Origin of the sequence: Allobosea sp., assembly GCF_030695125.1 — a bacterium.
In the GTDB taxonomy this organism is placed as follows: domain Bacteria; phylum Pseudomonadota; class Alphaproteobacteria; order Rhizobiales; family Beijerinckiaceae; genus Allobosea.
On record NZ_JAUYTP010000085.1, the window covers coordinates 111,216 to 152,825 of the forward strand.

Sequence of the window (41,610 nt, forward strand, 5' to 3'; positions counted from 1 at the left end):
GCGCAGCAGATCCGCCAGTGAGCCGATCGAAGCGGCGAGCGCCGGTGCGCAGAGCGGAGTCACGGTTTCCGGCGGCATCTCGATCGTCGCCAGACCATCGCCGCGAACCGGCCCGTAGACGATATCGACATCGAAATCGTCGCCGGTGAAGCGGGTGTAGTCGGTGCCGGCGGCGAGCCTGAGCTCGATGCCGGGATGCTGCGCCAGGAAGGCCGGCAGCCGTGGCGTCAGCCAGGCTGCGGCGAAGCTCGGCGCCGAATGCACGCGCAGCAGTTGCGGCCCCTGCGCCGAGACGGATTCGAGCCCTCGGCGGAGTTCGTCGAAGGCATTCCGGACATGGTGCATCAGGGTTTCGCCATGGATCGTCAGCGCCATGCTGCGCCCGCTGCGCTCGAACAGCGCGACGCCGAGCGCTTTCTCGAGCTTGACGATGGCGTGGCTGACCGCGCTCGGCGAGAGATTGAGTTCCGCAGCGGCCGCTCGAAACGAACCGCGGCGCGCCGCGGCTTCGAAGGCGCGCACCGCCGGCAGGGAAATGTGAGCGAGCATGCCAGGGAATGAACTGAATTCACGCGCGGCTGTAAAGCGGCGATGTCGCCATGGGGGCAGAGGGCGCGACGAAAAGGCCATCGACTCCCTGTCCGCAGACCGCTGGCGGCGTCCCCGGCATCCGCATGGCCTCGAACACGCTATCCCAGATGAAATAAATTCATCGATGGGTGAGAACAAGCCGCTTGTCGTCCGGACCGCTCTTGCAGACGATGGCCGCCAATCAACAACGATGACGCGGTCCGGGAGGACAGAATGCTGCTTAAGGGTAAGGTCGCCGCGATCTCGGGCGCTGCGAGCGCGCGCGGGATCGGCTTGGCGACGGCGAAGCTGTTTGCCGAGCACGGTGCCAGCGTCGCCATTCTCGACATCGACGAAAAGGCCGCCCAGGCGGCGGCGGCGACGCTTCCGGCGCCCGAGCCGGGTCAGCGCCATTTCGCCGTCGGCTGCGACGTCACGAGCCACGCCGCCTGCGCTGCTGCGGCCGAGGCCGTGCTGGGGCATTTCGGCAAGCTCGACATCCTGATCAACAATGCCGGCATCACCCAGCCCGTGAAGATCATGGAGATCGACGCCGCGAGCTGGGATCGCATCCTCGACGTCAACCTGCGGGGCGTGCTGAACCTCAGCCAGGCCTTCATCCCGCATTTCCGCAGCCGCAGGAGCGGCGCGATCGCCTGCATGTCGTCGGTCTCGGCTCAGCGCGGCGGCGGCATCTTCGGCGGCCCGCACTATTCGGCCGCCAAGGCCGGCGTGCTCGGGCTGGCCAAGGCGATGGCGCGCGAACTCGGGCCCGACGGCATCCGCGTCAACTGCGTCACGCCCGGCCTGATCCAGACCGACATCACCGGCGGCATGCTCACCGATGCGATGAAGGTCGAGATCGCCAAGGGCATTCCGCTCGGGCGCCTCGGCACGGCCGACGACGTCGCCGGGATCTACCTCTTCCTGGCGTCGGACCTGTCGCAATACGTCACCGGGGCCGTGATCGACGTGAACGGGGGAATGCTGATCCATGGCTGACCACGCGACCCATGCGATTCCCAACGTTTCGCTCGCCGAGCGGGCCTGGCGCATCCGCCGCAACGCGCTGCGGATGGGCGAGGTCCAGGGCCAGGGCTATATCGCCCAGGCGCTCGGCGTCGCCGACGTCCTGGCGGTGTCCTATTTCCATGCCCTGACCTATCGCCCGCACGAGCCGGAATGGGAGGGGCGCGACCGTTTCCTGCTCTCGATCGGCCACTACGCCATCGCGCTGTATTCGGCGCTGATCGAGGCCGGCGTTCTGCCCGATGACGAACTGGAGACCTATGGCGGCGATGATTCCCGCCTGCCGATGTCGGGCATGGCCGCCTATACGCCGGGCATGGAAATCACCGGCGGCTCGCTCGGCCATGGGCTGGGCATCGCGGTCGGCATGGCTCTGGGGCTGAAGCGCAAGCAATCGACGAGCTTCGTCTACAACCTGTTTTCGGATGGCGAGCTCGACGAGGGCTCGACCTGGGAAGCGGCGATGGCGGCGGGCTCCCACAAGCTCGACAACCTGATCGGCATCGTGGACGTCAACAACATGCAGGCCGACGGGCCCTCGACGCAGGTGATGAATTTCGAGCCGCTGGCCCCGAAATTCGAAGCCTTCGGCTGGCATGTCCAGCGCGTCGACGGCAACGACCTCGCCGCCCTCGTCGCCGCCTTCGACGCGGCCCGCCACGCCGAGGTGGCCAAGCCGCGCATCATCATCTGCGACACGAAGATGGCCAAGGGCGTTCCCTTCCTGGAAGAGCGCGAGCGCAACCACTTCCTGCGCGTTGAGCCCGAGGAATGGGCCAAGGCTCTGGCGATCCTGGACGAAGGGAGGCCGGCATGAGGCGGTCCAAATACGAACGCCCCGCCCATCTGGAGAGCGCGGCCCCCGGCGGCGTGCGGCTCAAGACCTCGGCCATGATCGCCTCGATCGCGGGGCCCAACCAGCGCACCAAACCCGCGCCCTTCGGTCATGCACTGGTCGAACTGGGCAAGACCCGGCCCGACGTGCTCGGCCTCACCGCCGATCTCAGCAAATACACCGACCTCCACGTCTTCGCGAAGGCTTACCCCGATCGCTTCTACCAGATGGGCATGGCCGAGCAGGTCATGATCTCGGCTGCGGCCGGGCTGGCGCGCGAGGGTTTCACGCCGTTTGCGACGACCTATGCCGTCTTCGCCTCGCGTCGCGCCTATGACTTCATCTTCATGGCGATCGCGGAGGAGAACCTCAACGTCAAGATCGTCTGCGCCCTGCCGGGGCTGACGACCGGCTATGGCCCGAGCCATCAGGCGACAGAGGACATCGCGATCTTTCGCGGCATGCCACAGCTCACCATCGTCGATCCCTGCGATGCGCTCGAGATCGAGCAGGCGGTGCCGGCGATCGCGGCGCATCAGGGGCCGGTCTATATGCGGCTGCTGCGCGGCAACGTCCCGCTGGTGCTCGACGAATACGGCTACAGGTTCGAACTCGGGAAGGCCAAGACCATCCGCGACGGCCGCGACGTGCTGATCGTCTCCTCGGGGCTGATGACGATGCGCGCGCTGGAGACGGCCAAGCGGCTTGAAGCCGACCGGATCGACGTCGCGGTGCTGCATGTCCCGACGATCAAGCCGCTCGATGTCGAGACGATCCGGCGCGAATGCGCGAAGACCGGCCGCATGGTCGTCGTCGCCGAAAATCATACGATCATCGGCGGGCTCGGCGAGGCGGTCGCGGGCGAACTGATGCGCTCCGGCATCCACCCGACGGCCTTTCGCCAGATCGCGCTGCCGGACGCCTTCCTCGACGCCGGCGCGCTGCCGACCCTGCATGATCGCTACGGCATTTCGACCGATGCGATGACGGCGCGCATCAAGGAATGGCTCTCGTCCTGAGGTCCCGCACGCTCGACCGCGCGCCGGCAGAGGACCTGACGATGTCCGCGACAGGCCCGCGGGCCGGATCCTTCAGATGGGCGGGGGATCCGACACGCAAAGCGCGAACTCGCGCCGTGGACGTTCGGCGCGTGTGGGGCAGCCGGCACGCGGCCGGCTGCCATCGGGATCAGCGCGACTTCTTGTAGAGCTTCTCGGCGATCTCGAACATTTCCTCGGGCGCATAGTCCGGGGTGAAGGCGGAGGGCACGCCCGTCAGCTGGTGGATCTTGCCGCCTTCGGGCATGCCGTCGACCACTTCGAGCTCGCCCTGCGGGTCGCCCGGCAGCGCCATCTCGCCGCCACCCCAGATCCCCGACATCGCCTTGTAGTCGTTGGGGCTGAAGGTGTAGAGGCGCCGGTGCGAGCCCTCGTCGAGGTACTTCTGGCATTCCGGGATCTTGCTGAGATCGATGTTGGGCGTCGGCAGCATCTTCTCGATCTCGACGCCGGTGATGTGCTTCAAGGCCAGCGCATAGGCATGGGCGTGCACCGAGCCGCGCACCAGCAGATAGCCGCAGACCTCGCGGCCGGTCGGGTCCGACAGCGTCTCGTAGACCCGCAGCTTGTGCAGCCTTGCGCCGCATTCGAGATGGAAATTGTGCAGCAGATCGGTGACGACATTGCCCGTCGTGGTGATGAAGTCGTTGTTCCAGCCAGCGCCGTTGCTGTTGACGGGCGTGGCGCCGCCACCATTCGAATAGAAGCCCGCCGCGAGCCGGATGTCCTTCATCAGCTCATGGGGCGCGCCAGAAATGTCGCCGCCATCGGTCTCGTCGCCATCATTGTCGGGGCCGTTGTTGAGCATGGCGACGCCGTTGCTGACGAGCTCGACATGGCCGAGTTCCTCGGCGGTAATGCTGGCGACGAGGTGGTAGAACGGCTTCAGCTTGTCCTTGCTGCGGAAGTTGAAGCTCTGGAACATGTAGTTCCCGAGGGTCGACATCTCGCCGTACTTGCCGCCGAGCAGCTCCTGCAGGGCTGCGGCGGCGTTCGGGTCTTTCTTCTTGGGGGCGGGCAGCTCGGCCTGCAACTTGTCGACGCGCATGAACATGGTGGCTCTCCTGTGATCCTGAGAGACCAACCGGCCCGTCGATGGGCCGTTCCGGCTCCGCGGCGAACCGTCGAAAAGAGACGGTTCTGTCGACGGGGTCGTGAGAAACCTCCGGTGGAGGAAGCAGGGCGGGGCGGCTCGCGACTGCAAACACCTCGCGCTCAGAGGCGCTTCAGAGATTCCGGACGTCGGCCAGGGCCGCCTCGAACGTCACGATGAGCCCTTCGGGCCGATAGCGTGCGTCGACACCGCCCTTGCCGACCAGGCCCATCTGGATGAGCTGCGACCCGAAGCTGCGGCGCTTGGGCTCGCCAACCACCGGACCTCCCGATTCCCGCCAGGTCAACGTGACCGACGGCGCGGCGCGGTCGGTATCGATGCTCAGCGACAGATCGACCTTGCCGCTCGCCACCGACAGGGCGCCATGCTTGACGGCGTTCGTGGCCAACTCGTGCAGCAGCAGTGTCATCGACAGGGTCGCCTTCGGCCCCAGATCGAGGGTGGGGCCGAAGATTTCAATCCGGTCGCCGTCGCTGTGGAGGTCGAGGAGCAAGCGAATGACCTTGTGAAAGGGCGCGGCTGTCCAGTTCTCCTGCAGCAGCAGATCATGCGCTGCCCCCAAGGCGGCGATCCGGCGGCCCAGCGCCTCCACAGCGTCGCGTTCCGAGACGCCCTTCAAGGTCTGCTTGGCAATGGCCTGCACCATGGCCAGGGTGTTCTTCATGCGGTGGGCGAGTTCGCCGTTCAGGACGCCCAGCTGCTGAAGAGCGGCGTCCCGCTCGCGGACCGCCTTGCGCAGCTCGAACTGGCGCATCACCTGGCGCGCCAGCACCTTCAACGCGTCTTGCTGCAGCGTCGACAGCTGCCGCGGCTGATAATCCAGAACGCACAACGTGCCGATGGCGTGACCGCGATCGGTCTTCAGAAGCGCGCCCGCATAGAAGCGCAATCCCGGCTCACCGGTGACGAGCGGGTTGCCGTCGAACCGGGCGTCCTTGGTGGCGTCCGGCACGATCAAGAACTCGTCTTCCAGAATGGCTTTGGCGCAAAAGGACGAATCCAGCGGCGTTTCGCGCACCCCGAGACCCACCTCGGCCTTGAAGAACTGGCGCCCTTGTCCGATCAGATTGACGACGGCGATGGGGGTTTCGCAAAGGCTGGACGCCAGTTGCGCGATCTCGTCGAAATCCTGCTCGCACGGGGTGTCGAGGACGGCAAAACTCGCCAGCGCGTTCAGGCGGTCGACCTCTGCCGTGTCATGCATCTGCAGATCAGCCATCGCCGAACCATCCTCGCCGACGGCGGCACACCGGCTGCCACCGTCCGTTGCGCCCTATGGGGTCAGCGCTACAGCGGAATGATGTCGGCGTCCAAAACTGAATTGCCGATGCCGGGGAACACTCGATCCCTGGTTCCGTTCCCTCCAGGGGTCGAGGGACCACGTGCGATGCCGAAGTTCACGATCATAACGGCGACCGATCGCTTGGAGGATCGGGGCGACGACCCTCTCGAGTTCCGCGACGCAGAGGCGGCCGTGGACGATGCCCAGATCGCGCTGACGGAGATGGCCCGCGAAGGGTTGCCGAGTGGAAAGAGGGCCGATTTCGCGGTGAGGGTTCGCGACGAGAGCGGCGACGAGATCTACGTCGCCGCTCTGCATTTCACCGCCAAGACCAAGGATGATCTGGTCCGGGAGGACAAGGAGGCGGATGCCGCCGCGCGTGACGTCGCCCTAGCTCTCGATATCCGGCCGGGTGGCCGACGGCGCTGATGACCGGCTCCTCGGCGCACGGGCCTGCGGTCAAGCCGAGCGCCGAGTATCGGGTGGCGCTCCGGTCTGCTCCGGTACGACCGCAGCGAGTTCGATACAGGCCCTGCTCGCGCCTCTCAGCGAGGTCTCTGTCCGGTCTGCGATCTGCGTATCGATGATCGCGTCTTCCATCGCCAAGGAAGCCAGCACGATCGGCGTCGATGGCATCCGCCGACGCAGGCGCTTGATGGCGTAACGCATATGCGCGTCACTCTGCTCGGCGAGATAGCAAAGGCAGATCAGGGCAGGGCCCGACTGCACGAGCGCCGACAGCTGGCTGCTCGACAGGGTGTCGGGCGGCAGGACCCGCGAGGACAAGCCGTGCTTGCCGAGGATCTGCGACAGCATCAGCGCCGCCGCCTCGTCGAGGCTCGACTGGGCCGCGACCAGGACGACCCGATCTTCGCCGCGAAACGGTTCTTTCAGCTGGTCGTCGGTGAGGACCGGCAGGTCCGAGGAGCCCTCGGCCTCGTCGGTTTCGTCCACCGCCGCGCCGGCTTCGGCGTCGAGTGTGATCTCGCCTGAGGTGGGCCTGCGGTCCTGGTGATCGGAGAGGTCGTCGACGACTTCGCGAACCGTATCGAGGATTTGCGCCTGCCGTTGCACATCGAGGACACCACGCGCGGCATCGCCGGAGGCGAGGCGCAGTCCCTCCAGGGCGACCTCGTCGTAATAGGCGGACAGAGAGCGCTCCTTGAGAACCTCTTCGGCCTTGTCGGCCGCCTCCGCGGGATCTCCAGCCAGGACACGCTGGTAGAAGATCTCCGGGGCCGACAAGGGCGGGCGGTCGCCCAACAGGACGTCGAGGAACTGGAGCCGGTCGACATGCCTCCCGAGCACGACGAGGCACACCGTCAGCGGCGTCGCCAGCACCAGACCGATCGGGCCCCACAGCCAGGTCCAGAACGTCGCTGCGACGACGATGGCCACCGGCGAGAGACCGGTCGTGCGGCCGTAGACAAGGGGCTCCACGACATGGCCGGCGAGCGGCTCCGCGACCAGGAACAGCGCAGCCGTCCAAGCCAGCATGGTCCAGCCGGGATCCACCGCGGCGGCGATCACCATGGGGAAGACCGCCGAAAGAATGGCGCCGAGATAAGGCACGAAGCGCAAGATCGCGGCGAGGATGCCCCAGAGAAGCGCGCTCGGCACGCCGATCAACCACAGCCCTGAGCCGATCAGCAGACCGAAGCCGGAATTCAGCAGCAATTGCGTCAGGAACAGCCGGCTCAGCCGCTTGGCGGCGTCGTCAAAGGCGGCCGTGGTTTTCTGCAGGTCGTAGGTGCCCGTCAGCCGGATGAACCGGTTGCGCAGATCTTCGCGCTTGAGCAGGATGAAGACGACGAAGATCACCACGATCCCCGTCGTCGTCAGCGGGTGGATGAGCGGCGTCAGGAACGCCTGCAGCGTCTGCAACGCTCCGGGCCGGGGCTGGTGGACCTCGACGGGGATCGGCCGGCTGTCGGTCGCAGGCGAGAGCTGTTGTCCCGCAGGCGTGCGGTCCGGCCGGTCAAGCTCCTTTCCGAGTTCCTGGAGCACGTCGACGGCCCGCGACAGCACGCCGGTGCCCGGGCCGGCTCCCTTCAGCGACGCGATCTTCTCGCGCATCGTGTTCTGATAGGTCGGCAGATCGGCCGCTAGCTGCGACGCCTGCCCGACCATCGACACCGCCAGCCCGGCCACGACTGCAAACGCGCAGATGACGACGAAGACGACCGCGATCGACCGCGGCAAGCGGATCTTCTGGAGCAGTTTCACCAGTGGCGCGAGCACGAAGCTGAACAGGATCGCCAGCGCCACGGGCACGAACACCTCGCGGCCCACATAGAGCGTGCCGATGATGAGCGCGCCTGTGGCGGCGGTTCCCAGGCCTGCGGGCGCTGCGACGGTGGGGAGGCGCTGCGGCAAGGTGAGGATCGGCTTGGGGCCGGGCGAGCGTGTGTCAGCCACTTGTTTTGAATCCCCTGGGACCAGAAAGACGGCTTCGTGTGGGTTCGATCACGCTGGCGCCAAGGATTTGCGCAGCCTTGCCATGAGCGTCCGCCCGGTTCGCGATCTCACGAGGACGACGATGGCGGTGACCACGGCCGCCGTCGTCGCGCCGGCTGCAGCCATGGCCGCCGCCGAATAGGGCTGCCGTTCGCGAGCTACTGACCGAGGGGGCGATGGTGGCGCCGGGCGGGGCCTGCGGGACCGGATCAGCATCGCCGCGCCGGCAGCAGCGACAGCGATGGCGAGCAGGATGCCAGAGACGATCAGGCTGGCCCAGACCGGGCCATAGCGGAACATGAGCAGGTTGCGGCCTGCATCGAGCCCGTAGCCCATCGCGAAGATGACGACGAGACCGCCCAGGCTGATCAGGCCGTAGACGATGGCCTGCCGCCTGAGCGCGGCGACGACGGGCGCTGTGACCTCGGCGAACAAGCCAGCCATGCTCAGCGAGCCGCCCAGAACCCGATCGCCAGGCCGGCGGCGGCGGCCCAGGCGATCGCCCGAATCGGCCGCGCCTTGATCTCGTCGACGAGCAGGCTCTGCAGGTCCGACGCCTCGATCGGGTGATGCCCCCTCGGCTGATCGCCCCCCGACGACGGCGTGCCTGGTTCGAGGGCATCGGCATAATGCGACATGCCGATGAAGCCGGTTTCGGTCGTTTCGGCGGTATCCGCAGGGTTGGCCATGATGCACCTTTGAGCTTGGATCGTGACGGCTGAACTCGGATGGGGGGCGGCTGTTCCGTCCGTCCCGGCGTCGAAGGCGCCAGGCGTTGGCGCATCGCCTCTGGCCCATGAGCGCGGACCGGAGGCGATGCCGTCTGCTTCGCGGCTCGCAGGGAACCATGGCCGGTGCTGCAAGTTGCTCGACCGCGCTGCCCCTCAGCGTTTCGGGAGGACGTCAATGGCCCCGCGCGCAGTCTGGAAAGGCACGCTGAAGATCGCCGAGGTCACCTGCCCGGTGTCGCTCTACACGGCCGCCTCGACGTCGGAGCGAATCTCGTTCCATACGATCAACCGCAAGACCGGCAACCGCGTCCAGCGTCAGTTCGTCGACGAGGTCTCCGGCAAGCCCGTGGAGGCCGAGGATCAGGTAAAAGGTTACGACAAGGGCGATGGCGACTACGTCATCCTCGAGCCCGAGGAGATTGCCGCCGCGATCCCCGAAAGCGACAAAACCCTGACCGTCGAGACGTTCCTGCCCTGCGACGAGATCGACGACATCTTCTTCGACAAACCCTATTACGTTTCGCCAAGCTCGCCCGTCGCCGCCGAGGCCTTCGCGCTGATCCGCGAGGGCATGAAGGGGCGCCAATCGGCAGCGCTCGCACGCACGGTCATCTTCCGCCGGATGCGCTCGATCCTGATCCGCCCGCATGGCGAGGGGCTGATCGCGACCACGCTGAACTTCGACTATGAGGTCCGCTCGGCACAGGACGCCTTCAGCGAAATTCCGGCGATCAAGATCGACGACGAGATGCTGCAGCTCGCCGAGCACATCATCAAGACGAAGGCCGGCCCTTTCGATCCCAAGCAATTCGACGACCGCTATGAGAGCGCGCTCGCCGAACTCGTCCAGGCGAAGATCGAAGGCCGCAAGATCAAGCCCCAGAAGCGGCCGGAACCGGCCAAGGTCGTCAGCCTGCTGGACGCGCTGCGCGAGAGCGCCAAGACGGGTGTCGCCGCCAAGGGCGGCAAAGCCGCGAAGAGCTATGCCAAGAAGCGCAAGGCGCCGGCTGAGGCGGAGCCGCGCAAGAAGGCGAGCTGATCAAGAAGGCGAGTTGATCACGTCCGGCGCGGCTCGAGGCTCTTCTTCAGCGCGTCCATGATGTTGACGACATTGCCGTCGGAGGGCTGACGCGCGGCTGGCTTGGACGGCTTGCGGCCCTTCTGCTTGGCCTTGATGATCGAAAGCAACTCGTCCTGGACCGGGTCCTGGGCGAGGTCCGGCGACCAGTCCTTGGTGCGCGTCGTGATCAGCTTGTCCATCAGTGGCCGCAGGTCCTCATCGGGCTCGGATGGCTTGATCGCGGCGAAATAGTCCTTCTCCGGCCGAACCTCGTCGCCATAGCGCAGGGTCCACAGGACGATGCCGTTGTCGCGCGCGTCCAGCAGCACCGCCCGCTCGCGGCGATAAAGCACGACGCGCGAGATGCCGACGGTCTTGGTCCGCTTCATGGCTTCGCGGATGACCGAAAACGCTTCTTCGCCAATCTTGGAATCGGGGACGAGGTAATGTGGCGCATCGTACCAGACCCAGCCCACGGAGGACCGCGGCGCAAAGGTCTGGATGTCGATCGTGCGGGTGCTTTCCAGCGAAACCGAGTCGAGTTCGTCGTCTTCGAGGACGATGTAGTCATCATCGCCCTTGGGGTAGCCCTTGACCTCGTCCTCGTCGGCGACGGGCTTGCCGGTGACCGCATCGACATAGCGGCTCTGGATGCGGTTGCCGGTCTTGCGGTTGAGCTTGTGGAATCGGACCTTCTCACTCTCGGAACGCGCCGGCATCATCGCCACCGGACAGGTCACGAGCGACAGCTTCAGATAGCCCTTCCAGAACGTCCTCGGCGCCATGATCGCAGTCCTCCACCCGCCGCAGAACGCGCCATCAGGCCCGTTCGTTCCCGGTCCGCACCCGCTCAAACACTCACGCCGCGTCAGAGCGCTTCCCGAGCTTGCGGATCGCGTCCTTGATCGAGCCCGCGGCGGCGTCGTAGCCGTCCCAGGCCTTCGTCTTTTTCAGCAGCGCGGGCACGGTCCTGACCGTGAAGCGGCTGGGATCGAGCCCGTCCTTCACCTGCGACCAGTCGAGCGGCATCGACACATGCGCGCCGGGCCGGGCCCGGGGGGACAGAGGCGCCACCGCCGTCGCCATGCGGTCATTGCGCAGATAGTCGAGGAAGATCCGGCCGTTTCTCAGCCGCTTGGCCATGTTGACGACATAGCGGGAGGGCTGCTCGCGCGCGAGTTCCGCACAGACGCCGCGAGCAAACTCCTTCGCCTGCGGCCAGTCGACGGCAGCCCGCTTGCCTGTCGCCAGCGGCACGACGACATGCAGCCCCTTGCCGCCGGTGGTCTTGCAGAAGCTGGTGAGCCCGAGCGCCGTCAGCCTGTCGCGCACGAGCGTGGCGGCCTCGATCACCTCGCCGAAGCCCAGGCCCGGCCCGGGGTCGAGATCGAAGACCAGGCGCCCGGGAACCTCGGGATCGCCCGCCACACAGTTCCAGGGGTGGAGCTCGATGCCCCCGACCTGGGCGGCCGCTGCCAGGGCCTCGATCCTGTCGATCTGGAGATAGGGCTTCTTGTCGCCGAAAACGCGCACGAGTTCGAAGAGGTTGGACGTGCCCATGCCGGCATGACGCTGGAAGAACGTCTCGCCGCCGATCCCGTCAGGGGTTCGCACGAGCGAACAGGGTCGGCCCTTGATATGCGGCAGCATCCAGACGCCGACCGCTTCGAAATATTCAGCAAGGTCCTGCTTGGTGACGGGGCGGCCGTCCTCGGCGTCAGGCCACAAGGCCTTGTCGGGATGGCTGAGGCTGACGCCCATGACCTCGGCGCGGCCGCCGCGTGCGCGGGACCGTGAGCGGGTCGGCTGCGGCTCCGGCGTCTCGACCTCGGCAGGGTCTGCCGGGCGTTCGGCCACGACCTCCTCGGCCGGCTTGTCCTCGCGCAGGCCCTTGAACGAGGCCTGCCGGACCATGCCGTCGCCGGTCCAGCCGGCAAACGCGATCTCGGCGACGAGCTCGGGCTTCAGCCAGGTGACGCCGGGCTCGCGCCTGGGTGCGTTGGCGCCCGTGAACGGCGAGGACGCAGCGGTCGCCGCCTTGAGCCTGGGCAGGATCGCGGCAACCTTGGCGGCGCTGTAGCCGGTGCCGACGCGGCCGACATAGACGAACTGCGAGCCGCGATTGACGCCGACGAGCAGCGAGCGGAACTGGCCCGCGGTGGTCGACCAGCCGCCGATCACCACCTCATGGCCGGCGCGGCATTTGGCCTTGGTCCAGCTGTCGCTGCGCCCGGAGACGTAAGGCGCATCGACGGCTTTCGAGACAATGCCCTCCAGAGACAGCTTGCAGGCCGATTTCAGGACCGCGTCGCCGCCGGTCTCGAAATGCTCGACGTAGCGCAGGATCACGCCGTCGGCGTGCGCGTCGAGCCAGGTCTTCAGGCGGTCCTTGCGCTGCAGCAGCGGCAGTTGGCGCAGGTCGTCCGCACCATCGAAAAGCAGGTCGAAGGCGAAGAAGACGAGGTGGTCCGTCTTGCCCTCGGACAGGGCGGCCTGGAGCGCCGCAAAATCCGGCGCACCATGGCTGTCGAGCGCGACGATTTCTCCATCGATGATGGCATTCGGCAGGCCGCCAGCCGCCTCCGAGATCCCTTGGAACTTTGCCGTCCAGTCGAGGCCCTTGCGCGTCTTCAGCGTGACCTGTCCGGCCTCGATCCGCATCTGCATGCGATAGCCGTCGAACTTGATCTCATGCACCCAGCCCGCGCCACTGGCCGGGCGCTCGACGATCCGGCAGAGCTGCGGTGCGATGAAGTCCGGCATGTCTGCGGATGGGGGCTTCCTGGCAGTGGCTTTCCTGGAGACGGCCCTATTCGCAGCCAATTTCTTGGACGCAGCACTCTGGGAGGCGGTCTGTTTGGGCTCCGTCTTGTCGGGTCCCCTCTGAGCAGCCTCCGCCTTCCCCGCGCCGGTCTTGCTGCGGGACGCAGGCTTCGTCAGGCTCTGCCTCTCGTCTGCGGCCAGCCCCTTGCGGCTGTCCCACTCGGCATCGGGGGTCAGCACGGTTTCCTTCAGCATGAAGGGTTTCGGTGATTGCCCTTTGCCGGCTGCAATGGCCGCCATGCTGCGGCCTGACGCGACGGATTTATCGTCGCGGAGGACCGCATCGCCTTCGCTTTCGACTGCGTGCTCGTCGCGATGCTTGATCAAAAGCCAGTTGGTGCGCTTGCCGCCATCGCGGTCGTGGCGCATGCGCACCAGCACGAAACTGCCCTTGATGCGCTCGCCTTCGAGCGCGAACTTGAGCTCTCCCTTTTCCAGTTGGCGCGCGGGATCGAGCTTGCCTTCGGCCTGCCAGTGGCCGCGGTCCCAGAGCTGGACCGTGCCGCCACCATATTGGCCTTTGGGAATGGTGCCTTCGAAATCGCCATAGGGCAGGGGGTGATCCTCGACCTCGACCGCCAGGCGCTTGTCCTCCGGATCGAGAGAGGGTCCCCTGGTCACCGCCCAGGAGCGGAAGACGCCGTCCAGTTCTAGGCGCAGGTCATAATGCAATCGGGTCGCATCGTGCTTCTGGATGACGAAGCGCAGCCGATTGGAAGGAGCGACCTCGGCCTCGCCGTCCGGCTCTTTCGTCTTCTCGAAATCGCGCTTTTGGCGATAGGCCTTCAGCTTCTCCACGACAATTCCCCGCATGCGCCCATTACAGGCAAACAGGGCTCGGCGATGTCGGTTCCGCCGGGCTCAAAAACCCCTGCGCGACATCATGGGAACAAGTCGGCGCGCGATCATGTCTCCGCCCCGGCCCGGATCGCGATTTCCTCTTCGACGGCGCTCCAGAACCGCACCGCCAAATCGTTGGCTTCGGCGGACGCGCTGTCACGAAGGGCTCTGGCGGCGAGGTCGGCGCTCGGTCCATGGTCGCGTATCAACAGGCTGGCCGACAGCGAGACCGAGCGCTGCCAGGCTCGCTTGCGCGCAAGTATTCGAGATGACAGGCTGATCATGACGCTGTTCTAAAGGCCCACTCAGTTGCGTCAATGTGATCAGAGTTCTGGTGATAACCGTTAGTCTTAACGACCGCGGCCGCAACGTCTGCTGTATCCCGCTCCACGCGCGGGGCCGGCCGCCCGGGCTGCGTGGCGCAACTGGACGCGGGACAAGAATGCAGCGCTTGCCATCATCACAGCGCCGACGCGTCCCTTCCCGATCGTCAATCGACGAACCGCACCAGCACTCCGACGGTGACGAGCGTGGCCAGTTCTTCGGCGTCCCAGTTGGTCAGGCGAATGCAGCCATGCGAATTGGTCTTGCTGACCTTCGCCGGCTCGGGCGTGCCATGGATGCCGAAGGTCGGCTTCGACAGCGCGACCCAGACGGTCCCGACCGGGCCATTGGGCCCCGGCGGCAGGACCAGCGTCCTGGTGTTGCCGCCCTGCTGGAAGTTCTTCTCGGGATTGTAGGTGTAGTTCGGGTTGCGCACGACGCGCTCGACAGTGAACTCGCCCGAGGGCGAGGGCGTGTCTTCGCTGCCGATCGTGGCGGGATAGCTGGCGAGCACCTCACCCGCTGCGCCGATGACCATGACCATGCCGGTGCTCTTGATTGCGTCGACCCTGACGGCCGTGCCCGGCTCCGGCGCGCGAAGCCCCGAAGCGACCAGGATGGGCGCGCCGGCCTCCGCGAAGTCCTGGCGGGGGTTGAGGGCGGTCAGCAGCGCCTCGCTCATATGGAAGCGCTCGCCCAGCATTTCGCGCGGGCTCGTATAGGAGAGGTGCTTCATGCGGGCCTGTTCGGCGTAGTCGCGCGGAACCTCGGAGACGAAATCGTAAGCCACGTCCTTTTCGGTCAGGCTGTATGCAGCGATGATATCGACGGCGGTTTCACCGCCGAGGCTCAGCCAAGCCAGTTCGTCGATGCCGTCGGCTGCGGGCAGGTTTTGCTGGCGGCGGAACTCGGCAATCGCCTTGCGGTAGTTTTCGCCATCGATCCCGTCGATCACGCCCGGAGAGATGCTCCGCCGGCTCAGCAGGACCTGCGCCTTGACGACGAACGGATCGGCGCCTCCGACGTCCACCCGGTTCCGGTCGGCGAAGGTCACGGCGTTCACCTCGGCGGCTGTCAACGCCTGTGCCGGAGCGGCCAATACCCAACAGAGCGCCGCAATGACCGCGATACTAAGTCTAGCCGGGAGAGGACTGCAGTTGACCATGGGTTTTCCAGCGGTTGCCGTTGCGCCAGAGCTATACGGGCAGAGCCGATGGATGTTCCGCGCGGTCCGCGGTCTTCGGCGCGCACGCGGGGGGCGCGGCGCCGTGCGCGATGGCGAAGCATCGCCAAAGGCGCCGAGCGTGCTTTCGTCAGCCGACCGGGTTCTCGAGCACGCCGATCCCGTCGATCGCGATGCGCACGACATCGCCCTTCTGCAGAAACTTGGGCGGGTTGAACCCGATGCCGACCCCGACCGGCGTGCCCGTGGCGATGATGTCTCCCGGCTCCAGCGTGATGTAGGCCGAGATCGAGCTGATCAGCGTAGGAATGTCGAAGATCAGGTCGGCGACGGTCGCATCCTGGCGCAGGTCGCCATTGACCCAGGTGCGCAGGCGGAGCTTTCGCGGATCGGGCACCTCGTCGGCGGTCAGCACCGCCGGACCCATCGGACAGAAGCCGTCGATGCCCTTGCCGAGAACCCACTGCCGATGCTTGTGCTGGAGCTGGCGCGAGGTGACGTCGTTGACGATCGTATAGCCGAAGACGTGGCCCAGCGCGTTTTCGCTGGCGATGCCGCGCCCGCCCTTGCCGATGACGACGGCGAGTTCGCCCTCATAGTCGACCGACCGCGTCGGATCGAGGTGGCCGGGTATCGTCTCGCCCGTGCCGATCACCGCCGATGGCGGCTTGGTGAAGACCACCGGCGCCTCGGGGACGACGTCCTTGGTGCTGGCGTCGAAGCCGCTTTGCGCGAACTCCCTGGCATGCTCGTGATAGTTCTTGCCGACGCAGAAGACGTTGCGCGCCGGCCGCGGGAACGGCGCATGCAAAACGACGCTGGCCAGCGGCAGCCTCGGCGCGACTTCCGCCCAATTGGTCAACCGATCGAGCCCGCCATCGCCCAGAGCGCAGCAGGCCGCCATCGTCACGGGCGCGCCCGGCACCTGCGAGAGATCCGCGATCTGCTCGCCGAGAACGACGCAAAGTCGCTTCGTTTCCGACGTCTTGTCAGTGCCTTGACTAAAGATGGCGAGCTTCATGTTAGGTGTCCGAAGAAAGCGCCCGCACGGCGCGACCAGCAAGACCTAGAGCGCTGTGCTCAAAGCTGTCAACCAATCAGGGTCGAAACTCACGCGCCGGGCTTATTGGTGAACCAAGGGCCCGATGGCCGCGTTCAGCGCCCCAGCAGGTTGCTCCGGACGCGACCGAGATGCGCGACCAGGGCCTTCTCGGCTTCCGCCGCATCGCGCGCCTTGAGGGCCGCCACGATCATGTGGTGCTCCCGGCGGTAATGCTCGCGTCGCTCGGCACTCAGGCTGCGGCGCTTCAATTCCCCCCAGGCCGTCAGATCGCGGGCCCGGGTGATCATCGCGTAGAGATCGATGACGAGCCGGTTATGGGTCGATTTGGCGATGGCCTGATGCAGGGCCGCGTCCCAATGCTCGAAGGCCTCGAAGTCGTCGGCCGCATCGCCCTCGCGGATGCACGCGTCGAACAGCTCGAAATCGGCCTGGTCGGCGTTGATGGCGGCGAGCTGGGCGAGTTGCGGCTCGACCAGCAGCCGCGCCTCCATGATCTCGGCCGGGCTGGCCGCCTGCGGTCCAGGCTCGGCCAGGGCGGGGGCGATCTCCCGGTCGCGCACATAGGTGCCGCTGCCGACGATGCGCGTCACGGCGCCGCCGCTTTCGAGCACCGCGAGCGCATCACGCACAGCCGAGCGCGGGACGCCGAGCTGCTCCGACAACGCCCGCTCTGTCGGAAGCTTGCCGGTGGCGCGATAGGCGCCCGAGCGGATCGCGTCCGTGATGAAGTCCCGGACGCGGAGGTCGTGTCGTATCGTCGTGGTCATGACCATGTCTTTGGGTTCGGCTGGTGCCGAGCACTGGAATTGGTCTACCAATTCTCGTCGGGATGACAAGCGATTTTAGGCGCATTCCGAGGTCTTAGCTGGGCCGCCCGGCAGTTTCTCTAACGTCTGGCGAATTGGTTCTCAGCCGGCAAATCAACCGTGGGCCAGTCAGACAGTCACGAATGGACTGACGGACGACGCGGGCTGCTTTTCGAGCGAGCATCGTCGGGACCGTGTCGCCGAGCCGCTCACGAATTGCGGTGAGCCGTGTTTGGGACTGAGCCACATCTTCTGCCGAAGCCGATCGGAAACGCGACATGTTGTGCTCCTCGGCGCGGTTAGCTGCGATCGTAAGCGCCGCACTGGGCTTAATCTCCTCGCCACTGGGATCGGTTTGCGATCGCTGCAAGGCGCGGAGATCTCGTTTGAACGTCAAGCACGGTGCCGATCCCCTGCAGGACGCGGGCTGGCTTCTGGGTTGGGCCGGCGACGGGAGGCGAACGCCTTTGCCCCGTGTGGAAAATGCGGCCTATTTCCGCAAGGCGGCGGCCGTCCTGGCGGCGCCGCCTAGCGTCGTGCCCGCCGGCCTTCTGGCGGAGGTTCTGGCGCGGAACTACGGTCTGTCGGGACCTGTCGATATCCTGTCATCCGAGGTCGAATGCACCGCCGAGGTCCGCTGTCCCGATGATCGACGGCTGATCCTGAAGATCTCCGGCCAGCCGACGGCGGCCGACAGCTTCCGCTTTCAGTCCGCCGCGATCGCTGCGGTCGCCGACGCAGACGGCTTCATCGCGCCTCGAATTGTGCCGACCCTGCGTGGGGAGCTGATGTTCGAGGCGGATGGCGTCTGCGGCTATCTGCAAAGCCGCCTGGACGGCACGCCCCTGTACCGACTGCCCGCGACGCCCGGACTGCTGCGCGAGGCTGGCCGCGCCCTAGGCCTGCTTGATCTCGCCCTGGGCACGGACGTGCTTCCGGCGATGCACCGGCCCGTGCTCTGGCATGTCCGGTGCTGGCCGGGCCTGATGGACCTTCAGCATCACCTGCCGCCTGGGGCGGTGGCAGAGGCCGTTCGCCAGACGATGGCGGATTTCGAGCGCGACATCGCCCCTGGGCTGGCCGACGTGCCCTGGCAGGTCGCGCACAACGACCCCAGTCCCTTCAACACGCTCGCGACCGACGACGGCATCGCCTTCATCGACTTCGGCGATGGCTGTTATGGCCCTCGAATCCAGGATCTCGCCATCGCGGCGAGCCATGTCGTCAGCGATCCATCCCTCCCGCTGGGCGGGGCCGAGCATCTGATCGCCGGCTATGCCGAGGCCCTACCGCTGTCCGGCATCGAAGCCGGCTTGCTGGTCGAGCTGATGAAGGCGCGCCAGAGCGCGCTGATCCTGATCAATTACTGGCGCTCACACCTGTTTCCAGAGAATGCGGCCTATATCAACAAGAATGTCGGCCGCGCCGAACGGGGCCTGTCGATCCTCTCCGCACTCGGCGCGAGCGAGGCACAGGAGGCCGTGATGGCAGCGACCCGATGAAGACCGGACATCCCGCAGCCGCCAGAGCCGCCGCAAAGCCTGCCGCCGAGCGCCAACTCGCTCCCACATTCACAGTCACAGGTTGAACCCCATGCCCGTCGATCTCATGCCCAACCGCTACAGGCCGGGTGAAGCCGACATCGACCCCCGCGATGCGGAGTTGATCACCCGCCGCGATGCGGTCCTCGGCTCGTCCTATCGGCTGCAATATCGCAAGCCCGTTCACTTCGTGCGCGGCGAGGGAATGTGGCTCTACGACCCCGATGGCCGCGCCTATCTCGATTTCTACAACAATGTGCCCTCGCTGGGACATTGCCACCCCGAGGTGAATGCCGCGATGGCGGCGCAGGCCGGCCTGATCAGCGCCAACACGCGCTATCTCGAGCCGCATCTGGTCGATTATGCGGAGCGGCTCGTCGCCACCTTTCCGCAGGAGCTCGACCGGGTCGTCTTCACCTGCACGGGCAGCGAATCCAACGACCTCGCGCTCAGAATCGCCAAATTGGCCAGTGGGAACGACGGCGTGATCGTCTCATCCTACGCCTATCACGGCACGAGCGCGTCGGTCGCGGCGGTCTCGCCCAATCTGGGCGCGGCCGTGCAGCTCAGCCCGTCGGTACGGCTGGTGTCGCTGCCGGGGCCCGAAGGCGTGCCGGCTTCGCAGGCTGCCGACTTCTTCGAGGCGCAGGTGCGGGCCGCAATCACCGATCTGGACCGGCGCGGGATCGGCGTCGCGGCGCTCCTGATCGACAGCATCTTTTCGAGCGACGGCGTCTGGGTCGATCCACCCGGCTTCATCGCCGGCGGGGTCGCCGCCGTCCGCGACGCGGGCGGCCTCTTCATCGCCGACGAGGTGCAGCCGGGTTTTGGAAGGACCGGCGCACATCTGTGGGGCTTCGAGCGGCACGGGATCACGCCCGACCTCGCCACGCTCGGAAAGCCCATGGGCAACGGCTTTCCCATCGGAGCCGTCGTCGGCCGGCACGCGCCGATGGACCGTTTCGGCAGGACGGCCCGCTACTCCAACACCTTCGCTGGCAACACCGTCGGTATCGCGACCGCCGATGCCGTTCTCACGATCCTGCAGCGCGATAGGATCCCGCAGAACGCGCTCGCGATGGGCGAGCGCCTCGATGCCGGCTTGGTGGCGCTTGCAGGACGCAGGCAGGGGCTGCGGGCCTGGCGCCATGCCGGGCTGTTCTTCGGAATCGACATCGGCCTCGACGGCATGGCGCCCGCCGAGCGACGGGCCATGGCCCTGAACACCGTCAATGCCCTGCGCGACGACGGCGTTCTCATCAGCACGACCGGCGCGAACGAGGACACGCTGAAGGTCCGCCCGCCGCTGGTCTGCGAAGCGAGCCATGTCGATCGCTTCCTGCAGGCGCTCGGTGATGCGCTCGAAACCGCTGCGCCTTAAACGCGACCGGCCGAGTGACGTCGCGCGGAGCGGCTAGGCCGCTCGCAGGACGCACGGGACGCTTCGGACAGGACCATCCCCGCGCGGCTTGCGCGACCGGGCGAACCGTCTGAGGATCGGATATCGCAAGCGGGTGGTTGCGCGCGGGCAGGGCGGCAGAGGCGCGGTCTGACGCGCTTCGAGATCCAGAAACGAGCAGGAGCGCATGGGGTCCGCAGTTTCACTCGACCGGCTCGACTTCAAGCTTCTCGACCATCTCCAGCGCAACGGCCATTGCTCGAATGTCGAGCTGGCCGCTGCAGTCGGTCTGTCGCCCAGCCCCTGCCTCGCCAGGGTGAAGCGCCTGGCGGAGGCCGGCGTGCTGCGGGGATTCGAGGCCGACATCGCCCTCGAAAAACTGGGCGATTTCATCACGGTCTTCAGCGAGATCACCATCGGCGAGCATCGCCGCGACAGCTTCCGCATCTTCGAGGAGGCCGCCGAGAAGCTGCCCGAGATCACGGAGTGCTACAATGTCAGCGGCGGCTGCGACTACATCCTCAAGATCACCGCAACCAGCATGGCGCGGTTCAGCGAGATCCGCGACCATCTACTGGAGCTGGATGTCGGCATCATCAAGTTCTCGACGAAGATCGTCCTGAGAAAGCCATTCGCGAGCCGCGCAGTCCCGCTACGGAGCCTGAAGTTGGGGAACTAGCCGCCTGCGATCCGGCGTATCAGAGGCCGAAGACGCCCGGCAGCCCGCCGATGTCGGATCTCGACATAGCCGTAATAGGGGTTCGGCGGCTCATGGCCCCGGTTGACCCAGACCTTGTTCCTGATTCCGAGGTCATGCGCCGACATCAGGTCGTAGCGGAACGACGAGGAGACATGGCAGATGTCTTCAGGGCCGCAGCCGAGCATGTCGAGCATGTACTCGAAGGCCTTGAAGCGCGGCTTGTAGGCGCCGGCCTGCTGCGCGGTGTAGACGGCGTGGAAGGGCGCGCCGAGCCGGCCGACGTTGTGGGGGATCTGGTCGTCCATCGCATTCGACAGGATCACCAGCGGGATCTTCTCTGCGACCTTGGCGAGGCCGGCGGGCACATCCGGATGCGGCCCCCAGCTCGGAACCTGCTCATAGACCCAGCGCGCATCCTCGGGCCGGAAGACGACGCCGTTACGGCGGCAGGTCTGCTCCAGGGCATTGTAGACGATCGCCTCATAGGGCTTCCAGTCGCCCATGACCTCGTCGAGGCGGTAGGCCGAGAAATCGTCGATGAATGTCTGCATCGCGGCGCCTTCCAGCTGGGCGCCGTAGAGCGAGCGCGCCGCGTCGGCCATCGCGAAATAGATCAGCGTACCGTGACAGTCGAAGGTCACGTATCGCGGTTTGATGATGGCCATGGCCTCGGCTCCTGCTTGGCGAGGCGATCCGCCCCGCTGTCGCAGCAATCCTAAGGGGCGATCGCGTCACGGCACGCGCCGGATCACAGGCCTGTCGAGCACGAATTGCCGCAGATCGGGCGTCCGGCAGCAGATCCTTCGCTCAAGCGGACAGGGGATCCCGAAGCGTCAGGCCTCGCCGCCGATGCAGCGCTGGAACCATGTCGAACTGATCCAGGCGCCGCGCTTGCGCGCATAGTCCTTGAAGGTGCCGACCTCCTCGAACCCCAGCTTGCGATGAAGCGCGTTGGACGCCGCATTCGGCTGGGCGACGCCGGCCACGACGAGATGTACGTCCTCCGCCTGCAGGAGCGCGATGAGGGCGCTGTAGAGCCTAGTCCCGATCCCGCCCCGGCGCCGGCCGGGATGCATGTAGATGCTCGTCTCGACCGTGGTGTCGAAGGCGGCAGACGGACGGTAGCGGCTGCTATAGGCGGCCCCCAGCACGCCGGAGGCATCCTGCGCCACCAGCAGCCGGTAGCGCCCCGCACCATAGCCGCCGAACCAGGCCCGGCAGCTTTCCTGCGTCATCGGCTCCGTGGTGAACCGGGCATTTGTATGCTCGATGTAGTGATTGAAGATCTCGGTCAGGGCGGGGATGTCGTCGGCCATGCCCGGCCTGATGAGGACGTCGTCATGCGGCATCGAGCGAAACCTTCGGTGTGTTCTCGCCATGGGGCTCCTGTTCACGACAATCATGCCGCGTTCAGGCCGAAAACACACTCACCCCACCGCTCCGATTTCCCGCGCCAGCTCTCGGCTCACAGGAACCGGATGTCTCCGGATCGGTTCCTGCCGGCTTACGGCGCCGACGCCTGCGAGAGCAGTTCGTCGCCTCCGGTCTTGACCAGGAAGGGCGGCAGCCCGCCGAGCGCCTTCCCAAGCGTAATCGCTGTCAGGCGGGCATGGCCGGCCATTCCCGGCGCCCGCCGGGCGTACTGCGCCGGCTAAGCCGACCGCACTGCACACATAGTTCCGGGTGACAGCGCACCGTTGGATGTGACAGTTTCATGACGAGCAGGGGCGGCTATCCGCCTTGCACGCATGCCCGGCCTCGATGCCGGGCGCGGTCAATCAGATCTGGGAGGTTATCGTGGCGATCAACAAACTTGTTCTGGCGGTGGGCTTCGCCCTGACGTCGACCATGGTCTGGGCCCAGGCCCCTGCGGGCAAGGTCACCGTGGTCACGTCGTTTTCGAAGGATGTGACCGACCCGATCAAGAAGGCCTTCGAGAAGGCCTCGCCGGGCGTGACGCTCGAGGTTCAGAACCGCAACACCAATGCCGGCGTGAAGTATCTCGAAGAGACCAGGGCGAACAACCAGGTCGACCTGTTCTGGGCCTCGGCACCGGACGCTTTCGAGGTGCTCAAGGGCAAGAAGCTGCTCGCCCCGTACAAGCCCAAGGCGACGGGTATCCCTGAGAAGATCGGCTCCTATCCGATCAACGATCCCGCCGGCTTCTATGTCGGCTTCGCGGCCTCCGGCTACGGTATCATGTGGAACGACCGCTATGCCAAGGCGCGGAAGCTGCCGGAGCCCAAGGACTGGCAGGATCTCGCGGGCCCGGCCTTCTACGATCATGTCTCGATCGCCTCGCCGGCGCGGTCCGGCACGACGCATCTGACGATCGAGACGATCCTCCAGGGCGAGGGTTGGGACAAGGGCTGGCGCACCATCAAGGAGATGGCCGGCAATTTCAACACGATCACCGACCGCTCCTTCGGCGTGCCGGAAGCCGTGAACTCCGGGCAGGTCGGCGTCGGCATCGTCATCGACTTCTTCGCCTTCTCGGCGCAGGCCTCGGGCTTCCCGGTCAAGTTCGTCTACCCGACCGTCACCACCGTGGTGCCGGCCAATGTCGGCATCGTCGCCAATGGGCCCAACAAGGCGGCAGCCGAGGCCTTCGTCGAGTTCCTGCTCTCGCCGGCCGGACAGGAAGTGCTGCTCGAGCCCGGCATCCGCCGCCTGCCGGTCAACCCGGCCGTCTATGCCAAGGCCGGCGCCGACTATCCCAACCCCTTCACCGATCCCCGCTTCCAGAAGATGATCGGCTTCGACGTCGACAAATCGGAAGCCCGCACGGCGGTCGTCGACACGCTGTTCGACCAGCTGATCTCGTTCCAACTCGACGCGCTCAAGGGCGTCACCAAGACGCTGCACGAGGTCGAGGCGGCGCTGGCGAAGAAGCCGAACCCGCAGGCGAAGGCGATGGCCGACGAGGCGCGCGCCCTGATCGCCGCCATGCCGGTCAACGAGGCGCAGGCCTCCAGCGCCGAACTGCGCGGCGCCTTCACCGGCGGCAAGGAGAAGGGCGCACGCCAGGCCGAGGTCGAGGCGCAATGGGCGAGCTTCGCCCGCGACAGCTACGCCAAGGCCAAGGCCAAGGCCGAAGAGGCGCTCAAGGCGGCGCGCTGAGCATTATAACCCATCCCCGCGTCATCCCGGACGCAGCGAAGCGGAGATCCGGGATCCATGCCGGTACGGCTCAGGAATGGATCCCGGATCGGCGCGGCTTCGCCGCTTGTCCGGGATGACCGCGCGCTTTTGGTTCAACGATCAGGACGGGCATGACCGCCATCCCCACCGCCATCCCCACCGCCACCAGCACTCTTCCCCGCGCCCGCCGCCTTTCCGCCACGCCGGGCCAAATCGCGCTGGCACTTGCGATCGCGGCCTTCCTGCTGCTGTTCCTGGGGCTTCCGGTCGGGACCGTGCTCTACGTCGCCTTCACCGAGAAGGGCACGTCTAACTTCACGCTGGTCAATTTCTACGATTTCGTCCGCACCGAGCTGTTCATGCGCTCGCTGTGGAACTCCTTCTATGTCTCGGCGATGTCGGTGGTCTGGGCCTCGGTCTTCGCCCTGCCGCTGGCCTATCTGACGACGCGCTTCGTCTTCCGCGGCGCGATGCTGGTCCAGACCCTCGGCTTCCTGCCGCTGATCATGCCGCCCTTCGTCGGTGCGGTCGCGATGCAGCTCTTCTTCGGCCGCAACGGCTCGATCAACCTGCTGCTGGACGACTGGTTCGGTTTCAAGATCGGCTTCATGGAAGGGCTGAACGGCGTCATCTTCGTCCAGTCCGTCCACTACTTCCCCTTCATCCTGATCAATCTCTCGGCGGCGCTGCGCAACATCGACAGGGCGATGGAGGAGGCGGCGCAGAACCTCGGCTCCTCGGGCTTCCGCCTGTTCCGTCGCATCGTCTTCCCGCTCGCCCTGCCGGGCTATCTCGCCGGCGCATCGCTCGTCTTCGTCAAGGTCTTCGACGACTTGGCGACGCCGCTGCTGCTCAACGTCAAGGACATGCTCGCGCCGCAGGCCTATCTGCGGGTGACCTCGATCGGCATCGCCGACCCGATGGGCTACGTCATCTCCGTGGTGCTGATCGTCGCCTCCGTGATCGCCATGTGGCTGTCGGCGCTGGCGCTGAAGGGACGCGACTACGCCACGACCCAGCGTGGCGGCGGCGGTTTGGCACGGCGCGTCATGACGCCCTGGGAAGCCGTGCTCGGCTATGGCGTCGTCATCCTGATCCTGGGGCTCGTGCTGGCGCCGCATCTGGGGCTGCTGCTGCTCTCCTTCGCGACGATCTGGTCGTTCTCGCCGCTGCCGGACGCCTTCACCACGGCCCATTACGCCCGCGTCTTCGGCGAAAGCTCGGTCTACATCACGAACACGCTGATCTATGCGACGCTGGCCGGCGGTATCGACATCGTGCTTGGCGTCGCGATCGCCTATCTGGTCCTGCGCACCAAGCTGATCGGGCGCGAATGGCTGGACTGGGCGGCCTCAGCCGCGCTGGCCATTCCCGGCGTGGTGCTCGGCATCGGCTATCTCAGGACCTTCTACGGCGTCACCCTGCCGGACGGCACGCCGCTGGCGTCGCTCTGGATCACCATCGTGCTCGCGCTCGCGATCCGGCGCCTGCCCTATGCGCTGCGGGCCTGCTACGCCGCGCTCCAGCAGATCTCGGTCTCGCTCGAGGAGGCGGCGGAAAACCTTGGCGCCACCAAGGCCCGCACCGTCAGGCGGGTCGTCGTGCCGCTGATGGCGGGCGGCATTCTCGCCGGCTTCGTGACCAGCTTCTCGACGGCGGCGGTCGAGCTCTCGGCGACGCTGATGCTGGTCCAGTCGAACTCCGACGCGCCGCTCGCCTTCGGCCTCTACGTCTTCATGCAGTCGGCCGCCGGCCGGGGCCCCGGCGCCGCGCTCGGCGTCGTCGCGGTTCTGCTCGTCGCACTCTGCACCTTCATCTCGCATCTGATCATCGAACGCAGCCAGAAGGCCAAGGGAATGGGCCACTGACATGAACGCCATCGCCCCGCTGACCACCCCGGCCGTCTCGGTCGACATCGAAGGAGTCAATCTCTCCTATGGCGACAACCACGTCCTGAAGACCGTCGATCTGTCGATCCGGCCCGGCGAGTTCTTCGCCTTCCTCGGCCCGTCCGGATGCGGCAAGACCACGCTGCTGCGCTTGATCGCCGGCTTCAACCAGGCCGATACAGGCCGCGTGCTGATCGGCGGCAAGGACATTTCCGGCCTGCCGCCCTGGAAGCGCGACGTCGGCATGGTCTTCCAGTCCTATGCGCTCTGGCCGCATATGAGCGTCGCACGCAATGTCGCCTTCGGGCTGGAGGAACGCGGCGTCGGCCGTGCCGAGGTCGATCGGCGCGTCGCTGTCGCGCTCGATCTGGTCGGTCTCGGGCATCTCGCCGGGCGCCGCCCCTCGCAGCTCTCCGGCGGGCAGCAGCAGCGCGTCGCTGTCGCGCGCACCGTGGCGGTCGAGCCAAAGGTGCTGCTGCTGGACGAACCCTTGTCCAATCTCGACGCCAAGATGCGTGTCCAGGTCCGGCGCGAATTGCGCGACCTGCAGCAGCGGCTCGGCCTGACGACGATCTTCGTCACCCACGATCAGGAGGAGGCCAACACGATCTGCGACCGCATCGCGGTGATGAATGATGGCGTGGTGCAGCAGGTCGGGACGCCGATGGAGCTCTATGAGCGCCCCGCCAATCTCTTCGTCGCCAGTTTCCTCGGCACCGCCAACATCCTCGACGGCACCGTCGTGGGCACGGGCGGGGAGCGCCACTTCGCTATCAAGGGCGGGATCAAGCTTCCTATCAGCGCTGACATCACCATTCCAGACGGCGCCAAGCTCGTTTTCCGCCCCCAGCACGCCGCTCTGACCGGGCCTGCCGCGTCGGCGGGGGACGGCCTCGCCTTGCCCTGCGTCGTGGCGCATCGCGAATTTCTCGGCGCGAGCGTGCGCTACGGCGTGCGCGTCGGAGAGACCGAGGTGGCGGTCGACACGCCGTTCCAGTCCGGGCGTGACTTGCACGAGATCGGTGCCGACGCGACGGTCACGCTCTCGCCGCACGCGCTGATCTGGCTGGCAGACTGACTGATCCCGAGATTCGACGGACGCGCCGTGCGATCTGTTCCGGGCCGCAGGCCCACGCCTGCCGCCGCTCTTGTGGCAGCCCGGGTCGACGAACCTGCGCAGTGTTAAAATGCGCGCTTTACATGCCGACTATCGGCCTGGGAGGGCTTGGCATAAGGCCGGTGGGATCGCAATTTTGAATAAATGACGAATTAAAATGATTTGCCTCTAAGGTATGGAGTTATAATAATATAGCTGTGAGTTATAAGTTTAAAATCAGTCTAGTTATAAATATTTATCGATTTTACACTAATATTAAAATTTAGAATATCTGTTGTATTGGAGATATCATTATATTAGACGGCCCCATCCGATGGTGGGGCGATAAAATGTATAACAATTCAAAATTAGTTGCTTTAACTGTTGTTCTCTCTTCGATCTGCGTTCCTGCGGCTTCCTATGCTCAGGCGGTCACGCAGGCTCCTGCGCGCGACACCGCATCCGAGCCGATCTCGCTCGACCAGATCACGGTTACCGCCACGCGCGGCGAGAAGCAGGTGCTCGACGTCCCCGGCACGGTCAGCATCATGTCCCGCCAGGACCTCGACCAGCGCATCACGCGCGACATGCAGGATCTCGTGCGCCACCAGCCGGGTATCAGCGTCAACCGCCAGACGACGAGCACCGACCCCTTCGCCAATTTCGGCGGCTTCACCATCCGCGGCGTCGGCGGCAACCGCGTCCAGATGCAGGTCGATGGGGCGCGGGTGATCGAGCGCGTCACCGACGGCAACCGCGATTTTGTCGATCTGCCCTTCCTGAAGAACGTCGAGATTGTGCGCGGGCCGGGCTCCGTGCTCTGGGGCGCGGATGCGCTCGGCGGCATCGTCGCCTATCGCACGCTCGATCCGCAGGACCTGCTGAAGGGCCAGAACCGCCTCGACAAGGACAAGCCCTATGCGGTCAGGCTGAGCAGCGCCTATGACAGCCTCGACCGGTCCTTCGTGAAGACGGGCGTGGCGGCCTTCCGCTTCTCGCCGCTGCTGGAAGGCATTTTCGGCGTCAGCCAGAAGACAGGGCACGAGGCGAAGCTGACCAAGGCGCGCGCCGATGGCGGCCGCTGGGGCTGTCCCGTACCGACCAGCCGCTTCCTCGGCTGCAACCAGCTCAACCCGCTCGACACGACGGTCTGGAACGCCTTCGGCAAGCTCGTCTTCAAGCCGGGCGGAGACCACAGCTTCAAGCTGACCGGCGAATACTACGACAGCGATTCGACGGTGAACCAGCTCAATGACTACAACGTCGTCAGCAGCGGCATCCGCAACGGCGCCTATATCCGCAACCAGGTGAAGTCTCGCAAGCGCATCGCGCTCGAGCATGAGTGGGATGTCGGGGCGAGCTTCCTCGACTCTGTCCGCTGGCAGGCCTCCTACTCGCCCCAGAGCCGCACCTTCGTCAGCAATCGGCTGCAGACGCTCGCCAATGGCCAGCAGCGCTTCACCCGCGGCCTGCACGATTACGAGGAGCAGTTCTCGCAGCTCGACATCCAGGCGAAGTCGAGCTTCGCGTTGGGCCCGAGCTTCCACCGCCTGACCTATGGCTTCCAGGGCGACATCACCCGCACCGACTACAAGCGCCAGGACGACGTCCGCAACCTCGCGACGAATGTGCTGACCACGACGGTCGCCGGCGGATTCAACTTCGCCAATGCGACGACGACGCGGGCCGACATCTACATCCAGGACGAGATCGAGCTGCTGTCGGGCCGATGGACGATCACGCCCGGCATCCGCTACGCGACCTACAACATCGATCCCAGGCTCGGCCCCGGCTATGTCATCGTGCCCGGCAAGGCGCCGCGCGAGATCGATTCCCAAAAGGTGATCCCGCAGGTCGGCACGATCTTCAAGCTGGACGAGACCTATTCGCTCTATGGCCGCTATGCCGAGGGCTTCAAGATGCCCACCGCCGAGCAGCTCTACACCTCGCTGCCCGCCTCGACCTACAACCTGATCCCGAATCCCGATCTGCGGCCCGAAAGCGTGCGCTCCTATGAGGCGGGCGTTCGCGGCCAGTTCGCCCAGGGCTGGTTCTCAGTCGGCGTCTTCCATGCGCGCTACAAGGACTTCATCCAGTCCCTGTACCAGATCCCCGGCACGACCGATTACACCTATCGGAACGTCTCGCAGGTGCAGATTTCCGGCGTCGAGGCCTCGGCCGAGTACCGCCTGCACGAGCGCTGGCTGCTGAATGCCTCGCTCAGCTACCAATATGCAGACCAGCGCGTCACGGCCGGTGCGGCCAAGACGCCCTTCGACGTCAACCCGTTCAAGGCCGTCACCGGCGTCAAATACCTGATGCCGGAATACGGGCTGGAGGCGGAGGTGATCGGCACCTTCGCGGGCGGCGCCAACCGGGCGAGCACGACGGACACCTTCAAGCAGGGCGGCTACACGGTCTTCGACGCCTATCTGAACTGGAAGCCGACCTCCTTCATCACCCTGCGCGGCGGCGTCGAGAACATCTTCGACAAGCGCTACTTCGCCAATCTCGTCGGCGGCTCCTACGCGAAGACGGCCTCAACCTCTGTCGCCGCGGCCAATCCGCTGGAACTCCAGACCGCGCCGGGGCGAACCTTCAAGGTTTCGGCCACGGCCGAGTTCTGAGCCCCTCTTCCCGTCCGGCTGCCACGCCGTGTCCGGTGCGGCGGTCCCGCGACGCTGCGCCCGAAACCCGCAGCGTCGCCCCCTCTTTCGGAGCACCATCAGAATGACCACCCCCGTTTCCCTGCGCGAAGCCCTGCCGCAAAGCCCGGCCGAGATTCTGCCCCTGCTGCCCGCGATGGGGCGCGTAATGCTGAGCACGCGCTTCAATGGTGCCATCCATGAGCGGATGGGGCCCGTGGGCACCGTCACGATCGCCGATGGCAAGGCCCGCCTGACCGGCAACTGCCATGACAGCGTCATCGACCTCGCAGTGGTCACGCGCATCGTCGTCGATCGTTCCGGCCGGATGCGCGACAAGGTCCTGCCCAAGCTCGAATGCCAGGATGCGGCGGGCGAGACGCTGTTCAGCCTGATCGGCCTCGAAGGGCTTGAACCGTTCGACGCGGCGCTGGCGCCGCTCGGGGCCGGCTCGCCGCTCGAACCGGTGGTGCGCGAGGCGCCTTCGGGCGAGGCTGCGCCTGAACTGCCGGCGGACGATCTGGGCGCCGCGACCTTCGCCGTGATCCTCGCCAATGGCCAGCCGATCGCCATCGATCTCGAGCGGGCGGGACTGTTCCAGCACTGGGTCGGCGCCCTGCCCGAACCGAAGCCCTCGATGGGCTTCGTCAACATCATGCAGGGCGATTTCCACCTCCACCTCAAGGCCGGCGCCGTCTTCGGCTGGCGGCGCCGGGAGGGCGATGGCGAGGTGCGGTTGCTGGCGCAGGACGCGCAGGGGCGGGAGACCGGCCTCGTGCTGTGCGGGCCGGCGGCCGCATTCGCTGGCGTTCCGGCGGTCATGGACGGTGGTGAGCATGGCTGAAGCAGGGCAGGGCGCACCCATGGTCGCGCATCCCCGTGCGAGCTGGCTCTGTCCCGACACCGGGCGGGCTCTCCAACAAGGGGAGCTGATGCGCGCCATGGCGCGCAAGCGCGCGGTGCTGCTCGGCGAGACCCATGACATCGCCGAGATCCATCGCTGGCAGCTCCACGTCATCGCTTTCCTCCACATGGTCAGGCCCGAGATGGCGGTCGGCTTCGAGATGTTCCCACGCAGGGTGCAGGCCGTTCTGGACGTCTGGATCGACGGCGGGATGGACACGGCGGCCTTTCTCGAACGCTGCGAGTGGTCAAAGGTCTGGGGTTTCGATCCCGCGCTCTATCTGCCGCTATTCCATTTCTGCCGGCAGCAGCGCGTGAAGATGCTGGCGCTGAATTGCCACCGCCCTTTGGTCACCCAGGTCGGTCAGGTCGGATGGGACGCGATTCCCCTCGAGCAGCGCGATGGCGTCACGCCGTCCGCCCCGGCCACCGCGGCCTACCGCGCCTATCTCGAAGGGTTGATGGGTGGCGGCGCGGCCGATCGCCAGGTCTCGGCCCCTTCGGCGATCAGCGACCGTTTCCTGCGCGCCCAGCAGACTTGGGACCGGGCCTTCGCCTGCGGCATCGCCGACCATCTGGCGCGCGCGCCGGGCGACCTCGTCATCGGCATCATCGGGCGCGGCCATCTCGAATACGGCCATGGCACACCGCATCAGCTCGCAGATCTGGGCATCGCGGACGTCGCGGTGCTGCTGCCGACCGATCGCGACCGCCACGACCCGGCGGCGCTCGCCGGCATCGCCGACGCGGTCTTTCGGCTTGATGTGCCGGAGCCCCCGCCGCCGTCGCGCCACCGGCCCAGACCGAACTGAGCCCGCGCGATGATGACCGTGCTCGCCGATATCGCCAGGCTCGCAAAGCTCTGCATCGGCGGCCCGGGCGGCCGCCTCGGATTGGTCTACTTCATCGCGATCGTCGCGCTCGGGCTGATCGGCGTGCGGGTCGGAATCCAGCTGATCACCTGGAACGCCGATTTCTACAATGCGCTGCAGAAGCTCGACGTCCCCGCCGCCCTGCACCAGATCGGGGTCTATTTCGGGCTGACCGCGATCACCGCGGCGCTTCACCTGGCTTCCACCTATCTGCGGCGGCAGCTGCAGATCCGCTGGCGCCACGCGCTGACGGAGGCTGCGCTCGAACGCTGGCTGGCCGGCAAGGCCTATTGGCATCTGCGCGACCGCACGGAGAACGGCCTCGACAACCCCGACCAGCGCATCGCCGAGGATTGCCGCATCTTCGTCGACAAGCTGACCGACGAGGCCCTCGAGCTGATCACCAAGATCGTCGGACTGATCTCCTATGTCGCGATCCTGTGGTCGCTCTCGACCTTTCCGCTGGCCTTCGCCCTGGCCGGCTTGTCCGTCGAAGTTCCGCGCTACATGGTCTGGGCCGCGCCGGTCTACGTCGCCATCGCCACGCTGATCACGCATGGGCTCGGCGCCCCGCTGAAGCGGCTCGATGGCGAGCAGCAGCGGCGCGAGGCCGATTTCCGCTTCGCGCTGACGCGGCTGCGCGAGAATGTCGAACCGGTCGCGCTCGCAAGCGGGGAGGCCGCCGAGCGCGGCCTGCTGGCGCAGCGCTTCGCGGCGCTCGCCGGCAACTGGCACCAGCTCGCCCGCCGCGAACTCATCCTGGGCCTGTTTTCGCGGCCCTATTTCCAGACCGTGCTGACGATGCCGATGTTTCTGGCCCTGCCGGCCTATCTCGCCGGGCGCGTGACCTTCGGCGGGCTGATGCAGATTCGCTCGGCCTTCCAGAACGTGGTGACGACGCTGTCCTGGTTCATCTTCTCCTACAAGGACCTGGCGCAGCTCGCCGCCACCGCGAGCCGGCTCGGCCATTTCCTCGACGCCGCCGAGGCGGCCGCGGCTCTGGCTCCGCAGCCCGCCGTGGCGGCATCGCCCGACGACCGCCTGCGGCTACGGCAGATCGCGCTTTCGACCCCGGCCGGACGCGCTCTCGCGCCGCTGCCGGCGCTCGACTTTTCTCCCGGCGAGGCCTGCTGGCTGCGCGCGCCGTCCGGGCACGGCAAGAGCACGCTGGTCAAGGCGCTGGCCGGGCTCTGGCGCCATGGTGCGGGCCGGATCGAGCGGCCCGCAGGGTCGATCGCCTTCCTGCCCCAGCAGGCCTATCTGCCGCTGGGAAGCCTCGCCGCGGCGCTCGCCTATCCGGCGCGGGCAGCGGACTTCTCCGATGAGGATTACCGCGCCGCGCTCGCCGCGGTCGGGCTGCCCGGACTCTGGACCCGCGACGAGGCGGTCTGGCTCCAGGCCAGGCACGGCCTCTCGGGCGGCGAGCGGCAGCGACTCGCCCTGGCGCGCCTGCACCTGCATAAGCCGGGCTGGGCCGTGCTGGACGAGGCGACGAGCGCGCTCGATTCGGAAGCCGAGCGGCAGGTGCTGGCGGCGCTGCGGGCCGCGCTGCCGATGACCGGCTTCATCGTCATCGCCCATCGCGCGCCCGAGGGCATCGGACCCGATCGGATCATCGATCTCGTCGCCGCAGAGGCGGCAGGCGTTCCCGACGATGTCTCAGCCAGCCTTGAACGGGTGGGTTGACGATCCGCGACTTACCGTTCGCTTCCTACCCGGATCGTTCATGGTCTTCATGACGTCCCCCGACGACCCCGCTTGTCGGCGCATCACCCGATGAGGGCGGACCTGATCTGCTGCCAGCTTTCCTGATCGCTCGCGCAGAGCAGGCCGGTGGAGGGCCGCCCCGGACCATAGGGGCTGCCGTCGAGCATGCGGGCATGGCCGCCGGCCTCGCTGAACAGCAGCACGCCGGGCGCGTGGTCCCAGGGGTTCAGGCCGCCATAGAGCAGGAAGTCGCAGCGCCCGGAGGCCGCGAGGCGGTATTCCTGGCCGCAGCAGCGCAGCGACGCCACGCTGGCGAAAGCGGGGAAGCGGGCCGGCAGGGCGGAGCGCAACGGTTCGGGGAAGTACTGCCAGCTCGCCATGCCGTTCATCTGCGCAAGGGCCACCGGCCTGCCGACGCGCAGATCGCGGGCCTGGCCATCGGCGCTTTCGAGCCAGGCACCCTCACCGCGCAGGGCGAGCGCACTGTCGTCCAGGATAGGGTCATGGATCGCAGCCGCTGCGCTCTCGCCCCTGACGATGGCGGCGGCCATGACGGCGAAGAGCGGCAGGTCGGAGGCGTAATTCAGCGTGCCGTCGATGGGATCGATCACGAAGGCGAGGTCCGCCTCGGCGAGGCGCCCCAGCACGGCCGGGTCGCGCGTCGCAGCCTCCTCGCCGACGAGCAGCGCGCCGGGGAAGGCCCGCTCGAGCTCGGCGAAAATGAAGCGCTCGGCCGCCTCGTCGGCCTCCGTCACGAGATCGCCCGGCGCCGCCTTCTCGCGCACCTCGCCGGCCGCCAGCTTGCGGAAGCGCGGCATGATCTCGCGCCGTGCCGCCTCGCTGAGGATGCCGTTCAACCGATCGAGATCGCTCCTTGAAAACAACATCGTGCTCTCCCGCGCCGACCGTTAGCCGGCATCGAACTCGACCAGGATCGGCTGGTGGTCGGAGGCGCGCGTGTCGACATCGCAGACAATCCGGCGGGCGCGGCCTGCGAGGTCTGGCGTTGCCAGCACATAGTCGAGGCAGCCTGGTGGACCATAGGTCTGGTCGACGATGAAGGCGGTGGGGGGCGGCGGTGCATCTCCCATCACGACGGGCCAGAGATCGCGCAGCGGCGGCGTGCCGTCGTCGAATGGCGCCATCAGTCGCGCCAGAGCGGGGTCATCCGGCCGCATGTTGAAATCGCCGGTGAGGATCGCGCTCGCCGTGTTGGGCGTCGGCGCATAGGTGTGCGGGCCCGGAGCGCGCGGTGTGCGGGCGCGCGACGCGGCCATGCGATGAGCTTCCCGGATGCCCTCGACCTGGGCCGCACGCAACACGGTCGACGAGTATTCGAGATGCGTCGTCATCAGCCGCACGGGCCCCAGCGGCGTCTGCGCCACCGCCTCGACCAGTACACGCGGCATGTTGCGCGTCGCCGCGGCCTCCCAGGGCAGGAGATGGCGCAGGGCCTGCGCGACCCTGTAGCGAGTCAGGATCAGGTTGCCGAAGCGCTTGCGCCCGCCCCGGCCGTCATCGACATCGACGCCGATGCCCTCGATCGCGGTGAAACCCGGCAGCATCTCCGCGAACAGCGCGAACTGGTCGGTGTCGTCATTGCCGTCGAGATCGGGGAAATTCGCCGCGACCTCCTGCAAGCAGAGCACGTCGAAATCGGCCATGGCGCGAGCGTGCTTGATGATACGGCGGGGATCGACGACATCGTCCGTCCCGCGCGCCCACTGGATGTTCCAAGTGATCAGCTTCATCGCCTGCGCGCCTTGGTCACTTGATGCCGGCGCGCATGAAGCTCTGCACGAACTGGCGCTGGAAGAGCAGGAAGCCGATCAGCAGCGGGGCCGAGGTCATCAGCGTCGCCGCGCAGATCACCGCCCAGTCGATGCCCTGGTCGCTCGACGAGAACACCTGCAGGCCGACGGTCAGTGGGCGCGACTCGACCGAGTTCGTCACCAGCAGCGGCCAGAGGAAGTTGTTCCAGTGATAGCTGACGGAGACCAGCCCATAGGCGATGTAGGTCGGCTTCGCGAGCGGGACATAGACCTTCATCAGGATCTGCAACGGGCTGGCGCCCTCGACGCGGGCGGCGTCGTCGAGTTCCTTGGGCACGGTCTTGAAGGTCTGCCGCAGCAGGAAGATGCCGAAGGCCGAGGCGATATAGGGCAGCGCGATGGCCGGGATGGTGTCGATCAGATCGAGCCTGGCCAGCGTGCGGTAGTTCTCGACGATCAGCGCATCGGGCATGATCATCAGCTGCGCCAGGATGAGCGCGAAGGCGATGTCGCGGCCCCAGAAATCCTGCCGCGCCAGCGCATAGGCCGCCAGCGTCCCCAGCACGAGCTGGAAGGCGAGGATCATCGTTACCAGGATGAAGGTGTTGAGGAAATAGCGTGCGAAGGGCGCAGCCGCCCAGGCCCTGGTGAAGTTGTCGAGCGTCAGCGGCGCCGTCAGCACGAAGCGGGTGGTGTACTCGGCCGGATGGATCGCCGCCCAGACGGCATAGGCCAGGGGCAGCACCCAGAGCAGCGCGAGCAGGATCGCCCCGGTCGATTCCAGCGTCAGAGCCAGGCCCTTGGGGGCATAAGGATCCGAGCGCGCCGCGGTGACAACCGGCTGAGGAGCAGCACTCATCGATAATGCGTCCTGCGCTCGAGAATGCCGTACTGGACGAAGGCGACCAGCGCCAGCAGCGCCAGCAGCACACAGGTCAGCGTCGCCGCATAGGCCGTGTCCCAGAAACTGAAGCCGACCTGGTAGATGTAGAACAGCAGCAGCGTCGTCGCGTTGTCGGGCCCGCCCCGGGTCATGACGAAGATGTGGTCGACCATGCGGAAGGCGTTGATCACGGCATTGATCAGCACGAACAGCGTCGTCGGCATCAGCAGCGGAAACTGGATGCGCCGGAAATAGGTCCAGCGCGAGGCGCCCTCGATCGCGGCCGCTTCGCCGAGGCTGGGCGGCAGCGCCTGCAGGGCCGCCAGATAGAAGATCATGAAGAAGCCGGCTTCCTTCCAGATCGCGACGACCGTGATCGCCGCCAGCGCCGTGTCCTGCGAGCCCAGCCAGTTGGTGCTGCGCCCGCCGAACAGCCCGACGATCTGCTCCAGCAGCCCGTACTGCGGCGTGAAGAAGAACAGCCAGATGTTGGCCACCGCGATCATCGGCAGGATCGTCGGCGTGAAGAACGCCATCCGCACCCAGGTCCGCCCGACGATCTTGTCGTTGACCCAGACCGCCATCAGGAGCGCGAGCGCGATCGAGGTGGGGATGGTGCCGAGCGCGAACCAGAGATTGTTCGACATCGCCTTCCAGAAGATCGGGTCCGCGAGCAGCTGGTGGTAATTGTCGAGCCCGATGAAGCGCGCCGGGCGGCGCGCCTTGGGTGTCGAGTAGAAGCTCTCGATGAGACTCGCGACCGCCGGCCAATGCGTGAAGAGAGCCAGGCAGGCCATGGCCGGCAGCAGAAGCAGCCAGCCATGGACCGTGGCGGTCGCGCGGGAGTTCATCGCGAGGCGGGTCCCGTCTCTCAGCGATAGGGCTTCAGGATGCGCTCAGCCTCGGCCTGCGCATCCTCCAGCGCCTTCTGGGGCGTCTTCGTCCCGGTCAGCGCGGCCTGCAGCCCGTCATTGAGCGCCTTGGTGACGCGCTGGTTCTCATGCGTCGAGAGTTCGGCCACCGCATGCGGAAGCTGGTCGCGCGCCACCAGCGCCGGCGGGAAGCCCGCCGCATAGGTCTTCATCGCCGCCGTCTCATAGGCCGCCGGCGAGACCGCGACATAGCCGGTGTCGATGCCCCACTGGGCGGCGCGCTCGGGCGTCGTGATCCAGCGGATGAACTTGAAGGCGGCCTCCTGCTGGGCCGGCGTCGCCTTCTTCGAGAGGTAGAAATTGCCACCGCCGGTTGGGCTGCCGCGGCGCTTGCCGGCCGGTAGCATGGCGACGCCGAAGGGGAATTTGGCGTTGCTGCGGACATTGGTGAGGTTGCCCGTGGTGGTCCACATCATCGCGACCTTCTTCTCGAAGAAGTCCTTCGGCGTGGTGCCCCATTCGACGATGCCGGGGGGATGGACCTTGTGCTTCTGCGCGAGGTCGACCCAGTACTGCAGCGCCTCGACGACGGCCGGGTCGGCATAGTTGGTCGTGTTGCCGGCGGCATTGGCGAGGATCGCACCGGCCTGCGTCGAGAGGCCCTGGAACAGCCAGTAGGGGAAGCCCGAGGACGGGATCTGGATGCCCCATTGGGTGACGTTGCCCGAGGCGTCCTTCTTGGTCAGCTTCTGGGCGAAGTCGAGCTGCTCGGCCCAGCTGGTCGGCGGCTTCTCGGGATCGAGCCCGGCCTCCTTGAACAGCTCCTTGTTCCAGTAGAGCACCACGGTCGAGCGCTGGAAGGGGATGCCCCAGGTCTTGCCGCCGGTCTGGCTGTTTTCCATGAAGGCCGGGAAGAAGGAGGCGAGCCACTTCTTGTCGTCCTCGGTCTTCACGAAGCTGTCGAAGGGGACGATCGCGTCCTCGTCGATCAGCGTGAACATGTCGGTGGAGAGCAGGACCGAGGTCACCGGCGGCGTGCCGCTCTTGTGCGCGGTCAGCGCCTTGACGATCGTCTCCTGATAGGTGCCGGCATAGATCGGCTTCAGCTTGATCGAGGGGTTCTCTTTCTCGAAATCGGCGGCGTAGCTGTCGATCAGCTTGGTGATCGGCCCGCCAACGGCGACCGGATAGAAAAAGGAGACCTCGGTCGCCGCCTGCGCCCGGGCGAGGCCCGGCAGGGCCAAGGATCCCGCGAGCGCCGCAGCGCCGCTCAATACGTCACGCCTGTCCATTTTGTCTTCTCCCTGGTGAGGTGGCTTGCGCCCGACCCTTGTGAACGGATCTTAACCCGAAGCCACTTTGCGCTCGGACGCCTGGTCGAACCAGTGCAAGGCCGATTGTGACACTGTGATGTAGACGGTTTCGCCCGGCCTGGTGCGCACCTTGCCCGCCCGCCGGACGATGAAGCCGTGCCCCCCGATGCGGGTTTCGACCAGCGTATCGGCGCCGAGATACTCGACCGCCACGACCTCGGCAGCGATGCCGCTCTCGCCCAGTTCGGTCATTTCGGGTCGGATGCCGACGGCCAGCGTCGCCGGATCGTACCCCTGCGGCGGCGTCAACTGACCGGCGCCGCCCGCCGCCAAGATGGCTTGGAGCGGCACGACATTCATCGGCGGCGTGCCGACGAAGCGCGCGACGAAGATGCTCGCCGGGTTCTCGTAGATCTCGTCGGGCGGGGCATCCTGCTCGATGCGGCCGTTGCGCATGAGCACGACCTGATCGGCCATCGTCATCGCCTCGACCTGATCATGCGTGACATAGACCATGGTGATCCCCAGCCGCTGCTGGAGCTCTCGGATCTCGCGGCGCATCTCGACGCGCAGTTGCGCATCGAGGTTCGAGAGCGGCTCGTCCATCAGGCAGACGGGAGCCTCCGCGACGACGGCCCGGCCCAGCGCCACCCGCTGCTGCTGCCCTCCGGACAATTGCGAGGGCTTGCGGTCGAGCAGGCCCTGGAGCCCGAGGATGTCGGCAGCGCGTGCCAGCCGGGTGTCACGCTCTGCGCGAGGGACCTTGCGCACCTCGAGACCGAAGGCGATGTTCTGCGCCACCGTCAGATGCGGGAACAGCGCATAGTTTTGGAACACCATCGCGATCCCGCGCTGGGAGGGCTCGGCCCGGGTGACTTCGCGGCCGCCGATCAGAATCGCGCCGCTGCTGGTGTCCTCGAGCCCGGCGATCAGGCGCAACGTCGTCGACTTGCCGCATCCGGAAGGGCCGAGCAGCGCGACGAGCTTGCCCCCATCAACGGTGAAGCTGACCTCGTCGACCGCCGCCGCGCCGCCCCAGGTCTTCGAAACGGCTTTCAGCTCGACAGAAACCATGCGTCATCCGGACCGGCGCCCCTGATGCCAAACTGAGCCGGCACAGGGTCTATGTTCTCGTTCGTCGATATGGCGCAAAATCGCCCCGCAGCACAAGGCCGCCCCCCATCGCGCCGGGGTCCGTCGCTCAGCCGCGCGCCACAACGAACCGCTTGACGCGCATGGTGGCCAGGCGCCGAAGACGGGCCCTCCGAATTCCACCTCTAATTCATTGAATTCAAGGTTATATTGCCATTGTTCACGGGTCGCGATCGGCGCCGATCATCACCTGCTGCGAAACAAGGTGATCGAACAACGTGAATGGGGTTGGCAGCATTTGAGGTGGGATCACGGTTCGATACTGAACCACAGCAAGGGCTTTGACCTCGGTCGGCGTCAGCGCCACCGGCACGGTCCGCAGCGAATCCCAATAGGCGACCAGCCGGTTCAGGGCGATCTGGAAGCGGTCCTTGGCTTCGCGCGCACTCTTCGTGCGCAGCGACACATAGACCTTGTCCGTGACGGTCACGGTGACCGATTCGCCGTTGATCGGCAGGGTCACGGGACGGCCGCGCGCGACCTCCCGGAGCTCGTTCGGAACCCGAACGTTGAGGTAGTAGGATCCCGACTTGGTAGCGAAGGGACGTGGCATCGCAAGGGCCATGTGTGAAACCGCTGTGTGAAAGCGGATACCCGATAAGCCCTTACAAAACCGAATCTCTTTGTCCTGCTGAGGAAAAAGAGTGGTGCCCAGGAGAGGATTGCGCTTTTCGGACCAAAGGCCTTTGAAATTAAAGGAAAATTTGAAGCGGTCAAGCGGGTTTGTTACACGGTGTTGGCGCACGGGTAGCCGCCTCTCGTGGGTTGCGCCAATAGACCGAGAGATAATCCCTTAATCAAAAATGCACTCCACATGCGAGACACATCCCTACGACATGGGGACCGACGATCGCCCCTTAGGGACCGGCTCTTCCGCTCCTGGAAACTGCTGGCCGCACTCTTACCCCACAAAGCCGAGCCACGAGCATCAGAGTTCAATGGAGGCATTTCGTGGGGACTGACCAGCCAGTTCCTTTCCCAACTCTTGCGCATTGTGAGTGCGGACTAACGCCAAACCTGCGTCGGGAATGTCAGTCGGTGAGTCCGAGCTCTGTGCGCGCAGTGATGAGATCGTCTTCGTAGTAGCGCTTTCCGCCACAATCCCGATTGAAACTGACGTTCTCAAGCTTCTGAGCTTCTACACTTCGGTTATACTCGGCGCTAGCTGCAGAGGTGGATTGAATCGTCGCATTCAACTTGGAGACCTGCGCGTTGAATGCGTCTACGCTCTTCTGGCTCGTGCGGTCTAAGGCCGCCTGGCTTGCGTTGAGCATCGACCTGCGGAGCTCTATTTCGGCTTGCCGGCGGGAAATTGCTTCGTGGCGCGCTTTTAGGTCGGTGTTAGCTTTCTCAAGTCTATCCTCGATGGTGAGGCAGCTCTTTAGCTGGGCAGGGGTTAGGGTATTGACGGCGTAGTTTTTTGCCGCACGGTCGATTGCCCTGAGTCCGCCGCCGATGCGAAAACGTTTGGCCTCAGCGGGGGTAATCGCAGTGCCTGCTAAAGCGACAACTACAATGCCGCTGAGCAGTTTCGCGTGGACGGGGCGCATTTACATTCTCGCTGATCGGTTTGCCGATACGAGGTTATGACAGCGTATCGCTGGCTGCAAACAAGGGAGATGCGTGCGAGACAGGTCTCGACGAAGCTGCGACTGACAGTTGCCCCCTATGCACAGTGTTTTCGGCTCTAGGCAAACAACCCGCCCCACCTCCACGAAGCTCAGCGTCCGGCGTCGGCCTTCTGGGGATCGAAGTTTAGCTCCTTGAACAGGCGCTCAACCTCGTCGGTTCGTGCCCCGCTTTCAATAGCTGGCTTGGCCGGAGCTTGCTGCGGTTCTAATAGCCGCGATCCCCACGGACTACAGCGGGGCTCCTTTCGCATATCGAGATTGACGCACAGCGAAACGTCCCCAGTGAAATTGTCTATTCGCCAAAGCGATTGATGAGACCCCGAAGACATTGCATAGTGACCGGTTACCGCTATTGCAGTCGCAATGCAAAATAGGCCAAGGAAAATTCCCAATGACCAACGCGCGTCCCTTTTGGGCAAGTCCACTGGCGCTCCCCCTTCTTTACATTCGCACAAAGCGGGCGCTGGCATTCCAGCAATACCACGCCGCGCTCCGCCTTCCTGAGCGGCAAAACCGAGGGTCTTTTCGTTCCCTCGGAAGCTCGTCCTTGAGCGTGGCCTTTTCAGCTGAAAGAATAGAACCGAGCGCGAGCAACCCAAGACCGATCCAAGTCAGGAAGGGACGATACGACACCGACCCCGCCAACTCAGCAACACTGTATGCGATCTGGCAGGGGCGCGTTGCGTAAAACAGACAAGGCAAAGCGTCCTGCGCCAGTCCCTCCCACTTCACACCGATCGCGAGGGCCACCCTTTGGAAAAAGGAAAGCCACCACGCCGCCGACAGAGCAATGCAGGCAAAGCCAGACCCTAGCATCAATCTACGTAGCATCATTCGGGGGGGGGGGGGGGGGGGGGGGGGGGGGGGGGGGGGGGGGGGGGGGGGGGGGGGGGGGGGGGGGGGGGGGGGGGGGGGGGGG

General features: G+C 66.0%; 36 protein-coding genes and 1 pseudogene (1 of these 37 cut by a window edge). 15 read left to right on the top strand and 22 right to left on the bottom strand.

The annotated features are described in order from the left end of the window. On the bottom strand, positions 1-549 hold the 5' portion of the coding sequence (locus Q8S38_RS24720) for a LysR substrate-binding domain-containing protein (RefSeq protein ID WP_305682972.1). Its footprint begins 339 nt before the window's first position; the window shows 549 of its 888 coding nt (coding positions 1-549); the start codon lies at positions 547-549; the stop codon falls past the left edge of the window. Positions 550-804: 255 nt separating this feature from the next. On the opposite strand from Q8S38_RS24720, the gene Q8S38_RS24725 reads away from it, so the two are divergent. The 3 genes from Q8S38_RS24725 to Q8S38_RS24735 are packed head-to-tail and all read left to right on the top strand — an operon-like array spanning position 805 to position 3,453. Next, complete coding sequence (locus Q8S38_RS24725) at positions 805-1,572, top strand: SDR family NAD(P)-dependent oxidoreductase (RefSeq protein ID WP_305682973.1); 768 nt, start codon at positions 805-807, stop codon at positions 1,570-1,572. Further along, complete coding sequence (locus Q8S38_RS24730) at positions 1,565-2,416, top strand: transketolase (protein ID WP_305682974.1); 852 nt, start codon at positions 1,565-1,567, stop codon at positions 2,414-2,416. Before Q8S38_RS24725 ends, Q8S38_RS24730 begins: the two co-directional genes overlap by 8 nt. Then, positions 2,413-3,453: a transketolase family protein gene (locus tag Q8S38_RS24735; RefSeq protein ID WP_305682975.1), complete on the top strand. Its 1,041-nt coding sequence runs from the start codon at positions 2,413-2,415 to the stop codon at positions 3,451-3,453. Before Q8S38_RS24730 ends, Q8S38_RS24735 begins: the two co-directional genes overlap by 4 nt. 169 nt (positions 3,454-3,622) lie before the next feature. Here Q8S38_RS24735 and Q8S38_RS24740 read toward each other — a convergent pair whose 3' ends face one another. Together Q8S38_RS24740 and Q8S38_RS24745 are read right to left on the bottom strand one after the other, a co-directional pair. Next, a complete protein-coding gene (locus Q8S38_RS24740; protein ID WP_305682976.1) occupies positions 3,623-4,546 on the bottom strand; it encodes a manganese catalase family protein in 924 nt (307 codons plus the stop codon). A gap of 172 nt (positions 4,547-4,718) precedes the next feature. Then, entirely contained in the window at positions 4,719-5,825 is a 1,107-nt protein-coding gene (locus tag Q8S38_RS24745) for a sensor histidine kinase (RefSeq protein ID WP_305682977.1), read from the bottom strand. Here Q8S38_RS24745 and Q8S38_RS24750 point away from each other — a divergent pair. After that, complete coding sequence (locus Q8S38_RS24750; RefSeq protein ID WP_305682978.1) at positions 5,805-6,317, top strand: DUF6894 family protein; 513 nt, start codon at positions 5,805-5,807, stop codon at positions 6,315-6,317. The genes Q8S38_RS24745 and Q8S38_RS24750 overlap by 21 nt on opposite strands. A gap of 30 nt (positions 6,318-6,347) precedes the next feature. Here Q8S38_RS24750 and Q8S38_RS24755 read toward each other — a convergent pair whose 3' ends face one another. The 3 genes from Q8S38_RS24755 to Q8S38_RS24765 are packed head-to-tail and all read right to left on the bottom strand — an operon-like array spanning position 6,348 to position 9,034. After that, entirely contained in the window at positions 6,348-8,306 is a 1,959-nt protein-coding gene (locus Q8S38_RS24755) for an AI-2E family transporter (RefSeq protein WP_305682979.1), read from the bottom strand. Between the two features lie 48 nt (positions 8,307-8,354). After that, positions 8,355-8,789, bottom strand: coding sequence for a hypothetical protein (locus Q8S38_RS24760; RefSeq protein ID WP_305682980.1), 435 nt, complete (start codon positions 8,787-8,789; stop codon positions 8,355-8,357). Between the two features lie 2 nt (positions 8,790-8,791). Continuing rightward, positions 8,792-9,034: a hypothetical protein gene (locus tag Q8S38_RS24765; RefSeq protein WP_305682981.1), complete on the bottom strand. Its 243-nt coding sequence runs from the start codon at positions 9,032-9,034 to the stop codon at positions 8,792-8,794. 217 nt (positions 9,035-9,251) lie between these two features. On the opposite strand from Q8S38_RS24765, the gene ku (Q8S38_RS24770) reads away from it, so the two are divergent. Then, the gene (ku, locus tag Q8S38_RS24770) at positions 9,252-10,115 is read left to right on the top strand and encodes a non-homologous end joining protein Ku (RefSeq protein WP_305682982.1); all 864 of its coding nucleotides are present in this window, start codon (positions 9,252-9,254) and stop codon (positions 10,113-10,115) included. 17 nt (positions 10,116-10,132) lie between these two features. On the opposite strand, the gene ku (Q8S38_RS24775) is transcribed toward ku (Q8S38_RS24770), so the two are convergent. From ku (Q8S38_RS24775) to Q8S38_RS24800, 6 genes are all read right to left on the bottom strand, one after another. After that, on the bottom strand, positions 10,133-10,921 hold the full coding sequence (ku, locus tag Q8S38_RS24775; protein ID WP_305682983.1) for a non-homologous end joining protein Ku: 789 nt from the start codon (positions 10,919-10,921) through the stop codon (positions 10,133-10,135). Positions 10,922-10,994: 73 nt separating this feature from the next. Beyond that, the gene (gene ligD / locus Q8S38_RS24780; protein WP_305683007.1) at positions 10,995-13,763 is read right to left on the bottom strand and encodes a DNA ligase D; all 2,769 of its coding nucleotides are present in this window, start codon (positions 13,761-13,763) and stop codon (positions 10,995-10,997) included. A gap of 101 nt (positions 13,764-13,864) precedes the next feature. After that, the gene (locus tag Q8S38_RS24785) at positions 13,865-14,083 is read right to left on the bottom strand and encodes a hypothetical protein (protein ID WP_305682984.1); all 219 of its coding nucleotides are present in this window, start codon (positions 14,081-14,083) and stop codon (positions 13,865-13,867) included. A gap of 206 nt (positions 14,084-14,289) precedes the next feature. Next, a complete protein-coding gene (locus tag Q8S38_RS24790) occupies positions 14,290-15,177 on the bottom strand; it encodes a L,D-transpeptidase (RefSeq protein WP_305682985.1) in 888 nt (295 codons plus the stop codon). 259 nt (positions 15,178-15,436) lie between these two features. Next, positions 15,437-16,327: a fumarylacetoacetate hydrolase family protein gene (locus Q8S38_RS24795; RefSeq protein WP_305682986.1), complete on the bottom strand. Its 891-nt coding sequence runs from the start codon at positions 16,325-16,327 to the stop codon at positions 15,437-15,439. Positions 16,328-16,461: 134 nt separating this feature from the next. After that, positions 16,462-17,136: a FadR/GntR family transcriptional regulator gene (locus Q8S38_RS24800; RefSeq protein ID WP_305682987.1), complete on the bottom strand. Its 675-nt coding sequence runs from the start codon at positions 17,134-17,136 to the stop codon at positions 16,462-16,464. Between the two features lie 515 nt (positions 17,137-17,651). Here Q8S38_RS24800 and Q8S38_RS24805 point away from each other — a divergent pair. The 3 genes from Q8S38_RS24805 to Q8S38_RS24815 all read left to right on the top strand — a co-directional run bounded on the left by Q8S38_RS24805 (position 17,652) and on the right by Q8S38_RS24815 (position 20,794). Beyond that, entirely contained in the window at positions 17,652-18,677 is a 1,026-nt protein-coding gene (locus Q8S38_RS24805; RefSeq protein ID WP_305683008.1) for a phosphotransferase, read from the top strand. Between the two features lie 91 nt (positions 18,678-18,768). Next, positions 18,769-20,097: an aspartate aminotransferase family protein gene (locus Q8S38_RS24810; RefSeq protein WP_305682988.1), complete on the top strand. Its 1,329-nt coding sequence runs from the start codon at positions 18,769-18,771 to the stop codon at positions 20,095-20,097. A gap of 205 nt (positions 20,098-20,302) precedes the next feature. Then, the gene (locus Q8S38_RS24815) at positions 20,303-20,794 is read left to right on the top strand and encodes an Lrp/AsnC family transcriptional regulator (protein ID WP_305682989.1); all 492 of its coding nucleotides are present in this window, start codon (positions 20,303-20,305) and stop codon (positions 20,792-20,794) included. A 19-nt stretch (positions 20,795-20,813) separates the two neighbouring features. On the opposite strand, the pseudogene Q8S38_RS24820 reads toward Q8S38_RS24815, so the two are convergent. Together Q8S38_RS24820 and Q8S38_RS24825 are read right to left on the bottom strand one after the other, a co-directional pair. Then, positions 20,814-21,480 (bottom strand): annotated as a pseudogene (locus Q8S38_RS24820) (haloacid dehalogenase type II). A 168-nt stretch (positions 21,481-21,648) separates the two neighbouring features. Continuing rightward, positions 21,649-22,164 carry a GNAT family N-acetyltransferase gene (locus Q8S38_RS24825; protein WP_305682990.1) on the bottom strand — a complete coding sequence of 172 codons (516 nt, stop codon included), beginning with the start codon at positions 22,162-22,164 and terminating at the stop codon, positions 21,649-21,651. A gap of 499 nt (positions 22,165-22,663) precedes the next feature. Here Q8S38_RS24825 and Q8S38_RS24830 point away from each other — a divergent pair, with 499 nt between their 5' ends. From Q8S38_RS24830 to Q8S38_RS24860, 7 genes are all read left to right on the top strand, one after another. Next, positions 22,664-23,935, top strand: a complete 1,272-nt coding sequence (locus Q8S38_RS24830) for an ABC transporter substrate-binding protein (protein WP_305683009.1) — start codon at positions 22,664-22,666, stop codon at positions 23,933-23,935. Positions 23,936-24,087: 152 nt separating this feature from the next. Then, positions 24,088-25,824: an ABC transporter permease gene (locus Q8S38_RS24835; protein WP_305682991.1), complete on the top strand. Its 1,737-nt coding sequence runs from the start codon at positions 24,088-24,090 to the stop codon at positions 25,822-25,824. Position 25,825: 1 nt separating this feature from the next. Further along, the gene (locus Q8S38_RS24840; RefSeq protein WP_305682992.1) at positions 25,826-26,923 is read left to right on the top strand and encodes an ABC transporter ATP-binding protein; all 1,098 of its coding nucleotides are present in this window, start codon (positions 25,826-25,828) and stop codon (positions 26,921-26,923) included. Between the two features lie 368 nt (positions 26,924-27,291). Further along, positions 27,292-29,568: a TonB-dependent hemoglobin/transferrin/lactoferrin family receptor gene (locus tag Q8S38_RS24845; RefSeq protein WP_305682993.1), complete on the top strand. Its 2,277-nt coding sequence runs from the start codon at positions 27,292-27,294 to the stop codon at positions 29,566-29,568. Positions 29,569-29,671: 103 nt separating this feature from the next. Beyond that, positions 29,672-30,430: a hypothetical protein gene (locus Q8S38_RS24850; protein ID WP_305682994.1), complete on the top strand. Its 759-nt coding sequence runs from the start codon at positions 29,672-29,674 to the stop codon at positions 30,428-30,430. Continuing rightward, complete coding sequence (locus tag Q8S38_RS24855; RefSeq protein ID WP_305682995.1) at positions 30,423-31,301, top strand: ChaN family lipoprotein; 879 nt, start codon at positions 30,423-30,425, stop codon at positions 31,299-31,301. Before Q8S38_RS24850 ends, Q8S38_RS24855 begins: the two co-directional genes overlap by 8 nt. A 9-nt stretch (positions 31,302-31,310) precedes the next feature. Next, a complete protein-coding gene (locus Q8S38_RS24860) occupies positions 31,311-33,047 on the top strand; it encodes an ABC transporter ATP-binding protein/permease (protein WP_305682996.1) in 1,737 nt (578 codons plus the stop codon). An 83-nt stretch (positions 33,048-33,130) separates the two neighbouring features. On the opposite strand, the gene Q8S38_RS24865 is transcribed toward Q8S38_RS24860, so the two are convergent. The 8 genes from Q8S38_RS24865 to Q8S38_RS24900 form a co-directional block, all read right to left on the bottom strand. Next, positions 33,131-33,955: an inositol monophosphatase family protein gene (locus Q8S38_RS24865; protein WP_305682997.1), complete on the bottom strand. Its 825-nt coding sequence runs from the start codon at positions 33,953-33,955 to the stop codon at positions 33,131-33,133. A 21-nt stretch (positions 33,956-33,976) separates the two neighbouring features. Next, on the bottom strand, positions 33,977-34,819 hold the full coding sequence (locus Q8S38_RS24870; RefSeq protein ID WP_305682998.1) for an endonuclease/exonuclease/phosphatase family protein: 843 nt from the start codon (positions 34,817-34,819) through the stop codon (positions 33,977-33,979). A gap of 16 nt (positions 34,820-34,835) precedes the next feature. Then, positions 34,836-35,699, bottom strand: coding sequence for a carbohydrate ABC transporter permease (locus tag Q8S38_RS24875; protein ID WP_305682999.1), 864 nt, complete (start codon positions 35,697-35,699; stop codon positions 34,836-34,838). Continuing rightward, the gene (locus Q8S38_RS24880) at positions 35,696-36,574 is read right to left on the bottom strand and encodes a carbohydrate ABC transporter permease (protein WP_305683000.1); all 879 of its coding nucleotides are present in this window, start codon (positions 36,572-36,574) and stop codon (positions 35,696-35,698) included. The genes Q8S38_RS24875 and Q8S38_RS24880 overlap by 4 nt, the downstream gene beginning before the upstream one ends. Before the next feature lie 20 nt (positions 36,575-36,594). Beyond that, a complete protein-coding gene (locus tag Q8S38_RS24885) occupies positions 36,595-37,887 on the bottom strand; it encodes an ABC transporter substrate-binding protein (RefSeq protein WP_305683001.1) in 1,293 nt (430 codons plus the stop codon). A gap of 51 nt (positions 37,888-37,938) precedes the next feature. Beyond that, on the bottom strand, positions 37,939-38,982 hold the full coding sequence (locus Q8S38_RS24890) for an ABC transporter ATP-binding protein (RefSeq protein WP_305683002.1): 1,044 nt from the start codon (positions 38,980-38,982) through the stop codon (positions 37,939-37,941). Between the two features lie 238 nt (positions 38,983-39,220). Further along, the gene (locus tag Q8S38_RS24895) at positions 39,221-39,523 is read right to left on the bottom strand and encodes a DUF6538 domain-containing protein (protein ID WP_305683003.1); all 303 of its coding nucleotides are present in this window, start codon (positions 39,521-39,523) and stop codon (positions 39,221-39,223) included. Positions 39,524-40,091: 568 nt separating this feature from the next. Then, positions 40,092-40,610 carry a hypothetical protein gene (locus Q8S38_RS24900; RefSeq protein ID WP_305683004.1) on the bottom strand — a complete coding sequence of 173 codons (519 nt, stop codon included), beginning with the start codon at positions 40,608-40,610 and terminating at the stop codon, positions 40,092-40,094. Positions 40,611-41,610 lie beyond the last annotated feature (1,000 nt).

What these genes read in the sequence shown, in the direction of transcription:
- Q8S38_RS24725 (WP_305682973.1), top strand. Translation starts at nt 805, where the DNA reads ATGCTGCTTAAGGGTAAGGTCGCCGCGATCTCGGGCGCTGCGAGCGCG.
- Q8S38_RS24730 (WP_305682974.1), top strand. Translation starts at nt 1,565, where the DNA reads ATGGCTGACCACGCGACCCATGCGATTCCCAACGTTTCGCTCGCCGAG.
- Q8S38_RS24735 (WP_305682975.1), top strand. Translation starts at nt 2,413, where the DNA reads ATGAGGCGGTCCAAATACGAACGCCCCGCCCATCTGGAGAGCGCGGCC.
- Q8S38_RS24740 (WP_305682976.1), bottom strand. Translation starts at nt 4,546, where the DNA reads ATGTTCATGCGCGTCGACAAGTTGCAGGCCGAGCTGCCCGCCCCCAAG.
- Q8S38_RS24750 (WP_305682978.1), top strand. Translation starts at nt 5,805, where the DNA reads ATGCATCTGCAGATCAGCCATCGCCGAACCATCCTCGCCGACGGCGGC.
- Q8S38_RS24745 (WP_305682977.1), bottom strand. Translation starts at nt 5,825, where the DNA reads ATGGCTGATCTGCAGATGCATGACACGGCAGAGGTCGACCGCCTGAAC.
- Q8S38_RS24760 (WP_305682980.1), bottom strand. Translation starts at nt 8,789, where the DNA reads ATGGCTGGCTTGTTCGCCGAGGTCACAGCGCCCGTCGTCGCCGCGCTC.
- Q8S38_RS24765 (WP_305682981.1), bottom strand. Translation starts at nt 9,034, where the DNA reads ATGGCCAACCCTGCGGATACCGCCGAAACGACCGAAACCGGCTTCATC.
- ku (WP_305682982.1), top strand. Translation starts at nt 9,252, where the DNA reads ATGGCCCCGCGCGCAGTCTGGAAAGGCACGCTGAAGATCGCCGAGGTC.
- ku (WP_305682983.1), bottom strand. Translation starts at nt 10,921, where the DNA reads ATGGCGCCGAGGACGTTCTGGAAGGGCTATCTGAAGCTGTCGCTCGTG.
- Q8S38_RS24785 (WP_305682984.1), bottom strand. Translation starts at nt 14,083, where the DNA reads ATGATCAGCCTGTCATCTCGAATACTTGCGCGCAAGCGAGCCTGGCAG.
- Q8S38_RS24795 (WP_305682986.1), bottom strand. Translation starts at nt 16,327, where the DNA reads ATGAAGCTCGCCATCTTTAGTCAAGGCACTGACAAGACGTCGGAAACG.
- Q8S38_RS24800 (WP_305682987.1), bottom strand. Translation starts at nt 17,136, where the DNA reads ATGACCACGACGATACGACACGACCTCCGCGTCCGGGACTTCATCACG.
- Q8S38_RS24810 (WP_305682988.1), top strand. Translation starts at nt 18,769, where the DNA reads ATGCCCGTCGATCTCATGCCCAACCGCTACAGGCCGGGTGAAGCCGAC.
- Q8S38_RS24815 (WP_305682989.1), top strand. Translation starts at nt 20,303, where the DNA reads ATGGGGTCCGCAGTTTCACTCGACCGGCTCGACTTCAAGCTTCTCGAC.
- Q8S38_RS24825 (WP_305682990.1), bottom strand. Translation starts at nt 22,164, where the DNA reads ATGCCGCATGACGACGTCCTCATCAGGCCGGGCATGGCCGACGACATC.
- Q8S38_RS24830 (WP_305683009.1), top strand. Translation starts at nt 22,664, where the DNA reads ATGGTCTGGGCCCAGGCCCCTGCGGGCAAGGTCACCGTGGTCACGTCG.
- Q8S38_RS24835 (WP_305682991.1), top strand. Translation starts at nt 24,088, where the DNA reads ATGACCGCCATCCCCACCGCCATCCCCACCGCCACCAGCACTCTTCCC.
- Q8S38_RS24840 (WP_305682992.1), top strand. Translation starts at nt 25,826, where the DNA reads ATGAACGCCATCGCCCCGCTGACCACCCCGGCCGTCTCGGTCGACATC.
- Q8S38_RS24845 (WP_305682993.1), top strand. Translation starts at nt 27,292, where the DNA reads ATGTATAACAATTCAAAATTAGTTGCTTTAACTGTTGTTCTCTCTTCG.
- Q8S38_RS24850 (WP_305682994.1), top strand. Translation starts at nt 29,672, where the DNA reads ATGACCACCCCCGTTTCCCTGCGCGAAGCCCTGCCGCAAAGCCCGGCC.
- Q8S38_RS24855 (WP_305682995.1), top strand. Translation starts at nt 30,423, where the DNA reads ATGGCTGAAGCAGGGCAGGGCGCACCCATGGTCGCGCATCCCCGTGCG.
- Q8S38_RS24860 (WP_305682996.1), top strand. Translation starts at nt 31,311, where the DNA reads ATGATGACCGTGCTCGCCGATATCGCCAGGCTCGCAAAGCTCTGCATC.
- Q8S38_RS24865 (WP_305682997.1), bottom strand. Translation starts at nt 33,955, where the DNA reads ATGTTGTTTTCAAGGAGCGATCTCGATCGGTTGAACGGCATCCTCAGC.
- Q8S38_RS24870 (WP_305682998.1), bottom strand. Translation starts at nt 34,819, where the DNA reads ATGAAGCTGATCACTTGGAACATCCAGTGGGCGCGCGGGACGGACGAT.
- Q8S38_RS24875 (WP_305682999.1), bottom strand. Translation starts at nt 35,699, where the DNA reads ATGAGTGCTGCTCCTCAGCCGGTTGTCACCGCGGCGCGCTCGGATCCT.
- Q8S38_RS24880 (WP_305683000.1), bottom strand. Translation starts at nt 36,574, where the DNA reads ATGAACTCCCGCGCGACCGCCACGGTCCATGGCTGGCTGCTTCTGCTG.
- Q8S38_RS24885 (WP_305683001.1), bottom strand. Translation starts at nt 37,887, where the DNA reads ATGGACAGGCGTGACGTATTGAGCGGCGCTGCGGCGCTCGCGGGATCC.
- Q8S38_RS24890 (WP_305683002.1), bottom strand. Translation starts at nt 38,982, where the DNA reads ATGGTTTCTGTCGAGCTGAAAGCCGTTTCGAAGACCTGGGGCGGCGCG.
- Q8S38_RS24900 (WP_305683004.1), bottom strand. Translation starts at nt 40,610, where the DNA reads ATGCGCCCCGTCCACGCGAAACTGCTCAGCGGCATTGTAGTTGTCGCT.